Origin of the sequence: Pseudomonas paraeruginosa PA7, assembly GCF_000017205.1 — a bacterium.
Taxonomy (GTDB): domain Bacteria; phylum Pseudomonadota; class Gammaproteobacteria; order Pseudomonadales; family Pseudomonadaceae; genus Pseudomonas; species Pseudomonas paraeruginosa.
In genome coordinates, this window is the sequence record NC_009656.1 from 1,316,389 (window position 1) to 1,372,196 (window position 55,808).

A 55,808-nucleotide genomic window follows, 5' to 3' on the forward strand; every position below is an offset into this window, starting at 1 on the left:
AACTGGCGGCCGAGGACCTGGTCTTCGAAAGCCATGGCGTGAAGGTCATCATCGACCCGAAAAGCCTGGTCTATCTCGACGGCACCGAGCTGGACTTCACTCGCGAAGGGCTCAACGAAGGCTTCAAGTTCAACAACCCGAACGTTCGTGGCGAATGCGGCTGCGGCGAAAGCTTCAACGTCTGAGGCTGGCGTGGGTAAACCCTGTCATTTCGCCCAGTTCGACCTGCAACCGACTTTCCTGGTCGATCTCGATGAGCTCGGCCGGCGTTACCGAGAGTTGGTGCGCAGTGTCCACCCCGACCGTTTCGCCGACGCTCCCGAGCGTGAGCAGCGCCTCGCCCTGGAGCGCGCGGCGCAGCTGAACGATGCCTACCAGACCCTGAAGAGCGCTCCGCGCCGGGCCCTGTACCTGCTGACCCTGAATGGTCGCGAGTTGCCGCTGGAAGCGACGGTGCAGGATCCGGAGTTCCTCTTGCAGCAGATGCAGCTGCGCGAGGAGCTCGAGGAGCTGCAGGACAGCGCCGACCTGGCCGGCGTGGCGACCTTCAAACGCCAGCTGAAGGCCGCACAGGCCGAGCTGGAGGGTGAGTTCGCCGCGTGCTGGGACGATGCGCGGCGCCGCGAAGAGGCCGAGCGCCTGGTCCGCCGCATGCAGTTCCTCGACAAGCTGGCGCAGGAAGTGCGACAGCTGGAAGAGCGACTCGACGATTAATCCCTGCGGCCGTGGCCGCACCCCATAGTTAAGACAGAGCATGGCCCTACTGCAGATCGCCGAGCCCGGTCAGAGCCCCAAGCCCCATGAGCGTCGCCTGGCGGTTGGGATCGACCTGGGTACCACCAATTCGCTGGTCGCCGCGGTGCGCAGCGGCGTCGCCGAGCCTTTGCCGGATGCCCGCGGGCGTCTGATCCTGCCTTCCGCGGTGCGCTACCACGCCGACCGTGCGGAAGTGGGCGAGGGTGCCCGCGCGGCCGCCGCGCAGGACCCGCTGAATACCATCATTTCAGTCAAGCGCCTGATGGGGCGCGGCCTGGAGGACGTCAAGCAGCTGGGCGAGCAGTTGCCCTACCGCTTCCGCCAGGGCGAGTCGCACATGCCTTTCATCGAGACCGTGCAGGGCCTGAAGAGCCCGGTGGAAGTCTCGGCGGACATCCTCCGGGAACTGCGTCAGCGCGCCGAGACCACTCTCGGTGGCGAACTGGTAGGCGCGGTGATCACCGTGCCGGCCTATTTCGACGACGCCCAGCGCCAGGCGACCAAGGACGCCGCGCGGCTGGCGGGGCTGAATGTCCTGCGCCTGCTCAACGAGCCGACCGCCGCCGCCGTGGCCTATGGCCTGGACAAGGGCGCGGAAGGCCTGGTTGCCATCTACGACCTGGGTGGCGGCACCTTCGACATTTCCATCCTGCGCCTGACCCGGGGCGTCTTCGAGGTGCTGGCCACCGGTGGCGACACCGCCCTGGGCGGCGACGACTTCGACCATGCCGTCGCCGGCTGGGTGATCGAGCAGGCGGGGTTGTCCGCCGACCTCGATCCGGGCCGCCAGCGCGAATTGCTGCAGATCGCCTGTGCAGCGAAGGAGCGCCTGACCGACGCGACCTCGGTGAGCGTCAGCTACGGCGATTGGCGCGGAGAGCTGAGCCGGGCGAAGCTCGACGAGCTGATCGAGCCGTTCATCGCCCGCAGCCTCAGGTCCTGCCGGCGCGCGGTGCGCGACTCGGGCATCGACCTGGAGGAGATCCGCTCGGTGGTGATGGTCGGCGGCTCGACCCGCGTGCCCCGGGTGCGCTCGGCGGTCGGCGAGTTGTTCGGCTGCGAGCCGCTGACCGACATCGACCCGGACCAGGTGGTTGCCATCGGCGCGGCCATCCAGGCCGACGCCCTGGCCGGCAACAAGCGTGGCGAGGAGTTGCTGTTGCTGGACGTGATCCCGCTGTCGCTCGGCCTGGAGACCATGGGTGGGCTGATGGAGAAGGTGATCCCGCGCAACACCACGATCCCGGTGGCGCGCGCCCAGGAGTTCACTACCTACAAGGATGGCCAGACGGCCATGATGATCCATGTGCTGCAGGGCGAGCGCGAGCTGGTGAAGGATTGTCGTTCGCTGGCGCGCTTCGAACTGCGTGGCATCCCGCCGATGGTGGCGGGCGCGGCGAAGATCCGCGTGACCTTCCAGGTCGACGCCGATGGCCTGCTCGGCGTTTCCGCGCGCGAACTCAGCTCCGGCGTCGAGGCCAGCATCCAGGTCAAGCCCTCCTATGGACTGACCGATGGCGAGATCGCACGGATGCTCAAGGACTCCTTCGACTATGCCGGCGACGACAAGGCGGCGCGCGCGTTGCGCGAGCAGCAGGTCGAGGCGCAACGGCTGCTGGAGGCCGTGCAGTCGGCGCTGGACGCCGACGGCGAGCGCCTCCTGGACGAAGAGGAGCACCTGGCCATCGCGGCGCAGATGGACAGCTTGCGTGAACTGGCCGGCGGTAGCGATACAGCGGCCATCGAGAACCAGATCAAGCGCCTGTCCCAGGTAACCGATGCTTTCGCCGCGCGGCGGATGGATGCGACCGTGAAGGCCGCTCTCTCCGGACGCCGGCTCAACGAAATCGAGGAATGAGCGAGATGCCGCAGATCGTGATTCTGCCCCACGCCGAGCACTGCCCCGAAGGTGCGGTATTCGAGGCCCAGCCCGGCGAAACCATCCTGGATGCCGCGCTGCGCAATGGCATCGAGATCGAGCATGCCTGCGAGAAGTCCTGCGCCTGCACCACCTGCCACGTGATCGTCCGCGAGGGCTTCAATTCCATGGAGCCCTCCGACGAACTCGAGGACGACATGCTCGACAAGGCCTGGGGCCTGGAGCCCGACTCGCGCCTGTCCTGCCAGGCGGTCGTGGCGGAGAAGGACCTGGTGGTCGAGATCCCCAGGTACACCATCAACCAGGTGTCCGAAGGCCACTGAGCCTGATGGAAGGAAGGAGCGCGCGATGAGCCTGAAATGGACCGATGTGCTGGAGATCGCCATCCAGCTCGACGAAAGCAAGCCGGATGTCGACCCGCGCTACGTGAACTTCGTCGATCTGCGGCGCTGGGTAGTGGAACTGCCGGAGTTTTCCGACGATCCACAGCGTAGCGGGGAGAAGGTCCTGGAGGCGATCCAGGCCGCCTGGATCGAGGAGCGGGACTAGCCATAGGCCTGCCCTACGCATTTGCCGGGAACCCGCGTATAATTCGCGGGTTTTATTTTAGGTAAGGCCTGAAATCGCCCGCGAGCGCGTTCCAGGCCTGGCATGTCTGGCCTGGGGCCAGGCACAGCCACGCTGACTCCGGCCCTTTCGGGCCGTTTTCGTCAGCGTCCTGAACGAATCACGGCGTCCCGCCCCGCTGGCGGGGCCGCCCAAGCTAGACAACCTTGTTTCGGAGTTTTTCCAATGGCACTGCAACGCACCCTGTCCATCATCAAGCCGGACGCCGTCTCCAAGAACGTGATCGGCGAAATCCTGACCCGCTTCGAAAAAGCCGGCCTGCGCGTCGTCGCGGCGAAGATGGTTCAGCTGTCCGAGCGCGAAGCCGGTGGTTTCTACGCCGAGCACAAAGAGCGTCCGTTCTTCAAGGACCTGGTTTCCTTCATGACTTCCGGTCCGGTTGTAGTCCAGGTCCTGGAAGGTGAGGACGCCATCGCCAAGAACCGCGAGCTGATGGGCGCCACCGATCCGAAGAAGGCCGACGCCGGCACCATCCGCGCCGACTTCGCCGTTTCCATCGACGAGAACGCGGTCCACGGTTCCGACTCCGAGGCTTCCGCCGCTCGCGAAATCGCCTACTTCTTCGCGGCTACCGAAGTCTGCGAGCGCATTCGCTGATCGACCGCAGGTGAGGGTGAAGCCATGACGACCGCCACCGGCAAAGTGAACCTGCTGGGCCTGACCCAGCCGCAACTGGAACAGTTCTTCGAGTCCATCGGCGAGAAGCGCTTCCGTGCCGGTCAGGTCATGAAGTGGATTCACCACTTTGGCGTCGATGACTTCGACGCCATGACCAACGTCGGCAAGGCCTTGCGCGAAAAGCTCAAGGCCTTCGCCGAGATCCGCGGTCCCGAGATCGTCAGCCAGGACATCTCCGCCGACGGCACCCGCAAGTGGGTGGTCCGGGTAGCGTCCGGCAGCTGTGTCGAGACCGTGTACATTCCCCAGGGCGGACGCGGCACGCTGTGCGTTTCCTCCCAGGCGGGCTGCGCCCTGGACTGCAGTTTCTGCTCCACCGGCAAGCAGGGCTTCAACAGCGACCTGAGCGCCGCCGAGGTGATCGGCCAGGTGTGGATCGCCAACAAGTCGTTCGGCACCGTCCCGGCCAAGATCGATCGTGCCATCACCAACGTGGTGATGATGGGCATGGGCGAGCCGCTGCTGAACTTCGACAACGTGGTCGCCGCCATGAACATCATGATGGACGACCTCGGCTATGGCATTTCCAAGCGCAAGGTGACCCTGTCCACCTCCGGCGTGGTGCCGATGATCGACAAGCTCGGCGAGGTGATCGACGTTTCCCTTGCGCTGTCGCTGCACGCGCCGAACGACGAGCTGCGCAACAGGCTGGTGCCGATCAACAAGAAGTATCCGCTGACGATGCTGCTGGACGCTTGCCGCCGCTATATTTCCCGTCTCGGCGAGAAGCGCGTGCTGACCGTCGAGTACACCCTGCTCAAGGATGTGAACGATCAGCCCGAGCATGCTGAGCAGATGATCGCATTGCTGAAAGACACGCCTTGCAAGATCAACCTGATTCCGTTTAATCCATTCCCGCACTCCGGCTACGAGCGTCCGAGCAACAATGCCATCCGGCGTTTCCAGGACCTGCTGCACAAGGGCGGCTTCAACGTGACCGTCCGTACCACCCGTGGCGACGACATCGACGCGGCCTGCGGCCAGTTGGTCGGCCAGGTCATGGACCGCACCCGCCGGAGCGAGCGTTACATTGCCGTCCGCCAGTTGGCCGAGTCCGAGTCGGCGGCGAATCGAAATTGATTGAGAGGAGGGTTCCGATGACTGTACGCGCCGCGCTGGTGTTCCTGTTGGCAATCGGGCTGACGGGCTGCGTGACGAGCGGAGATCAGAATCCCCTGAAGACCGACAAGGGCCGTGACGAGGCGCGCGACGCCTACATCCAGCTCGGCCTGGGCTATCTGCAGCGCGGCAGTACCGAGCAGGCCAAGGTGCCGCTGCGCAAGGCCCTGGAGATCGACCCCTCCAGCGTCGATGCGCACGCCGCGCTGGCGGTGGTGTTCCAGACCGAGATGGAACCCCGGCTGGCCGACGAGGAATACCGCAAGGCGCTCGCCGGCGACAGCCGCAACGCCCGCATCCTGAACAACTACGGTGGTTTCCTCTACGAGCAGAAACGCTACGAGGAGGCCTACCGGCGCTTCGTCGAGGCCAGCCAGGACAACCTGTATCCCGAACGCTCGCGTGTGTTCGAGAACCTCGGCCTGGTTTCCCTGCAACTGAAGAGGCCGGCACAGGCCAAGGAGTACTTCGAGAAGTCCCTGCGCCTGAACCGCAACCAGCCCCGCGTCGCGCTGGAAATGGCCGACCTGCTCTACAGGGAGCGCGAGTACGTGCCGGCTCGCCAGTACTATGATCTCTTTGCCCAGGGCGGCGGGCAGAATGCCCGTAGCCTGCTGCTGGGTATCCGTCTCGCGAAGGTCTTCGAGGATCGCGACACGGCAGCCAGTTACGGCCTGCAATTGAAACGCCTGTACCCAGGCTCTCCCGAATACAAGGAATTCCAGGCGGAAAAATGATGAAAGCGCCGCAGCCCGAAGTCGTAGCCACCGCTTCCCGTCAGAATCCCGGGGAAACCTTGCGCCAGGCGCGCGAGCAGAAGGGCCTGTCGCTGTCGCAGGTGGCCGGGCAGCTGAACCTGACCGAGAATTCGTTGCGCCAGTTGGAGAACGGGGCGTTCGACAAGTTGCCGGGACACACCTTCTCGCGAGGCTACATCCGTGCCTACGCCAAGCTCATGGGCCTCGACCAGGCCGAACTGGTCAACAGCTTCGATCATTTCACCGGCACCAACGCCAGCGGCAGCACCGTACAGAGCCTGGGCCGGGTCGCCGAACCGGTGCGCCTGTCGCGCAACGTGCTGCGCATCGTCAGCCTGCTGCTGCTCGCGCTGCTGATCGGCTTCGGTTACTTCTGGTGGCAGGAGCACTCCGCGCGCAACCCGGAAACCGCCGGCCTCAGCCTCGAGCATGTCGAGGTGGAGAGTGCCGACGGCACCACCGAGATCCATACCCTGGACGAGCCTGAAGACCAGGCGGTGGCCGAGGCGCAGAAGGAGGGCGGGCAGCCGCCCGTCGAGGTCTCCCCGGAAATCGCCGCGCAGGCCGAAGGTACGCCGCCGGCCGCGACCGAGGGTGGCCAGGTTCCCGCCGCCCCGGCCCAGCAGGGTTCCGTCGCCGCGCCGCAGCAACCTGCCACCGCGCCTGCCGCTCCAGCCGCCAGCGCTCCCGGTGCAGCACCCGGCGCCCCGCTCACGGCCAGCCCGGCGGCGCCCGCCGCGCCGGGCGAGCCCGCCGTGGCTCCGTTGGTGGCCGGTGAAGGCCAGGGCGTGGTCAAGGTACAGTTCGTCGCCGACTGCTGGACCCAGGTCACCGACGCCAATGGCAAGGTCCTGGTCAGCGCGCTGAAGCGCAAGGGCGACAGCCTGGAGCTGGCTGGCAAGGCTCCGCTGGAGCTGCGTCTCGGCTTCGCCCGTGGCGCGCAGGTCAGCTACAACGGTCAGCCGGTGGACGTGACGCCCTTCGTCCGCGGCGAGACGGCCCGTCTGAAGGTAGGACAATGAGCATTCATAGCGCTTCTCCGATCACTCGTCGCAAGTCCCGGAAAATCTGGGTCGGCAATGTCCCGGTGGGCGGCGACGCGCCGATCGCCGTGCAGAGCATGACCAACACCGAGACCTGCGACGTCGCCGCCACCGTGGCGCAGATCCGTCGCCTGGAAGATGCCGGCGCGGACATCGTGCGGGTCTCGGTGCCGGACATGGACGCTGCCGAGGCGTTCGGCAAGATCAAGCAGCAGGTCAACGTGCCGCTGGTGGCGGACATCCACTTCGACTACCGCATCGCCCTGCGCGTTGCGGAGCTGGGCGTGGACTGCCTGCGCATCAACCCGGGCAATATCGGTCGCGAGGACCGGGTCAAGGCGGTGGTCGACGCCGCGCGCGAACGCAACATCCCGATCCGTATCGGCGTCAACGCCGGGTCGCTGGAAAAGGACCTGCAGAAGAAATACGGCGAACCCACGCCGGAAGCCCTGCTCGAATCGGCCATGCGCCATGTCGATCATCTCGACAAGCTGGATTTCCAGAACTTCAAGGTCAGCGTCAAGGCCTCCGACGTGTTCATGGCCGTCGCCGCCTATCGCCTGCTGGCCAGGCAGATCGAGCAACCCCTGCACCTGGGTATCACCGAGGCCGGCGGCCTGCGTTCCGGCACCGTGAAGTCCGCGGTGGGCCTGGGCATGCTGTTGGCCGAAGGGATCGGCGACACCATCCGGATTTCCCTGGCGGCCGACCCGGTGGAGGAGATCAAGGTCGGTTTCGACATCCTCAAGTCCCTTCACCTGCGCTCCCGTGGCATCAATTTCATCGCCTGCCCGAGCTGCTCACGACAGAACTTCGACGTGGTGAAGACCATGAACGAGCTGGAGGGGCGCCTGGAAGACCTGCTGGTACCGATGGACGTGGCCGTGATCGGTTGCGTCGTCAATGGTCCGGGCGAGGCCAAGGAGGCCCACGTCGGCCTCACCGGCGGCACCCCGAACCTGGTGTACATCGACGGCAAGCCGTCGCAGAAACTGACCAACGACAACCTGGTGGACGAGCTGGAACGGCTGATCCGCCAGAAGGCGGCCGAGAAGGCCGAGGCCGATGCGAGCCTGATCGCCCGCGGCTGACCAGCGTTTAAGGACCCTACGTGAGCAAGTCCCTGCAAGCCATCCGTGGCATGAACGACATCCTGCCGGAGCAGACTCCGGCCTGGCGCTATCTGGAACGCACCTTCGCCGGCCTGCTGGACGGTTACGGCTACAGCGAGATCCGCCTGCCCATCCTCGAATTCACCGAGCTCTTCGCCCGCGGTATCGGCGAAGGCACCGACGTGGTCGACAAGGAGATGTATACCTTCCTCGACCGCAACGGCGAATCCCTGACCATGCGCCCCGAAGGCACCGCCGGTTGCGTGCGCGCCGTGCTCGAACACGGCCTGAGTGGCGGTGGCCAGGTACAGAAGCTGTGGTACACCGGGCCCATGTTCCGCTACGAGAAGCCGCAGAAAGGCCGCTACCGGCAGTTCCACCAGATTGGCGTGGAAGTCTTCAACCTGCCCGGCCCGGACATCGACGCCGAACTGATCATCCTCACCTGGCGCCTGTGGCAGAAGCTCGGCATGGCCGACGCGGTGACCCTGCAACTCAACACCCTGGGTTCCAGCGAGGCACGCGCACGTTATCGCGAGGCCCTGGTGGCCTACCTGCAGGAGCGCTTCGAGCAGCTCGACGAGGACAGCCAGCGGCGCATGACCACCAACCCGCTGCGGATCCTCGACAGCAAGGTGGAGAGCACCCAGGCTCTGCTGGTCGGTGCGCCGACCCTGCACGACTACCTCGACGAAGAGTCGATCGCCCACTTCGAGGGTCTCAAGGCCCGCCTGGATGCGGTCGGCCTGCGCTACGAGATCAACCAGAAGCTGGTGCGCGGCCTCGACTACTACTGCCGCACGGCGTTCGAGTGGGTCACCGACAAGCTCGGTGCCCAGGGCACCGTTTGTGGCGGCGGCCGCTACGACGGGCTGGTCAGCCAATTCGGCGGCAAGCCGACCCCGGGCGTCGGTTTCGCCATGGGTGTGGAGCGCCTGGTGCTGCTGCTGGAGACCCTCGACGTGATCCCGGCGGAACTGAACCGTCCGGCCGACCTGTACGTCTGTGCCTTCGGCGAACCGGCGGAACTGGCCGCCCTGGCCCTGGCCGAACAGCTGCGCAGCTCGATTCCCGGCATACGCCTGCTGGTCAACGCCGGCGCCGGCAGCTTCAAGAGCCAGTTCAAGAAGGCCGACAAGAGCGGCGCGCGCTACGCCCTGATCCTCGGGGAGGACGAGGTGGCCAATCGCGTGGTAGGTTTCAAGCCCCTGCGTGACGAGGGCGAGCAACAAAGCATTGCCTGGGACGCTCTGCCCGAGCACCTGGCAGCCTGTCTGGCACAGGCTTGAGAACATAAAGAATAGGAGTGATTGGGGTGACATCGCGTACCGAAGACGAAGACCTGGCGCAGATCAAGGACTGGTGGCAGCGCAACGGCAAGCCGCTGGTCACCGGCGGCATCCTCGCGCTGGCAGTGGTATTCGGCTGGCAGGCCTGGCAGAAGTACCAGACCAACCAGGCGCAGGGCGCCTCGATCGTCTACCAGCAACTGATCGAAACCGCGCTGAACCCGGCTGGCCAGCCGGACACCGCGAAAGTGGCGGAACTGGCCGGCAAGCTGAAGAGCGAGTTCGGCGGTACCCACTACGCCCAGTACGGCAGCCTGTTCGTGGCCAAGGTCGCGGTCGACAGCGGCAAGCTGGATGACGCCGTTGCCGAGCTGAAGGCGGTCATGGACAAGCCGGCCGACGCCACCCTCGGCGAACTGGCGCGGCAGCGCCTGGCCCGGGTTCTGGCGGCCCAGGGCAAGGTCGAGGAAGGCCTGAAGCTGCTCGAAGGCGATGCCGACAAGGCCTACGTCTCCACCCGTGAGGAGCTCAAGGGCGACCTGCTGGTGCAGCTCAAGCGCACCGACGAGGCGCGCGCGGCCTACGAGAAAGCCAAGCAGTCGCTGCCCGAAGACGGTGCCGGCGACGCCCTGCAGATCAAGCTCGACGACCTGTCCAAGGGAGAGGCCTGAGATGGTGCAATGGAAACACGCGGCGCTGCTCGCCCTGGCCCTTGCGGTCGTGGGTTGCAGCAGCAACAGCAAGAAGGAACTCCCGCCCGCCGAGCTGACCGACTTCAAAGAGGAAGTCGTTCTGAGCAAGCAGTGGAGCCGCTCGGTCGGTGACGGCCAGGGTGACCTCTACAACCTGCTCGAGCCGGCGGTGGACGGTTCCACCATCTACGCCGCTTCCGCCGAAGGGCGGGTGATGGCGATCCAGCGCGAGACCGGCGATGTGCTCTGGAAGAAGGACCTCGAGCGTCCGGTTTCCGGCGGTGTCGGCGTCGGCTACGGCCTGGTGCTGGTGGGTACCCTGCGCGGCGACGTGATCGCCCTCGACGAGGCCACCGGCAAGAAGAAGTGGACCAAGCGGGTCAACAGCGAAGTGCTGTCCGCGCCGGCCACCAACGGCGACGTGGTGGTGGTGCAGACCCAGGACGACAAGCTGATCGGCCTCGACGCCGCCAGCGGCGACCAGCGCTGGATCTACGAAAGCAGCGTGCCGGTGCTGACCCTGCGCGGCACCGGCGCGCCGCTGATTGCCGGCAACATGGCCCTGGCTGGCCTGGCCAGCGGCAAGGTGGTGGCGGTCGACGTACAGCGTGGCTTGCCGATCTGGGAGCAGCGCGTGGCGATCCCCCAGGGCCGTTCCGAACTGGATCGCGTGGTGGACATCGACGGCGGCCTCCTGCTGTCCGGCGACACCCTCTACGTGGTCAGCTACCAGGGCCGCGCCGCGGCGCTGGACGTGAACAGCGGCCGCCTGCTCTGGCAACGCGAGGCGTCCAGCTACGTCGGCGTCGCCGAGGGCTTCGGCAACATCTACGTGAGCCAGGCCAGCGGTTCGGTGGAAGGCCTGGATGCGCGCGGCGCCTCCTCGCTGTGGAACAACGACGCCCTGGCGCGTCGGCAACTGTCGGCTCCGGCGGTATTCTCCAGCAACGTGGTGGTCGGCGATCTGGAAGGCTACGTGCATCTGCTGAGCCAGGTGGACGGTCGCTTCGTCGGTCGCGAGCGGGTCGACAGCGACGGCGTGCGGGTTCGCCCGCTGGTGGTCGGTAGCTGGATGTACGTGTTCGGCAACGGTGGCAAGCTCGTCGCCTACACCATCCGCTAGACTGGGTTTCAAGTGTCCGGCCGCTGCCGTCCGACGTCAGCGGCCTTTGTGTTTTCTGAATTCTCGTGGAGAGCCGCATGGTTCCCGTTATTGCCCTGGTGGGTCGTCCGAACGTCGGCAAGTCCACTCTGTTCAACCGCCTGACCAAGTCGCGCGACGCCATCGTGGCGGAGTACGCCGGCCTGACCCGCGACCGCCAGTACGGCGAGGCGCGCTGGCAGGGCCGCACCTACATTGTCATCGATACCGGGGGTATCTCCGGCGATGAGGAAGGCATCGATGCGAAAATGGCCGAGCAATCGTTGCAGGCCATCGAGGAGGCGGATGCCGTCCTGTTCCTGGTCGATTCGCGCGCCGGCATGACCGCCGCCGACCAGATGATCGCCGAGCACCTGCGCAAGCGGAACAAGCGCAGTTTCCTGATCGCCAACAAGGTCGACACCATCGATCCCGATCTCGCTCGCGCCGAGTTCAGCCCGCTGGGCCTGGGCGATGCGCTGCCGATCGCCGCCGCCCACGGTCGCGGCATCAACCATATGCTGCAGGAAGCCCTGGGGATCTTCCCCAAGGACAACGCGGAGGAAGAAGGCGAGGGCGAGCCGGCGAGCGAAGAGGTCGCCGAAGGCGAGGAACCGACCCGGATTCCCGGTCCCAGCGAGAAGGACGGGATCAAGATCGCCATCATCGGCCGGCCCAACGTGGGCAAGTCGACCCTGGTCAACCGCATGCTCGGCGAGGAGCGGGTGATCGTCTACGACCAGGCCGGCACCACCCGCGACAGCATCTACATCCCGTTCGAGCGCAACGAGGAGAAGTACACCCTGATCGATACCGCCGGCGTGCGTCGCCGCGGCAAGATCTTCGAGGCGGTGGAAAAATTCTCGGTGGTGAAGACCCTCCAGGCGATCCAGGATGCCAACGTGGTGATCTTCGTCATGGACGCCCGCGAAGGGGTGGTCGAGCACGACCTCAACCTGCTCGGCTTCGTCCTCGAGACCGGCCGCGCCCTGGTGATCGCCCTGAACAAGTGGGACGGCATGGAGGCGGCCGAGCGCGACTACGTGAAGACCGAGCTGGAGCGACGCCTGCTGTTCGTCGACTTCGCCGACATCCACTTCATCTCGGCGCTGCACGGTACCGGCGTCGGCCACCTCTACAAGTCGGTGCAGGAGTCCTTCCGCTCGGCGGTGACCCGCTGGCCGACCAGCCGCCTGACCAGCATCCTCGAGGACGCCGTGCAGGTACACCAGCCGCCGATGGTCAACGGTCGTCGGATCAAGCTGCGCTACGCCCACCTGGGCGGCGCCAACCCGCCGCTGATCGTGATCCATGGCAACCAGGTGGATGCGGTGCCCAAGGCCTATACGCGCTACCTGGAGAAGACCTACCGGCGGGTATTGAAGTTGGTCGGTACGCCGATCCGTATCGAATACAAGGGCGGCGAGAACCCCTACGAGGGCAAGAAGAACTCGCTGACCGCGCGCCAGGTCAACAAGAAGCGCCGGCTGATGTCGCACCACAAGAAGGCCGAGAAGAAGAAGAAGGACAAGCGCCGCTGAGCGCGATGCGCCGTTCGCTGAAGAAGAGCCCGATGGATATCCCGTCGGGCTTTTTCCATTGGCGCTGGCAGCGCTCCGTAGGGCGGATAGCGCTGCCGGTGTTCCCCGCCGGTACCCTGGCGTGACGGCGGATTATCGCGAGGCGGCTGTTCGTCCTGCGCCATGGCCCGGCGCATATTCCCCGTGACCTGCGGCGGGCGCGCTTTTTTCCAAGCCGTGCCCCTGCAGCGTCGCTCCCGGATCGGCTATCCTGCCCTGCCACCCGTCTGGCCGGGCTATCGTCCGGCGAGTCCCAGCAGGAAGTCCCGATGATTCAGAGCAAGCTGCCGAATGTCGGCACCACCATCTTCACCCGCATGTCGCAACTGGCCGCCGAGTGCGGCGCGATCAACCTCTCCCAGGGCTTTCCCGATTTCGACGGTCCGCCGGAGTTGCGCGAGGCGGTAGGCCGGCATATCGCCGCCGGGCACAACCAGTACGCGCCGATGGCCGGCCTGCCGGCGCTGCGCGAGCAGGTGGCGAAGAAGATCGAGCAGCTCTATGGGCGTCGGGTGAGTGCCGACAGCGAGGTGACCATCACGCCGGGCGCGACCGAGGCGATCTTCAGCGCGATCCAGGCGCTGGTCCATCCGGGTGACGAAGTGGTGGTGCTCGACCCGTCCTACGACAGCTACGAACCGTCGGTGCAGCTCGCCGGTGGGCGTTGCGTGCACGTGCCGCTGGCGCTGCCGGACTTCTCCATCGACTGGCAGCGCATGGCCGAGGCCATCGGGCCGCGTACCCGGCTGGTCATCATCAATACCCCGCATAACCCCAGCGGTGCGCTGATCAGCCGCGAGGAACTGGACCGCCTGGCGGCGCTGATCCGCGACCGGGATATCTACCTGATCAGCGACGAGGTCTACGAGCACCTGGTGTTCGACGGCGTCGCCCATACCAGCGTGCTGTCCCACGACGAGTTGTATCCGCGTTCCTTCGTGGTCAGCTCGTTCGGCAAGACCTACCACGTCACCGGCTGGAAGACCGGCTACGTGGTCGCGCCGCCGGCGCTCGGCGCGGAGCTGCGCAAGGTCCACCAGTACGTCAACTTCTGCGGGGTCACGCCGTTGCAGTGGGCGCTGGCCGACTACATGGCCGCCCATCCCGAGCACCTGGGGCAGTTGCCAGGCTTCTACCAGGCCAAGCGCGACCTGTTCTGCGACCTCCTGCAGGGCTCGCGTTTCCGTTTCAGCCGTGCGCCGGGCACCTATTTCCAGTGCGTGGACTATTCGGCGATCCGCCCGGACCTGGACGACGTCGCCATGGCCGAATGGCTGACCCGTGAACACGGAGTGGCGGCGATCCCGGTTTCGGTGTTTTATGAAAAGGCGCCGGACGCCCTGCGCCTGGTCCGCTTCTGTTACGCCAAACGCGAGGAGACGCTGCGTCAGGCAGCGGAAAAGCTATGCGCGATCTGACGGTGCTGCCGGACCTGGACGTCGCCCTGGTCCAATCCTCCCTGGCCTGGCACGATGCCCAGGCCAACCGCGAGCATTTCACCGCCCTGCTGGAAAGCGCCGCCGGCGCCGACCTGGTGATTCTCCCGGAAATGTTCACCACCGGTTTCAGCATGGCTTCGGCAGAGCAGGCCGAGCCTGAGCAGGGGCCGACCCACGCCTGGCTGCGGGAGCAGGCCCGCCGCCTCGGCGCGGTGGTCACCGGCAGCCTGATCGTCCAGCTCGCCGATGGCAGCCACCGCAACCGTCTGCTCTGGGCGCGTCCGGACGGCGAGGTGCTGCACTACGACAAGCGCCATCTGTTCCGCATGGCCGGCGAGCATGAGCACTACAGTCCCGGCGAGCGCCAGGAGCTGTTCGAACTCAAGGGCTGGCGGGTGCGCCCGCTGATCTGCTACGACCTGCGCTTCCCGGTATGGAGCCGCGACCCGCACGACACCGACCTGTTGCTCTACACCGCCAACTGGCCCGCGCCTCGTCGACTGCACTGGAACCGCCTGCTGCCGGCGCGGGCGATCGAGAACCTCTGCTACGTGGTGGCGGTGAATCGTATCGGCGAAGACGGCAACGCCTTGCGCTACGCTGGAGATAGCCAGGCCCTGGATTTCCAGGGCGACAGCCTGTTCAACGCGGCGGACGCCGACGGCGTGTTCCGCGTCCGGCTGGACGCGGCGGCGTTGGCGGCCTATCGCCAGCGCTTCCCGGCCTACATGGATGCGGATCGCTTCGAAATCCACCCTTGAATGCCGGAACGTCCTGTTCCGCTCGATGTCCGAGGCCATGACCCGGCGCCGTGCATGATGGCGCGTCGCCGGGCCTGGAGTTACCCGTATCCCGCGGCGATACGCCGTGGGCATCAGATCAGGAGGAAGACCAAATGGGACTGCTCGATTCGATTCTCGGTTCGGCGCTGGGTGGCTCTGAAGGACAGGGAGGTGCACGCGATCCGAAAGTGGCCCTGTTGATCGGGCTGGTGACCATGCTGATGTCACGCCAGGGCGGTGCGGCACAGGGCGGTGGCGATGGCGGTGGTCTGCTCGGTTCGCTGGGCAGCATCCTTGGCGGCGCCGGCGGCGGTGCTGCGAGCGGTGGACTGGGCGGCGTCCTCGGCGATCTGCTCGGTGGTGCCGCGGGCGGTGCCGGGCAGGCGCCGGGGGTGGAGGCCGGCTCCCTGGGCGGACTCGGCGGGTTGTTCCAGATGCTCCAGAACGCAGGCCTGGGCGATGCCCTGAATTCCTGGATCGGCGGTGGGCCGAACCAGGCGGTGTCGGCGGCGGACATTTCCCGCGCCTTCGGCGACGGCCAGCTGCAACAACTGGCGGACTCCGCCGGGGTCAGCCAGGGCGAAGCGGCCGAGCACCTGAGCAGCCTGCTGCCGGAACTGGTCAACAAGCTGACGCCGGATGGCCAGGCGCCGCAGGGCGACCTGGACATCGGCTCGGTGCTGGCGCGCTTCAGCTGAGACCACGCGGCCGTCATTCGAGGGTTCCGGCGGATAACCGCGCTGCGGTTATCCGCCTGTGCGACACCTCGACGCCGTGCTCCGTCAATAGGCGCTGGCGCTGTCCAGGCGGTGGATCGCCTGCTCGTCGAGCCGCAGGCGGGTGGCGGCGATCAGGTCGTCCAGCTGTTCCAGGCTGGTGGCGCTGGCAATCGGCGCGGTGACGGTGGGGCGGGCGATCAGCCAGGCCAGGGCGACCTGGGTCGGATTGGCGTTGTACTGCTCGGCCACTTCATCGAGCGCCGCGAGGATCGCCACGCCGCGCTCGTTCAGGTAACCCCTGACTTTCTCGCCGCGGGCACGACCCGCGGTGTCGGCTTCGCTGCGGTACTTGCCACTGAGGAAACCGCTGGCCAGCGAGTAGTAGCTGATCACGCCAAGGCCGAGTTCTTCCACTGTCGGCTCCAGGTTGGTTTCGTAGTCGGCGCGGTCGTACAGGTTGTACTCGGGCTGCAGGCTCTGGTAGCTGGGCAGGTTCAGCCGGGCGCTGACCTGGCGTGCCTGGATCAGGCGCCGGGCGTCGTGGTTGGAGGCGCCGATGACCCGAACCTTGCCTTTCTTGATCAGCTCGCCGTAGGTGGAGAGGGTTTCCTCCAGTTCGGTGTGTGGATCGTCGGCATGCGACTGGTAGAGGTCCAGGTAGTCGGTCTGCAGGCGCCGCAGGGAAGCCTCCAGGGCCTGTTCGATATAGGCCGCGGAGAGGCCCTTGTGGCCGTTGCCCATGTCCATCCCGACCTTGCTCGCGATCACTACCCGGTCGCGCTTGCCGGTGCGTTTCAGCCATTTGCCGATGATGCTCTCCGATTCGCCACCCTGGTGTCCGGGAACCCAGCGCGAATACACGTCGGCGGTATCGATGCAGTTCAGCCCGGCATCGAGCAGGGCGTCCAGCAGCCTGAAGGAGGTGCTTTCGTCGGCGGTCCAGCCGAAGACGTTGCCGCCGAATACCAGGGCCGGGATTTCCAGCCCGGAGTTGCCGAGTTTGCGTGTGCTCATGCGTCATCCCTCCTGTGTGCGGTCCTGTGTGGGCGCTTTCGTTCGCACGTCTTGCTGTGACTGCCGGCGGGCGCGGAATGTTCAGCTGGCGCGCAGCGTCCTATAGACTCTGCCGGTCGCCGGGATTTTCCAATGCCGGCCCTGGTAAAGCTTCAGTAAAGATCCGCAGGGAGCACACGCATATGAGCAGCGATACCGAGAACCCGTTCCGTCCGCCGGAAGCCCGCCTGGACGAGCCGGGCGCAACCCAGGGCGAGCCGCTGTACAGGCTTTCCGCCATCGGCCTGGGCACTTTCATCGGCACCCCCCTGGCTGGCGCCTTCCTGACCGCGGTGAACCTGAGGCGCCTCGGCCGTGGGCAGGAGGTCGGACGCGCCTGGCTGGTCGCCGTCGGCCTGTTCGTCCTGCTGCTGGTACTGGGCGCGATATTGCCGGAGAACATCCCCTCCACCGGCTTCGCGGTGGCGCAGATCATCGGCATGGTCTACTACGCCAGGTCGGCCTTCGGCCCGGCGCTGGAGAGCCACAAGGCCGCCGGCGGCAGCTTCATTTCCAACTGGAGGGCGGCCGGCATCGCCCTGCTGTTCATGCTGGCGGTCCTGCTGGTGATGGTGCCGGTGGTGATGCTGGTGGCCTGAGGTACCGCCGCTTTGCCGTATCATGGCTTCTTTTCAGCGATGACTGACCATGACCACAGAACGTTACCTGCTCGATGAACTGGAAGCCGCCGACATGCTCGAGATCGACGGCCTGCATGCCTGGCGCTTCGAACTCAACGAGGCGCTGCTGGACCAGGCGGACCTGGCCGCGGAGGCCGACCAGGCGTTCGCCAGCGAGGAGTGGGTGCTGGCGGTGGAAAGCCTGGATGGACGCACTCGTCGCGACTGGCGTTTTTCCTACAACGCCGTGATGGAAGCCGAGCCGCAGGCCGATGGTGACACCTGGCGCATCGCGGGCACCGGGGGCGCGCATCTGCTCAGGTGCCTGGGAGCGGTCAGCGCCAGCGGCGACGACGAATGACGTCGCATCCATGAAAAAAGGGAGCCATTGGCTCCCTTTTTTCATTCCCATCCCTGGCTCAGGCCGCCTTGGCCTCGGCCTGGGTCACCGCGCGGTTCAGTGCGCTGAACAGGGCGCGGAAGCTGGCGGTGGTGATGTTCTCGTCGATGCCGATGCCGTGCAGCGGGCGCTGGCCTTCGAGACGGATCTCGATGTAGGCCGCGGCCCTGGCGTTGGCGCCGGCGCCGATGGCGTGCTCGTGGTAGTCCATGATCTCCGCCTTGACCGGCAGGGCGGCGACCAGGGCTTCCAGCGGGCCCTTGCCGATCCCACGCCAGTGCTGCTTCTCGCCGTCGAAGGTGACTTCCAGGTCGACGGCGCTGGTGCCGTTCTCTTCCTGCAGGCGATGGCTGGCCAGGGCATAGGGCGAGGTCGCCTTCAGGTACTCGTTCTCCAGCAGGGAGTAGATCTGCTGGGCGGTCATCTCCAGGCCGAGACGGTCGGTCTCGCCCTGTACCACCTGGCTGAACTCGATCTGCATGCGGCGCGGCAGGCTGATGCCGTATTCCTGCTCGAGCAGGAAGGTGATGCCGCCCTTGCCGGACTGGCTGTTGACCCGGATCACCGCCTCGTAGTCGCGGCCGATGTCGGCCGGGTCGATCGGCAGGTAGGGCACCTCCCAGATCGCGTCTTCCTTCTGCTGGGCGAAGCCCTTGCGGATGGCGTCCTGGTGCGAGCCGGAGAAGGCGGTGTGGACCAGGTCGCCGACGTACGGGTGGCGCGGGTGGACCGGCAGCTGGTTGCATTCCTCGACCACCTTGCGCACGGCGTCGATGTCGGAGAAGTCCAGTTGCGGGTGCAGGCCCTGGGTATACATGTTCAGCGCCAGGGTCACCAGGTCGACGTTGCCGGTGCGCTCGCCGTTGCCGAACAGGCAGCCTTCGACGCGGTCGGCGCCGGCCATCAGGCCCAGCTCGGTGGCGGCCACGCCGGTGCCGCGGTCGTTGTGGGTGTGCAGGCTGATGATCACGCTGTCACGCCGGTTGACGTGGCGGCCGAACCACTCGATCTGGTCGGCGTAGACGTTCGGCGTGGCGCACTCCACGGTGGCCGGCAGGTTGAGGATGATCTTGTGCTCCGGGGTCGGCTGCCAGACGTCGATCACCGCGTTGCAGACCTCGACCGAGAACTCCAGCTCGGTGGAGCTGAAGATTTCCGGCGAGTACTGGAACGACCACTGGGTGTCCGGTTGCTCGGCGGCCAGCTTCCTGATCAGCTTGGCGGCGTTGGTGGCGATGTCGACGACGCCCTGCTTGTCCTGGTTGAAAACGATGCGGCGGAACGATGGCGCGGTGGCGTTGTAGACGTGGACGATGGCCTTCTTCGCCCCGCGCAGGGATTCGAAGGTGCGGGTGATCAGGTCCTCGCGGGCCTGGGTCAGCACCTGGATGGTGACGTCGTCGGGGATGTGGTTGCCTTCGATCAGCTCGCGGACGAAGTTGAAGTCGGTGTCCGAGGCCGACGGGAAGGCCACTTCGATCTGCTTCAGGCCGACCTGCACCAGGGTCTTGAAGAAGCGCATCTTCTTCGCCGCGTCCATCGGCTCGATCAGCGACTGGTTGCCGTCGCGCAGGTCGGAGCTGCACCAGATCGGCACTTCGGTGATGGTCTTCGACGGCCAGGTGCGGTCGGGCAGATTGATGGCCGGGAACGGACGGTATTTCTGCGAAGGGTCTTTCAACATGCTCATGGGGCTAATCCTTTGGAATCGATACCCGGGCGGCGTGGCCAGGCGAACGCAATGACGAGGGGAGGGGAAGCGTCGCTCAGCCACGCAGTCGCGGGCTGACCAGGCACAGGCAGGCGTGTTGGCGGAGCAGAATGAGGGTGTGCGGCGTTTTCATGCGTACCACACTAGTGAGCCTGCATTTGAATGGCAAGCATTAAAGGAAAATTAGTAGAATTTCCTATTTGTAGTGCTTTTGTAGCTTTTTATTCTTCGTCGTAAGTGAAAGCTTTGTCCCGATTGCGCCGCCAGCCTGTGTTCCGCAAGCGAGAATTCTGCGGCCCCATGCCGCAGCAGGACGGGCCGACCTTGTGCGATCATTTCGCTCCCTGTGCCGGGAGCGTATAACGGCAGGCACATACTTCTCTTTTCGGACACGACCTAGCGCGAGCGGCCGCCCGGCCGGATACGCTGCGGGCCTCATTCAAGACGGCGGGAGTCGCGGGTGGCGACCACTCTGAAACGACAAGGCATCGGTGCATGGCTGGGGTTGTTCGCCATGCTGATGATCTTCGTCGGCCCGCTGATCTCCCAGTCGATGCCGATGGACCATCCGATGCCGATGGGCGCGGCGATGGGCCACGAAGGCATGTCCCACGAGGGCATGGACGGCGCTGGCGGGGAGCATTGTTCCGACGTCCAGCGTTCCGCCGCCCTTCACGCAGGCATGCCGGGGATGGGCGACGGCAATCGCCTGGCCAGCGACGTGCTCTGGGAGAAGTGCGGTTATTGCAGCCTGCTGTTCCACAGCCCGCCGCTCACCGAAGACGCCAGCCTGGCGCTGTTCTGCGTGCCCTTCGCGGCGGCGCCCGTCGTCACCCTCCTCAGCGAGGCGTTCGTCGCCTCGCCGGTGTTTCCCGGCGCCCGCACCCGCGCGCCGCCGTTCCTGATCGCCTGACCTCTTTCAATCCGATAGCCGCCGTTCCTGGGGGCACTGGCGCGTCTTCGCCGCGCCGGTGACGCGAGCCTGGCCGCGTGCCTGTTCGCCGTGGGGCGGGGCGGAAGTCACACAGATCATGGAAAACCGTATGTCTACTCAACAACGAGCGGCCGGCAACGCCTGCCCGACCGCCGCTTTCAGCTTCGACCCTGCCCGTCTCGCACAACGCCGCCGCTGGGCGGGAGCCTTCGCCGCACTGTGCGGCCTGGCCCTGTCTCCGTCGGCGGTCCTGGCCGAGGAGCACTCCCAGCACCAGGATCGCGCCGTGGAGCTGGCGCCCAGCGTAGTCACCGGAGTCGCCCAGAGTTCGCCGCTGACCATCGTCACCAACCCCAAGGAACCGCGTCAGCCGGTGCCGGCCAGCGATGGGGCCGATTACCTGAAGACCATTCCCGGTTTCGCCGTGATCCGCAACGGCGGCAGCAACGGCGACCCGGTACTGCGCGGTATGTTCGGCTCGCGCCTGAACATCCTCACCAACGGCGGCATGATGCTCGGCGCCTGTCCGAACCGGATGGACGCGCCGACCTCCTACATCTCGCCGGAAACCTACGACAAGCTCACCGTGATCAAGGGCCCGCAGACGGTGCTCTGGGGGCCGGGCGCGTCGGCCGGGACGATCCTCTTCGAGCGTGAGCCGGAGCGCTTCGGCGAACTCGGCTCGCGGGTCAACGCCAGCCTGCTGGCCGGTTCCAACGGCCGCTTCGACAAGGTGCTGGACGCCGCCGCCGGCAACCGGCTCGGCTACCTGCGCTTCACCGGCAACCACGCGCAGGCCGACGATTACGAGGACGGCGCAGGAAATACCGTGCCGTCGCGCTGGAAGAAGTGGAACGGCGACGTCGCGGTCGGCTGGACTCCCGACGAGGACACCCTGATCGAGCTCACCGCCGGCAAGGGCGACGGCGAGGCACGCTACGCCGGGCGCGGCATGGACGGTTCGCAGTTCAAGCGCGAGAGCCTGGGCCTGCGCTTCGTCAAGTCGAACATCAGCGATGTGCTGGAGAAGGTCGAGGCGCAGGTCTACTACAACTACGCCGACCACATCATGGACAACTTCCGCCTGCGCACTCCCGACCCGTCCGGCATGATGCCGATGCCGATGGCGTCCCAGGTGGACCGGCGCACCCTCGGCGGTCGCCTGGCGGCCACCTGGCGCTGGGACGATTTCAAGCTGGTCGGCGGGGTCGACGCCATGCGCAACGAACATCGCGCGCGCGGCTCCAGTTACGACATGATGACCGACTACTACACCGACACCGACCAGTTCCCCTGGAGCAAGGACGCGGTGTTCCACAACTACGGGGCCTTCGGCGAACTGACCTGGTTCGCCGCCGAGCGCGACCGGCTGATCGGCGGGCTGCGCCTGGACCGCGCCTCGGTCAAGGACTACCGGCAGACCCTCAAGTCCGGACACATGGGCCACGCCATGGCCAACCCGACGGCCGGCGACACCCGCGCCGATACCCTGCCCAGCGGCTTCGTGCGCTACGAGCACGACCTCGCCGACTCGCCGACCACCCTCTACGCCGGCCTCGGCCATGCCGAGCGCTTCCCCGACTACTGGGAGCTGTTCTCGCCCAAGCGCGGGCCGAACGGCTCGGTCAACGCCTTCGACAAGATCAAGCCGGAAAAGACCACCCAGCTCGACTTCGGCCTCCAGTACAACGGCGACAAGTTGCAGGCCTGGGCCTCCGGCTACGTCGGGGTGGTCCAGGACTTCATCCTGTTCAGCTATCGCGAGGGCATGATGGGCTCCTCGACCCAGGCGACCAACGTCGACGCGCGGATCATGGGCGGCGAACTCGGTGCGTCCTATCAGTTGACCGGCAACTGGAAGACCGACGCCAGCCTGGCCTATGCCTGGGGCAAGAACAGTTCGGACGGGCGCGCCCTGCCGCAGATCCCGCCGCTGGAGGCGCGCTTCGGCCTGACCTACGAGGAAGGCGACTGGAGTGCCGGCAGCCTGTGGCGGGTGGTCGCGCCGCAGAATCGTATCGCCAGGGACCAGGGCAACGTGGTCGGCAAGGACTTCGACAAGAGCGCCGGCTTCGGCGTCTTCTCGCTCAACGGCGCCTACCGGGTGACTCGCAACGTCAAGCTGAGCGCCGGTGTCGATAACCTGTTCGACAAGGATTACACCGAGCACCTGAACAAGGCCGGCGACGCCGGCTTCGGTTTCTCCGCCAACGAAACGGTTCCCGAGCCGGGCCGGACCTTCTGGACCAAGGTCGACTTCAGCTTCTGAACCTTGAACGAGGCCCCGCCCAGCGGGGCCCGCCTTGCCTGTGTGCGCTCCGATGAGGTGATCCATGCAACCCAACGAAAAGAACGGCCGTGACTTCTACGCGCTGGCCTGGCGCTGGCATTTCTACGCCGGCCTGTTCGTCGCGCCTTTCATGATCCTGCTGGCGCTGACCGGAATCGTCTACCTGTTCAAGCCGCAGCTGGATGCGCTGCTCTACCCGCAATTGCTGCGCGTCGAGGCCGGCGCGCAGATGCGCAGCGCCGACCAGTTGCTCGCCGGGGTGCGCCAGGCGCACCCGCAGGCCGTCGTCAGCCAGTACCTGCCGCCGAGCGAGGCGGGGCGCAGCGCGCAATTCGTGATCGGCGAAGAGGGCAGGCAGTGGAACCTGTTCGTCGACCCCTACAGTGGACGCGAGCTCGGCCGCCAGGATGCGCAACTGAATCTCCAGGCGGTGGCCCGGGCGCTGCACGGCGAGCTGATGGTCGGGACCGTCGGCGACCGGCTGATCGAGCTGGCCGCCGGCTGGGGCATCGTCCTGGTGGTCTCCGGTCTCTACCTGTGGTGGCCGCGCGGCCGGGCGGCGAGTGCGCTGCTCTGGCCGCGCCTGCACCTGCGCGGACGACCGCTGTGGCGCGAGCTGCATGTGGTCGCCGGTTTCTGGGGCAGCCTGCTGTTGCTGTTCATGCTGCTCAGCGGGATGACCTGGACCGGCTACTGGGGCAAGCAGTTCGCCGATGTCTGGAACCGCTTCCCGGCGGCGATGTGGAACGATGTGCCGACCTCCGACATGCAGGCCGGTAGCCTCAACAGCGCGTCGCGCCAGCAGGTGCCCTGGCCGCTGGAGAACACTCCGCTGCCGCGCTCGCAGCCGCCGGCGGTCGACGCCCATGCCGAGCATCGCGGGCATTCCGCCCAGGCCGGGCACGCGATGCCGATGGACATGCCGATGCCGGCGGGCATCCCTCTGCAAAGGGTGGTGGATATCGCCCGCGAGCGCGGCGTGGCGGCGGGCTACGGGATCGCCCTGCCGAGCGGGACGGAAGGGGTCTATACGATCTCCGTGTTCCCCGATGATCCGCGCCACGACGCCACCCTGCACATCGACCAGTACAGCGGCAAGGTTCTCGCCGACGTGCGTTGGCAGGACTACAACGCGGTGGCGAGGAGCGTGCAGATGGGCGTGGTGCTGCACGAAGGCAAGTTCTTCGGCCTGGGCAACCAGTTGCTGATGCTCGCGGTCTGCCTGGCGATCCTGCTCAGCTCGGCGAGCGGCCTGTGGATCTGGTGGAAGCGCAAGCCGGCCGGACGCCTTGGCGTGCCGCCGCTGCGCCACGAGCTGCCGCGCTGGAAGACCGGCATCGCCATCATGCTGGCGCTGGGCGTGGCCTTCCCGCTGGTGGGGGCCTCGCTCCTGCTGGTCTGGGCGCTGGACTGGCTGGTGCTGTCGCGGCTGCCGGCGGTTCGCCGGGTCCTGGCCTGAGGCCTGCTGCGCGGCGCTCAGTCGAGGTCGAGCTGGCGGGTCTTCCACAGCGCCGCCAGCAACAGCACGCAGAGCACCGCCTCGGCGGCCAGCCAGAAGAAGGTGGCCAGCGCCGGCGAGGCATCGATCAGCACCCCGTAGAGGCGCGCCGCGCCGCTGCTGGCGATCACCGCCAGGGCGGCGAGCAGGCCGAGCACCAGGTATTTCGGGCGTAGCGCGGCATAGCCGAGCAGCAGGCCGACGCCGAGGCTGGTGCCGCCGTAGCTGGCGCGCAGGTCGGTGAGGGCGGCGGGGGTGAGCGGTTCGCCGCTGGTGAGCAGGGAGGCGAGCGGGCCGGGGAAGAAGACGAAGCCCAGGCCGAGGACCACGAACAGTGCCGAGCACAGCCAGAGCAGGCGAAGCGGGTGAGTCATGCGGTGTCTCCCTTGGTCATGAAAGGAGCGCATCGACGCGCCCCCTGTTCCTTCCGACCTCAGTCGGCGCCGCGTTGCTCAACGCTCAGGGCTGGAAGGCGCCGATGAAGATCGCCGGGTCGACCCGCACGTCGTTCAGGCTGACGTTCCAGTGCATGTGCGGCCCGGTCGCCCGCCCGGTGGCGCCGACCTTGCCGACGACGCCGCCGCGCGGCACCTGCTGGCCGAGCTTCACGTCGATCTTCGACAGGTGGCAGAACATGCTGATGAAGCCCTGGCCGTGGTCGACGAAGACCGTCTTGCCGTTGAAGAAGTAGTCGCCGATGAGGATCACCTTGCCGGCCGCCGGCGCTTTGATCGGCGTACCGGCCGGTACCGCGAAGTCTAGTCCGGAATGCGGGTTGCGCTCTTCGCCGTTGAAGAAGCGGCGCAGGCCGAAGGGGCTGGAGAGCGGACCGTCGACCGGCCTGTCGAGCATCAGGTTGCTGGGCAGGCCGGGACTGAAGCGGCGGTAGGCGGCGGTCTGTTCAGCGAGCTCGCGCTCGATGCGCTTGAGGTCTTCCGGCAGCGGGTTGACCTGGCGCTTGTTCTTCAGGGTGATGCGCTGCTCGCGGTAGTGCTTGCTGCCGACGCTGAAGCTTTCCTCGTGGTTGCCGGTCGCCGCCCGCACTTCCAGCTTCTGCGGGCCGGGCTTGGCGGTCAGCGGGATGCCGACCACGGCGATCCAGCGCCGGCCTTCCTCGCGCACCACCAGCACCGGCTTGCCCTGGTAGAACGCCCGCGGCGGCGGGCCTTCCTCGCCGAGGTCGAGCACCGCCACCCCGCCGGGCACCGGCTTGTTCAGCAGGCGCATGATGAAGCTGTCGGCCTGGGCGGGCAGGGCGCAGAAGGCGGCGAGCAACAGCGTGGAAACGAAGGCTAGGGTGCGGGGCATCGGCTTCTCGACTCGTCGGGCGGCAAAGCCGTCTATGCTGGCGGAAGAGCGCGGCGGGGGAAAGCCCGCAAGGGTTGCAAACGTTTTCACCTGCGGCACTCTGTCGCGCCCGGCGTTTTTACTTTTGCCCCGCGCTCAGGCATAAAGGGCCCATTCTCCGGAGAACCGACGATGCCCCTGTCACGGCGCCCCGTGGCCTGGCTGGCCAGCCTGGCCGTGCTGATGAACCTGTTCGTGGTGCCGCTTTCGCAGGCGCTGACGACGCAGGAGCGCGCCTCGTTGCTGCTCGGCGGCTTCTGCAGCACCTCGTCCGACTCGCTGCTGCGCCTGAAGCTGAGCGCCGCGCTCAAGGACATCGATCTTCCCGACGACCACGAAAGCCTGGCCCCGCATCTCTGCTGCTGCGCCGGCGCCGCCGGCACGCCCGGACTGGTCGCCTCCTGGCCGGCTTTGCCGCTGGCGCCGCTGGCCAGCCCGGCCCGTATCGCCTTCTCCGCCACCGACCTGCCACCCCAGCGCTACTGGCGCCTCGCCAATCCGCGCGCCTCTCCCGTCGCCTGATGCCCAGGCCCATGCACCCGGCAACCTGAACCTGGAGGCCGGGGTGCGTCGCGGCGTCCTGTTCCAACATCCCTACATGGAATCGCCGGTCCGACGGAAAAGGACCGGCCATACGCTACTGGAGAGTCCCCATGCGCACATCCTTCTTCGCAGCCGTCGCCCTGCTGGCCGTTTCCGCCGTCGCCCAGGCCCACGAATACAATGCTGGCCAGCTGCACATCGAACACCCCTGGGCGCTGGCCCTGCCGCCGACCTCGCCGAACGGCGCGGCGTATTTCGTGGTGCAGAACCACGGCAAGGAAAACGACACCCTGGTCGGCGCCGATACCCCGCGCGCGGCGTCCGCCGAGGTGCACGAGCATGTGCACAGGAACGGCATGATGAGCATGCAGAAAGTCGACAGCGTCGACGTCGCGCCAGGCAAGGACCTGCGCTTCGCCCCCGGCGGCTACCACCTGATGCTGATGGGCCTGAAGCAGCCACTGGTGGCCGGCGAGCGCTTCCCGCTGACGCTGCATTTCCGCAAGGCCGGCGAGGTGCCGGTGGAAATCGTCGTCGAGTCCAAGGCGCCGGCCGAACAGGGCGGGTACGAGCAGCACGGCCACTGAGCGCCGTGTCGAGCAGGGGCGCCTGGCGCCCCGCCTTTGCGTGCGAGGTTCAGAGCATGAACAGCAACAGATCTCCCTTGCCGGTACAGACCGGCCTGGTGGTGGCCCCCGGCCTGCCGCCGAAGCATTCCACGCTGCGTCCGGACCAGCTCAACAAGCGCCTGAGCAGCGCCTGGCACCACCTCTACGATCTCTGCCCGGAACTGCTGAAGATCGATCCGCCGGATGGCCTGACCATCCTGCGCGGCTTCCTGCAATGGGCGGCCGAGCAGAAGGCCGCCTGGAACTGGGCGATGCATCTGCGCCTGTACTGCTGGCTGTTGCAGTCGCCGTTCGGCGCCAAGGTGACCGACGAGCACCTGGAGGTGCTGATGGACGCCTCCGCCGCGCGCTGGACGGTGGACGACACCAGCGCCAACCGCGGCATCCTACTGGCCAGCCAGGGCGGTGCGCACATCACCCAGGACTGGAAGGCGCCGCAGGCCGGCGCCGGCACGCGCGTGCCGCTGGAGCGCCTGGACCTGCCGGCGCCGAACTGGACATTCGCCTATTGCGCGGTGCCTGACCCGCGGCTGCGCGAGTTCCCGGGCTGGAAGCCGTTGCCGGCACGCGGCTCGCTGGTCGGTTGAGCGCTCGCCGCCCCGCGTGCGGGGCGGCGCCGTTTCAGCGGTTGGCCAGGGCCCGCTGGTTGGAGTCGTAGATGTTGTCGCGTTCCGGAACGTGCCGGCCGGCGAGGCTTTCCAGCCATTCCTCGGTGCTGAGCACGGCGGCGAAGGACGACTGCAGGACGATGCCGAAGATTCGGTGGATCTCTTCCGCGCTGGCCTGGCCGGCGCGGTTGCGGTAGGGCACCGAGCCGCTGGCGTCGTGCAGGTATTCCACCTGCCAGCCTTCGTGGATCGCCTGGCGGATGGTCGAGTCGTCGCAGTGCTGGGTCATGTAGCCGACCACGGCGAGGGTGTCGATGTCGCGTTCGCGCAGCCAGTCGCCCAGCCCGGTGCCGACGAAGGAACTGGCCAGTTCCTTCTCCACCTTGTGCTGGTAGGGCCGCGAGGCGACCACTTCATGCAGCTCGGCCTGCTCGCTGCCGCGGGCGAACAGCGGCGAATCCGCCGGCGCCAGGTGTTGCACCACGACGATCGGGATGCCCGCCGCGTGGGCGCCGTCCATGGCGGCGCCGATGCGTTGCAGCGACGACTGGATCGCGGGGTATTCGATGCGCAGGTTGCCGCTGACGTATTCGTTCTGCACGTCGATGACCAGCAGGGCGCGTTTGGGTTGTGGTGCGGACATGGGGTTTCCTCCTGGGTGGGTTAGGAAGATTCTCGTCCCGGCGCGGCGTGCCGGGTGAGTGGCCTGGGAGACAACTTTCGCTAGAATCGGGCCAACCCGCTCATACCCACCGAGGTGCGCATGTCCCGCCAGTCCGTGGCCGTGGTGGCCTTCGACCGCATCAGTCCGTTCCACCTGTCGGTGCCCTGCCTGGTGTTCGGCCAGGAGTGCTACGACCCCTGCGCGCAGGCCTTCGACCTGCGTGTCTGCGCCGCCGAGCCGGGCCGGCTGCGAACCACGGTGGGGTTCACCATCGAAGCCGAGGCCGGGCTGGAAGCGCTGGCCGAGGCGCAGACCGTGATCGTGCCGAGCTGGCGCGATCCACACGAGCGTCCGCCACAAGCGCTGCTCGAGGCGCTGAACGCGGCCCGTGCACGCGGCGCGCAACTGGTGGGCCTGTGCCTGGGGGCCTTCGTGCTGGCCGAGGCCGGTTTGCTCGACGGTCGCCGGGCCACCACCCACTGGATGTGGGCGGAGGATTTCGCCGGGCGCTTTCCCGCGGTACGGGTGGAGCCCGACGTGCTGTACATCGAGGACGACGGCCTGCTGACCTCGGCGGGTACCGTCGCCGGCATCGACTGCTGCCTGCACCTGGTGCGCCAGCGCCTCGGCGCGCAGACCACCAACCACCTGGCCCGGCGCCTGGTGGTGGCGCCGCATCGGCAGGGCGGCCAGGCCCAGTTCATCGAGCAGCCGCTGCCGGACAGCGCCCAGGACGGCCGTCTCGGCGACCTGCTGGTGTGGCTGCGGCAGAACCTCGACCAGCCGCACAGCCTGGACAGCCTGGCGCGGCGGGTGCTGATGAGCCGGCGGACCTTCACCCGGCACTTCCGCCAGCTCACCGGCACCACCGTCAGCCAGTGGCTCCAGGCCGAGCGCCTGGCCCTGGCCCAGCGCCTGCTGGAGACCACGGAGCATTCGGTGCAGGCGATCGCCGAGCTGGCCGGCTTCGGTTCGGCGGTATCGTTGCGCCAGCGGTTTTCCGCTGCGTTCGGCGTGCCGCCGCTGGGTTATCGGCGCGCCTTCGCTTCCTAGTCCGCGGGAGGGCGCTTCTGCAACTGCTGGCGCCAGAGCGCGTCCATCGCCTGCAACTGCGCGGGGCCGAACAGCGCCTGCGCCGCGCCGGTGTGCCAGGCCCAGAGCTGGTCGCCGTAATCGTAGTGCCACCATTCGCTGGGCAGATTGCTGAAACCAGCGTCGAGCATCGCGTGGTAGAGCAGGCGACGGTGATCGCGGACGCGTCGCTGGCGCGCGTCGGGCTGCGCGATCTGCTCGAAGTAGGCGCTGTAGGACGCCGGTACCGCCTCGTCGAAGGCGCTGCCCATGTCCAGCCAGCGGCCCTGGGCGTCGCACAGGGTGACGTCCACCGCGCCGCCGGTGAGATGCGGGCTGGGCGCTTCGCGGCGGCTGCTCGGCGGCGAGACGAACTGGCGGGTGAGCCGTTCCAGCTCTGCCTCGCCGGCCTCCGGGTAGTGCGCGGAGAGGGCGCTGGACAGACTGTCGTAGAGATACTGCTGCACGGCGAACGGGCGCCAGGCGTCCAGCACCACCAGGCGCACGCCATCGGGGAGGCCGGCGGCGACCCGCAGGAGACGCTCGAAGACCTCGCCGCGAGCGTGGCATTCCGGGATCGCGTGAGGAATGCCGAGCTTGTGGTAGGCCGGCCAGACGCTGAAGTCGCGGCTCAGCCCGAGCGCTTCCAGCGGCGTGCCGGCATCGACGATGGGGATGCCGGCCACGGCGTGCCAGTCGGGCTCCGGGAGAACGGGGATGGCTTGGGTGAAGTCGGTCATGGTGTCAGTTGAGCAGGCGTGGCAGCCACAGGGTCAGGGACGGGAACAGGATCAGCAGCGACAGCACCCCCAGGGCGACCAGGATGAACGGCCAGATACCCTTGAACATTTCCAGGATATCGAGGCGGCTGATGGTCGCCACGATGAACAGGCAGGCCCCCATCGGCGGGGTGATCAGGGCGATGGTGATGTTCAGGGTGAAGATCAGCCCGAGGTGTACCGGATCGACGCCGGCGGCCAGCGCCACCGGGGCGACGATCGGCGTCAGCAGCATCAGCACCGAGACCTCTTCCATGAGCATGCCGCAGATGAAGATGACCGCGCTGATGATGAACAGCATCAGGGTCGGCGAGTGGCCGAACGGCTCCAGCAACCGGGCGAACTCGCTGGCGACCTGGGCGTAGTTGAGCAGCCAGTTGACCACCGAGGCGGCGGCGATGATCACGTAGATGGCGGTGGTCAGGCGTACCGTCTCGCGCAGCGAGTTCCACAGCCCGGCCAGGCTCAGCTGGCGCTGGAGCAGGCCGACCAGCGCCACGTAGAGAGCGATCAGGGCGCCCGACTCGGTGGGCGTGACCAGGCCGAGGACGATCCCGGCGACGATGATCACCGGCGCGATGAGCGCGGTCAGGGCACCGGACAGCGCCGCCAGGATCTCGCCCCAGGCCGGCGCCGCGTGGCGTGCCTGCAGCCCGTTGCGGTAGGCGTACAGCGCGTTCAGCAGCATGAAGGCGGCGGCCAGCAGCAGGCCGGGAATCACCCCGGCGAGGAACAGCTCGCCCACCGAGGTGTTGGTCAGCGAGGAATAGAGGATCATGAAGATGCTTGGCGGGATGATCGGGCCGATCAGCGAGCTGCCGGCGGTCAGCCCGGCGGCGAAGCGCCGCGAGTAGCCCTCCTTCTCCATCGCCGGCACCAGCAGGGTGCTGAGCGCCGAGGCGTCGGCCGCGGCGGAGCCGTTGACCCCGGCGAAGAACACCCCGGCGACCACGTTGACGTGGCCGAGGCCGCCACGGAAGTGGCCGACCAGGGCGTTGGCCAGGCGCATCAGGCGCGGGGTCATGCCGGAATGGTTCATCAGGTTGCCGGCCAGCACGAACAGCGGGATCGCCATCAGCGAGAAGATGTCCATGCCGCCGAAGAAGCGTTGCGGCAAGGTGTTGGCGAACAGCGCCGGGTCGACGAAGAGGAACCCCACCAGCGCGGTGAGCAGCAGGCAGAGGAACAGCGGCAGGCCGAGCAGGAGGTTGACCACGAAGGCCGCGATCATGGCGATGGCCATCATGCCTGCGACCCTCCCTCGACGGTGGTGCTGGCCGGCTGCCGCGGCCAGGGGCCCTGGAGCAACAGCATGAGGGTCAGCAGGCCGAAGCCGAGCGGCAGGCTGAGCAACGGCCAGGTGCGGCTGACGCCCAGACCGAGGCTGCGGAAGCGCCCGGCGTTCAGCGCGTAGCGGGTGCTGACCCAGGCGGCGAAGGCGAAGAAGGCCAGCGCCAGCAGCCACTGGTAGAGCCTGAGGACCTGCGCCAGACGCGGCGGCAGATGCTGTTCCAGCAGGTTGACGCGCATGTGTCCGCCTTCCATCCACACCGCGCCGAGCGCCAGCATCACGGCGCCGATGATGAGGTAGCGGGCCAGTTCGTCCATCCAGATCGGCGAACTGCCGAGCAGGTAGCGGGCGAACACCCCGTAGATGAGCAGGGCGAGGTCGAGCAGCAACAGCAGCGTGGCGAGGTTCAGCAACGCGGCGCGCATGCCCTTGAGCAATGACGGCATGGGAGGTACTCCGGAAAGTCGGACAGGCGCGCCCGGCCGACGGCGACGGCCGTCGGGGGCAACGCGCGAAGGTCAGGGGGCGGTGGCGAGACCGGCGTCGCGGAAGGCCATCTCGGTCCAGCGTGGCTCGATGTCCTGGGTCTTCAGCCAGGCCAGGTAGGACGGCTGGCCTTTCGCGCGGAAGGCGGCGAGGTCATCGGCGGACGGCTGGATGATCTGCATGCCCTTTTCCTTGAGGAACGCCAGGTCGCGTTCCTGCTGGGCGGCGACCGCCTCGCGGTTCAGCCGGGTGGCTTCGGCAGCGGCGTCGAGCAGGGCCTGGCGGTCCTTGGCGGGGAGGCTGGCGAGCAGATCGCCGTTGGCCACCAGGAACTGGTCGGAGTACTGGATGTTGGCCAGGGTCAGGTACTTCTGCACCTGGTAGAGGCTGCCGAGGATGATGTAGGAGGTCGGGTTCATCTGGCCGTCGGCGACGCCGGTGCGCAGGCCCATGTACAGCTCGGTCCAGGGGATCGGCGTGCCGGAGGCGCCGAAGGCTTCGTAGAGCGCCACCTGGCTGGGGTCCATGGCGCGGAAGCGCAGGCCCTGGAAGTCCGCCGGGCCGTGGATCGGCTTCTTGCCGTTGGTGAAGTTGAGGAAGCCGCCTTCCTCGACCACCGCCAGCAGTTCGGTGCCGGTGCGCTCGCGGAAGGCCTCGCGGGCGGCCTGCCAGTAGCTGCCGCGGTCGAAGAAGGCGTGGGCCGCGGCGGCGTCCTTGAACATGAAGGGCGTGGCGCTGACGTAGATCTCCGGGAACAGCGGGGCGATCCCGGCGAAGGAGGCGATGTTCAGCCCGGGGCCGGTCATCACCTGTTCCATGCGCTGCTCCTCTTCGCCGAGCATGCTGTTGGGGTAGAGCTTGAACTGCAGGTCGCCACCGCTCTTTTCCTCGGCCAGGCGCTTGAGGTTGCTGGCGAACAGGTGCACCAGGTTCTTCTCGCTGTCGGCGGCGCCGTTATAGCTCAGGTTGAGGGTAGTGGCGGCCTGGGCGAGGCTGCCGCCCAGGCCCAGGGCGGCGGCCAGCAGTCCGGCGGCGAAGCGGCGGGCGAGGCCGCGGCGCGGATTCGTGTGCATGTTGTTTTCCTTATGGCAGTCCGAACGGTCGAGGGATCGGCGGCACTTCTTGTCGGGGCGCGGGGCCGGGTGCTCGCACGAAAGCGAAGCAACGCTAGCCGTTGTCTCGTTGACTATTCAAGTCCGGACGTGATGCGAAAAAGACAACGCCTCAGCGCTGCGCGAGGCCGGGCGCGTCGCCACTGAAGAAGCGCATGCCCCGGCGCAGGTGCTCCAGGCAGGCGATCGCCGCCACGGTCAGCTCGCGGCCCTTGTGGCTGACGATCCGCGCGCGGGCGTCGCGCAGCGCCGGATGGGCCAGCGGCAGGCAACGGATGTGCCCGGCCTCGATCTCGTGGCTGACCGTCAGTTCCGGCATGAAGGCCACGCCGATGCCGGACTTGACGAAATTGGTCAGCACCGCCACCGAGTTGGTACGCAGCTTCGGCCTTAGCTCGATGCGCTCCAGTTGCGCGGCGATCACCGCCAGTTGGCCCATGCCGGTGCTGTTGTGGATCAACGCCAGCGACTCGTTGCGCAGCGCGCGCATCGGCACCGCGCCGCGGTGTCCGGCGAGGGCATGGTTGGCGGGGATGATCAGGTCGAGGGGCTGGCGGGTGTCGACGTGCACGTCCAGCTCGCCGTCCTCGACCGGGGCGTAGACCAGCGCCAGGTCGACGGCGTCTTCCTTGACCAGCGCCACGCCTTCGTTGGCCCCGGCCATGCGCACTTCCAGCTCGATGCCGGGGTAGCGCAGGATGAAACTCTGCAATGGCTGGGAGATCAGGTCGGCGATGAAACCTTCGCCGACCGCCAGGCGCACCTTGCCCTGGCGCAGCCCCTGCAGGGCCGACAGACGCGACAGCACGCCCTCTTCGTTGGCCCGTTGCTGGCGGTAGTGCGCCACCAGCAGCTCGCCGGCCTCGGTAGGCGCCACGCCCTGCGGCGTGCGTTGCAGGAGGCGCACGCCGAGATGTTCCTCCAGGCTGGCGAGCTGCCGGCTGATGGCCGAGGGGTCGATGTTCAGGTGCTGGGCGGCGCGGCGTAGAGAGCCGTGGTGGATCACCTCGTTGAGGTAGGCCAGGGCCCGTTGGCTGAGGCGGATCATCGCGGCTCAGTCCAGCAGAGACAGGGTGACCGGGGTCCGGTGGTTGTCCTCGACCCGCACCTCCAGTTCGCCTTCCGCCAGGCGCGCCTTCAGGCGCTGTCCCGGCTGGGCCTGGCCGGCATCGCGGATCGCCCGGCCACGCTCGTCGAGGAGGATGCTGTAGCCGCGGCCCAGGGTCGCCAGCGGGCTGACCACGTTGAGCGTCTGCGCCAGTCCTTCGAGGCGCCGGCGACGATCCTTCAGTACCTCGTGGGCGGCGCGCGGCAGGCGCGCGGCGAGGCTGTCGAGCTTCTGCCGGAGCAGCGCCAGGGTGCGGCCCGGATGCTGCGCGGCGAGGCGCGTCTCCAGGCGGACCAGGCGTTCGTGGCGGACCGCCAGCTGGCGCTCGAAGGCACGGCGCAGGCGCATGTCCAGGTCGTCCAGGCGCTGCGCCTGCTGGCGCAGGCGTTCGCCGGGATGGCGCAGGCGGCGGGCGACGCCTTCCAGGCGCAGGCGTTCGCGCAGCAACTGGTCGCGCATGCGCAGCACCAGGCGCCGGCGCAGGCCATCGAGACGCTGCTGCAGGTCGCCGGCGTTGGGCGCCAGCAGTTCGGCGGCGGCCGAGGGAGTCGGTGCGCGCACGTCGGCGACGAAGTCGCTGATCGATACGTCGGTCTCGTGGCCGACCGCGCTGACGATCGGCGTGGCGCAGGCTGCCACGGCGCGCGCCACCGCTTCTTCGTTGAAGCACCAGAGGTCTTCCAGGGAACCGCCGCCACGGGCCAGGATCAGCGCGTCGAAGCCTTGCCGGTCGGCCAGTTGCAGGGCGCGGACGATCTGCGCGACGGCCTCGCGGCCCTGCACGGCGGTGGGCACCAGGGTCAGCTCGACCTGCGGCGCGCGGCGACGGAACACGCTGATGATGTCGCGGATCACCGCCCCGCTGGGCGAACTGACGATACCGATGCGACGCGGATGGGCGGGCAGCGGACGCTTGCGTTCGCTGGCGAACAGGCCTTCGCCGGCGAGTTTTTCCTTCAATGCCTCGAAGGCCAGGCGCAGGGCGCCGTCGCCGGCCGGCTCGACGGTATCGGCGATCAACTGGTAGTCGCCGCGTCCCTCGAACAGCGAGATCTTTCCGCGCACCTTGACCGCTAGGCCGTCGCGCAAGGCCTGGCGTACGCGCTGGGCGTTCTGCCGGAACAGCGCGCAGCGAATCTGCGCGTTGCTGTCCTTGAGGGTGAAGTAGACATGTCCGGAGGCCGGTCGGGCGAGGTTGGACAGTTCGCCCTCGACCCACACCTGCGGGAACACGTCTTCCAGCAGCAGGCGGGCGCGCTGGTTCAGTTGGCTGACGGTCAGCACCTCGCGATCGAGGCCGAGCCGTTGGAAGGGATCGTTACGCATGGGCGGCATGATAAGGCGGCGCACCGCGATGTGCGATCAATCCTTGGCTTCGTTCGGCAGATTCTCCAGGAAATATTCGACGAAGCCTTCCACCAGGGGGCTATCGTCGCGTCGCCAGGCCAGCGCCACCTCGCTGTATGCCTCGGCCTCGGCCAGGGGCAGGAAGCGCACGGCGGGCGGAGCGATGGCGCGCATCGAGGCGGGCACCAGGGCGACGCCGAAGCCGGCCTCGATCAGTTGCAACTGGCTGGTCTTGCGCGACAGCGCGCGCGCCGGGCGTGGGTAGAAACCGGCGCCGAGGCAGAGTTCGGCGGCGCGATAGCTGAGGCCACCGCGTTGCAGGTGGGGAATGGAGACGAAGGTTTCTCCGGCCAGGGCGGCCAGGGCCACGGGGGTTTCACGGCGGGCCAGCGGATGGTCGGCGGCGAGAGCCAGGAGCAACGGCTCGCGGTACAGGGCGCGCAGGTGCAGCCGGGGATGCTGGCGCAGCACCGGCAGGCGCAGCAGGCCGACGTCCAGGCGGCCTTCGGCGAGATCGGCGAGCTGCTGCTCGGAGGATTGCTGGGTCAGTTCCAGGCGGACGCCGCTCTGCGCCGCGAGGTAGCCGCGCAGCGCCGCTTGCAGACCGTCTACCAGCGGCACCGAGCTGGAATGCCCCAGGCGCAGCAGGCCATGGCCGCCTTCGCCGACCTCGCGGGCCAGGCGCCGGGCGGCTTCCAGGTCGCCGAGCAGGCGCTGCGCGCGGGGCAGGAAGGCGCGGCCGGCCGGGGTCAGCTCGACCTGGCGCGGACCGCGGCGCAGCAGTGGGGTGCCGATGCTGTCCTCCAGTTCACGCACCTGCCGGCTGAGCGCCGACTGGGCGACGAACAGGCGTTCGGCGGCACGGCTGAAGCCGCCGGACTCGACGATTTCGACGAAATAATGGAGTTGCCGCAAAGAGATCATCGGAAGATTCCCCATGCCTTTTCGAGATGGCTACAGGGCTCGGATTGTATTGGCTGGCGCGCCGTTGCGCTCGCTAGAGTGCGCGGGTCGTCGTTCCGGGAGCCGCCATGTCCTCGCTCGATCCGTCAGTCCTGTTCGCCGCCCTGCCGTTCAACCTGTGGCAATGGCTGCTGGTCGAACTGGCCATCGTCCTCGCCTATGTGGTGTTCGGCATCGCCGGCTTCGGCACCGCGCTGGTTGCCGGCCCGTTGCTGGCCGGAGTGCTGCCGCTGTCGCAGATCATTCCGCTGCTGGTCCTGCTGGATTTCAGCGCATCGTTCGGCAACTGGCTGCCGGCGCGGCGGCAGGTCGCCGTCACTGAGCTCAAGCGTCTGCTGCCCTGCATGCTGCTGGGCTGCGCGCTGGGGGCATACGGACTTCTGGCGCTACGCGCGGAGCTGCTGATGCTGGCTCTCGGCGTGTTCGTCAGTCTCCATGCGCTTTACGCGCTGTTCCTCCAGCCACGCGGCCAGCCGCGCTGGCGGGCGACCTGGGCGTTGCCCTTCGGTGTCTTCGGCGGGCTGTTCGGCGCGTTGTTCGGCAGCGGCGGCTTCCTTTATTCGCTGTACCTGAACGGACGCCTGGCGAGCAAGGAGCAGATGCGCGCCACCCAGAGCGCGCTGATCGGTTGTAGCACCTTCGTCCGCCTGGGGCTGTTCCTGCTCGCCGGGCTGTATGCCGCGCGCGAGTCCTGGCTGCTCGCCGCCTGCCTGCTGCCGGGCATGGCGCTGGGCCTGTGGATCGGTCGCCGGGTGACCCTGCGTCTGTCGCGTGAAGCCTTCGTCCGCCTGGTCACCTGGCTGGTGCTGTGCAGCGGCCTGGCGCTGGTCGGGCGCTACCTGGCCGCTTGAAGCGGCTGCGCCGGGCACAGGCCGAACTGTGCGGCCAGCTCTTCGAGGCGCTGGCGCTGGAAGTCGCGGAACGCCGCGTTGGGCTGCTGCAACTCGATGAAGTCGCGCAGCGGGTCGCGCACCGCGCTGCGCACGCCGCTGAGTTCTTCGATCACCGCCAGCCCGCAGAACGGCACGTAGGCTTCCGAGTAGCCGCCTTCGTGGACCACCACCAGGCGTCCGCCTGCATGCCGCTCGGCCGCGTCGCGGACCATCGCGGTCAGCGCCCGGAAGCTGTCGCTGTGCAATTGCATGCGCGCTAGCGGGTCCACCGCGTTGGCGTCGAAGCCACTGGCGACCACGATCAATTGCGGGCGGAAGCGCTCCAGCGCCGGCAACACGATGCGTTGCATGGCCTGCATGTAGGCATCGTGTCCGCCGCCGGGAAGCAGCGGAACGTTGAGGTTGAAGCCGCGACCGCGATCCTCGCCGATGTCTTCGGCGCCGCTGTAGCCAGGCGGGAAGCAGCCGTCCTGGTGCAGGGAAATGCTCAACACGTCGTCGCGCCGGTAGTAGATCGCCTGGGTGCCGTTGCCGTGGTGCACGTCCCAGTCCAGTACCGCGACCCGCTCGACGCCGTGGCGAGCCTTGGCCGCCTCGATGGCCACGGCGATGTTGGCGAAGAAGCAGAAGCCCATCGCCTGGTCCGGCAGGCAGTGGTGACCTGGCGGACGCGACAGCGCATAGGCGTTGTCCGCTTCGCCGGCGAGCACCGCATCCAGCGCGGCGATGGCCAGGCCGGCGGAGAGTCGGGCGATCTCGTAGCTGCCCGGGCCGATCGGCGCGTCCTGGCCGAGGCTGCCGCCGCCGGCGTCGCTCAACGCCTTGAAACGTTCCAGATAGTGCGCCGGATGCACGCGCAGCAGGTCCTCGTCGCTCGCCGGCGGCGCGCTGCGCAGTTGCAGGCGGGCGGTCAGGCCGGACACGTCGAGCAGGCTTTTCAGCCGGCGCTTGGTTTCCGGTGATTCGGCGTGTCCGGCGGCGGCGGGCGGTTGCACCCAGCCGCCGACCGGCAGGGTCAGCGCGTGCGGGCCGGCGGCGTGCCAGAGGCAGAGTTCGTCGAAGAAGAAAGCGGTACGTCGGCTCATGGTGGATATCCGTGGTTCGGGAGAGGGTTTCAGCGTGGCCGGCAGGCCAGGGCCAGCAGCAACGAGAGGCCGGCCAGGCCGGCGGCGATCGGCAGCAGCGGGAGGAAACCGCCGCTGCTTTCGATGAGTCGTCCGGCCAGCGCCGGGCCGATGGCCAGCCCGCCGCCGATGACCAGGTTGGAGGCGTTCATCAGGCGGCCGGAGCGGTCCAGGTCGGCGAGGCAGGCGAGGATGAACGGCAGGGCGAAGGTCCAGGTGAACTTGAACAGCAGCGCGGCCAGGGCGAAGCGCGCCAGCGGCGGCTGGCCGATCAGCAGGAGGATCGCCGCGGCCATCGCCAGGTAGCCGCCGAGCAGCATCAGGTCGCGCGGCAGGCGGTTGCCGATGAAGGAGGCGCAGGCCGCCCCGGCGATGCCCATCAGAGTGGCGACGGCGAGTACCTCGCCGCTGGCGCCGGCTCCGATCCCCGCGCCTTCGGCGATGGCGCCGATGAAGGTCCAGACACCGCTGAGGCTGATATAGAAGGTGAGCACGGCGAGGATGCCCAGCCCGACCCGCAGTCGCGAGTGAGTCGCGCCGGCACTGGTGCGGGCTTCCGCCGGTGGGCTGCCACTGGGGAAGGCCCGCGACAACGGCAGGGCGAGGCCCATCAGGCCAGCCAGCAACAGGTAGCAGGCGGCCAGGCCGAAGCGTTCGAACAGCGCCGGCAGCAGCGCCAGGCCGACGGCGCCGACCACCAGTTGGCCCATCACCCAGAGCCCGTAGACCCGGCTCGGGGTGGCGGTGCTGGCGGCGCTGGACAGGCAGAGGATCATCAGCGAGCCGCCGGCGAGGGCGCTGCAGAAACGCAGGGCGAGCAGCAGCGGGTAGCTGCCGGCCAGCGCCGAGGCCAGGTTGGCGGCGATGAACAGCAGGCCGGCGAGCAGCGCCGCGTGGCGCCAATCGACGCGTTGCAGCCAATGGAAGGCCGGCAGCGTCGCCAGGCTCATGGCGCCCAGCTCCACCGAAAACAGGTCGCCGACCCGCGCCGGGCTCAGTTGCCACTGGGCCGCCAGTTGCGCGGCGACGGCGGGGGCGGTCATCAGGATGGTCGGGGTTATCGCGGCGAACACCACGATGGCCGCGAGCAGCGCGAGGTTGCCGGACACCGGAGAGGCGCTGGCGAGGGTCTTGTCGGAAGCGTTCATGGCTGCGCCTCCTCAGAACACATGGACCAGGCGCAACAGGGCCTGGCTGCCATGGAAAGCATTGTCGGTGGCGACGTTGCGCGAGAGACCGAACATCAGGCCGTTGCGCCGGTCCAGCCAGTGGCCGAGCTCGAAGCCGAGCTGGGTGTAGCGCTGGTGGGTGTCGTCGAGGGTATGACCTTGCAGCTTCAGTTCGCCGCCATCGGCGTGCACCAGCTTGAGGGCGCCGTAGGTGCTCTGGCTGAAGTCGTAGGAGGCGAAGGCTTGCAGGCGATAGAGCGGTTCCTGTTCCAGGTCGCTGCCGAAGTAGTCGTCGTTCTTCGCGTAGAACTGCGCTTCCAGGTTGGCTTCCAGCACCCAGTCGCGGCCGATGCCCCGGGTGTAGTTGTAGACGAAGGTGGCGCCCCAGCGGTTGGCGCCGGGCGAGACATCGGGGTTCTTCGCGTGGTACTCGCCCAGCGGCAGGGTGATCAGGGTCAGCAGGCCGCTGTAGCGGCGCCGTTCCGGGTCGTTGACGAAAAACAGGGTGCCGCCGACCTGGGGATCGCCGAAACCGGTCTCGCCGGCATGCCCGGCGGTGCCGGGCAGGCGCGCATCGATGTCGACGAAGGGAATGATGAACTGCGGCGTGCAGAGGGGGCCGCAGAGGTCGCTGAAGAACACCTGGCGGTAGGCCACCGCGTTGGTCTTCAGTTCGGCCTTGCCGTTGCGATCGGCCGGCCCGTGGAACTCATGGGCGCGGGTCGCCGGCAGGTAGAGCACGCCGAGCGTGGTGCCCGCCGGGGCGCCGAAGAAATCGCGGGCGTTGAGGTCGGCGGCGCCGGCCTCGGCGCCCAGCAGGAGCTGGATGCCGAGCAGCGCGAGGGCGCTGGCGGGCGGTGCGGCCATCGAGGCGGTGCGGTGGGTCATGTGTCGGTCTCCCCGGTCGTTGTCTGCCCAGCGTTCGTCGCGCCGGTGGTGGTTGCGCCTCTTCGCAGGCGAAAGGGCGCCCAAGCCGCCCTTGGCGGGGCGGTCGAAGCGGTGATGGCAGGGTGGAGGGCTGTCAGCCAGGCGGGAACTGGTGCAGCAGGTGAGCGATGCTCGCCTTGTCGTTGACGCCGAGCTTGGAATAGATGGTGCGTATGTGATGGCGCACGGTGTTCGGTGCCAGGCCGAGGTCGCGGGCGATCTGCTTGTAGGTCTTGCCTTCGCTGAACAACAGGGCGACGTCGCCTTCGCGATTGCTCAACTGTTCGATCGCGCTCGGTTGCCGCGCGGTGAGCAGGTAGAGGTCGCCGACCGGCAGCGATTCGATTACCAGCCGCCCGTCGCGGTAGCCTTGCGGGCTGGTCGGCTCCGGCATCTGCGGGCCGGTCCAGCCCGGCCAGGCGCCGAGCAGCAGGTCGACGAAGCCGCGTTCGGCACAATGCAGCACGCCGTAGCGGTCGCATACCGCCATGGCCAGTGCCTGGCGTTCGAGGGATTCGCGCAGGGCCACCAGGGTGCGGATCTGGTTGGCCGAGACGGCCGCGGCCAGGTGCGCCGAGAGTTGCCCGAGGAGCAGTTTCTCCTGTTCCGCGAAGGGCGGGCCGCCGGGCGTGCGATAGAGGGCGACATGGTCGCTGAGGCGGGTGATCGGATCGACGTGGATCACGCAGAGCAATTCACCGATGTGGTGACGCGCGCCAAGCCAGCGTAGTCCGGCGGTGGCCTGCATGTCGACGGCCACGGCGGTGCCCGGCCGGGCGTGCACCAGGCCGACGGTGATGTCGTCGTGGCTGATCGACTTCCAGTCCTCGATATAGTGCTTTTCGAGGTTGAACAGGTGCGCGCTGTGCTCCACCGGCACGCCATCGAGCAGCGCCGCGCGGCCCCACCAGGCGCGCTGGAACGGCACCAGTCGCTGTAGACGTTCCAACGCGGTGCGGTGGAAGCGCTCCAGGGTCTTGTCGCGCGCCAGTCGGTTGATGTCCAGCACGGCGGCGCTGAATGCCGCGAGCAAGGCTGCGGATGACGAATGCGGGTCAGTGCTCCCTTTCATTCTCTCCCCGTCCCACTTTTTATAGTTCTTGGAACCGGCGTCCCGTCGGATCGGCGGTCGCAGGGTGACATCCGCAGTATCCGGTCATCCGCCGCCGCGCCGCCATCCTGCAGATGCGGGATAGGACAGGCGCGGCGCGGCCCCGGGTTGGCCTTGCAAGATATTTGCCCATCCGCCGTTTTCGGCGATCAACTGCGTTGAGCGCAAGCCCGTGGCTGGGTATAATGTCGCGCTTCCATTTTTCCCGTCTGGGAGCGCCCGCCATGCTGCGAATCAGTCAAGAAGCCCTGACTTTCGACGACGTCCTTCTGATCCCCGGTTATTCCGAAGTCCTGCCCAAGGACGTGAGTTTGAAAACTCGCCTGACCCGCGGCATCGAACTGAACATCCCGCTGGTATCCGCCGCGATGGATACCGTGACCGAAGCCCGCCTGGCCATCGCCATGGCCCAGGAAGGCGGCATCGGCATCATCCACAAGAACATGGGCATCGAGCAGCAGGCCGCGGAAGTCCGCAAGGTCAAGAAGCACGAGACCGCCATCGTCCGCGACCCGGTCACCGTCACCCCTTCCACCAAGATCATCGAACTGCTGCAGATGGCCCGCGAGTACGGCTTCTCCGGCTTCCCGGTGGTGGAGCAGGGCGAACTGGTCGGTATCGTCACCGGTCGCGACCTGCGGGTGAAGCCGAACGCCGGCGATACCGTCGCTGCGATCATGACCCCGAAGGACAAGCTGGTCACCGCCCGCGAAGGCACCCCGCTGGAAGAAATGAAGGCCAAGCTCTACGAGAACCGCATCGAGAAGATGCTGGTGGTCGACGAGAACTTCTACCTGCGTGGCCTGGTGACCTTCCGTGACATCGAGAAGGCCAAGACCTACCCGCTGGCGTCCAAGGACGAGCAGGGCCGCCTGCGCGTCGGCGCCGCCGTCGGTACCGGCGCCGATACCGGCGAGCGCGTCGCCGCGCTGGTCGCCGCCGGGGTCGACGTGGTGGTGGTGGACACCGCCCACGGTCACTCCAAGGGCGTGATCGAGCGCGTGCGCTGGGTCAAGCAGACCTTCCCGGACGTCCAGGTGATCGGCGGCAACATCGCCACCGCCGAGGCCGCCAAGGCTCTCGCCGAGGCCGGTGCCGACGCGGTCAAGGTCGGCATCGGCCCGGGCTCGATCTGCACCACCCGCATCGTCGCCGGTGTCGGCGTGCCGCAGATCTCCGCCATCGCCAACGTCGCCGCCGCCCTCGAAGGCACCGGCGTACCGCTGATCGCCGACGGTGGCATCCGCTTCTCCGGCGACCTGGCCAAGGCCATGGTCGCCGGCGCCTACTGCGTGATGATGGGTTCGATGTTCGCCGGTACCGAGGAAGCGCCGGGCGAGATCGAGCTGTTCCAGGGCCGTTCCTACAAGTCCTACCGCGGCATGGGTTCGCTGGGCGCCATGTCCGGCTCCCAGGGCTCGTCCGACCGCTACTTCCAGGATGCCTCCGCCGGCGCCGAGAAGCTGGTGCCGGAAGGCATCGAGGGCCGCGTGCCGTACAAGGGCGCCCTGTCCGCCATCGTCCACCAGTTGATGGGCGGCCTGCGCGCCGCCATGGGCTACACCGGCAGCGCCGACATCCAGCAGATGCGCACGCAGCCGCAGTTCGTCCGGATCACCGGCGCGGGCATGGCCGAATCCCATGTCCACGACGTCCAGATCACCAAGGAAGCCCCCAACTACCGGGTTGGTTGAGGCTGATTGAAATGAGTGCTGCACGGGGCTGTTCGATTCAGCCCCGTGTCGTTTTCGAATTCCGTAGCGAGAGATGGCCATGTCCCAAGACATTCACGCCCACCGTATCCTGATCCTCGATTTCGGCTCCCAGTACACCCAGCTGATCGCCCGCCGCGTGCGCGAGATCGGCGTGTACTGCGAAATCCATCCCTTCGACATGAGCGACGAGGCGATCATCGCCTTCGCCCCGCGCGGCATCATCCTCGCCGGCGGTCCCGAGTCGGTGCACGAAGCCGACAGCCCGCGCGCGCCGCAGGCGGTGTTCGACCTGAAGGTGCCGCTGTTCGGCATCTGCTACGGCATGCAGACCATGGCCGAGCAGATGGGCGGCAAGGTGCAGGGCTCCGACCTGCGCGAGTTCGGCTACGCCCGCGTCGACGTGGTCGGCAAGGCGCGCCTGCTGGACGGTATCGAGGACCACGTGGACGACGACGGCGTGCTCGGCCTCGACGTGTGGATGAGTCACGGCGACAAGGTCACCGAGATGCCGGCCGGCTTCCACATCCTGGCCAGCACCCCGAGCTGCCCGATCGCCGCCATGGCCGACGATGCCCGCGCCTACTACGGCGTGCAGTTCCATCCGGAAGTCACCCACACCAAGCAGGGCCTGCGCATTCTCTCGCGCTTCGTCCTCGACATCTGCGGCTGCGCCGCGCTGTGGACCCCATCGAACATCGTCGAGGACGCCATCGCCACCGTGCGCGCCCAGGTCGGTTCGTCCAAGGTCCTGCTCGGCCTCTCCGGCGGCGTGGACTCCTCGGTGGTCGCCGCGCTGCTGCACAAGGCCATCGGCGACCAGCTGACCTGCGTGTTCGTCGACAACGGCCTGCTGCGCCTGCACGAAGGCGACCAGGTGATGGCCATGTTCGCCGAGAACATGGGCGTGAAGGTGATCCGCGCCAACGCCGAGGACAAGTTCCTCGGTCGCCTGGCCGGCGTCGCCGACCCGGAAGAGAAGCGCAAGATCATCGGCCGCACCTTCATCGAAGTCTTCGACGAAGAAGCCACCAAGCTGCAGGACGTGAAGTTCCTCGCCCAGGGCACCATCTACCCCGACGTGATCGAGTCGGCTGGCGCCAAGACCGGCAAGGCCCACGTGATCAAGTCGCACCACAACGTCGGCGGCCTGCCGGAGGACATGCAGTTCGAACTGGTCGAGCCGCTGCGCGAGCTGTTCAAGGACGAAGTGCGCAAGATCGGCCTGGAGCTGGGCCTGCCCTACGACATGGTCTACCGCCACCCGTTCCCCGGCCCGGGCCTGGGCGTGCGCATCCTCGGCGAAGTGAAGAAGGAATACGCCGACCTGCTGCGCCAGGCCGACCACATCTTCATCGAGGAACTGCGTGCCTTCGACTGGTACCACAAGACCAGCCAGGCATTCGTGGTGTTCCAGCCGGTGAAATCGGTCGGCGTGGTCGGCGACGGCCGCCGCTATGCCTGGGTCGTCGCCCTGCGCGCGGTGGAAACCATCGACTTCATGACCGCGCGCTGGGCGCACCTGCCCTACGAGCTGCTGGAAAAGGTCTCGAACCGCATCATCAACGAGATCGCCGGCATCTCCCGGGTCACCTACGACGTGTCGAGCAAGCCGCCGGCGACTATCGAGTGGGAATGATCGGATCGCGCCGATGACAGAGGAAAGGGCAGCTTCGGCTGCCCTTTTCGTTTGCTCCGGATCAGCAAAGCGGCAGTTGCACGGAGCGATGGCTCGCCTTGTCGGCTGGGAAATGAGAAAATCTATCATTTCCCAGCCGCAGTACCCGCGAAGGTGAAGGCTCCATGACATTTACCCGTAGACAAGTGCTCGGCGGCCTCGCCGGGCTGGCGGTGGTCGGCCTCGGCGCCGGCGGCGCGCGCCTCTGGCTGGCGCGTCCGCAGGTGGCGCAGGAATACGACTACGAACTGATCGCCGCGCCGTTGGACCTGGAGATCGTCCCCGGCTTCACCAGCCCGGCGCTGGCCTACGGCGGCCAGTGCCCCGGCGTCGAGCTGCGGGCGAAGCAGGGCGAGTGGCTGCGGGTACGCTTCACCAACAGGCTGGACGAGCCGACCACCATCCACTGGCACGGCATCCGCCTGCCGATCGAGATGGACGGCGTGCCGTACATTTCCCAACCGCCGGTGCAGCCGGGCGAGAGTTTCATCTACCAGTTCAGGACCCCGGACGCCGGCAGCTACTGGTACCACCCGCACCTGATGAGCAGCGAGCAGCTCGGCCGCGGGCTGGTCGGCCCGCTGATCATCGAGGAGCGCGAACCCACCGAGTTCCGCCACGAGAAGATTCTCTGCCTGAAGACCTGGCACGTGGACGAGCAGGGCGCCTTCACCCCCTTCAGCGTGCCGCGCCAGGCCGCGCGCGAAGGCACCCGCGGGCGCTATTCGACGATCAACGGCAAGCATGTGCCGACCATCGACCTGCCGGCCGGGCAGATCGTCCGGGTGCGCCTGCTGAACGTCGACAATACCGTCACCTACCGTCTCAACCTGCCCAACGGCGAGGCGAGGATCTACGCCATCGATGGCCATCCGGTGGAGCCGCGCGGGTTCGAGGGGCAGTACTGGATCGGCCCCGGCATGCGCCTGGAACTGGCGCTGAAGGTGCCGGAGGCGGGCACCGAGCTGTCCCTGCGCGACGGGCCGGTACGCCTGGCGACGATCCGCAGCGTGGCCAGCGCCGAGGCTCCCGCCGGCGACTGGCCGAAGCCGTTGCCGAAGAATCCGGTGAGCGAGCCGGACCTGGCCAATGCCGAGAAGATCGGTTTCCGTTTCGAGTGGGTCGGGGCGATGTCCGATACCAGCGGCAAGAATCCCTATCCGTCGTTCTGGCAGATCAACGGCAAGGCCTGGGAAGGCGGCGAGGAGCACAAGCACAACGCGCCGCCGCTGGCCAAGCTCAAGGAAGGCCAGAGCTACATCTTCGAGCTGCGCAACATGGCGCAGTACCAGCACCCGATCCACCTGCATGGAATGGCCTTCAAGGTGCTGGATTCGGACCGTCGGGAGATCGTCCCGTACTTCACCGACACCTACCTGCTGGGCAAGAACGAGACCGCCCGCGTCGCGCTGGTGGCGGACAATCCGGGCCTGTGGATGTTCCACTGCCACGTCATCGACCATATGGAGACCGGCCTGATGGGGACCATCGCGGTCGGCGAGGCCTGGTGCGGGTGACTAAGCTGATCAGCAACGGCAAGGGCTACCCGACGGTAAAAGGCGTGCGTCCGATCATCGATCGCAGCCGGGACCCGCATTTCATGCGCGAGGCCCTGGCAGAGGCGGAAAAGGCCGCGGCCCTCGGCGAGGTGCCAGTGGGCGCGGTGCTGGTGCGCGAGGGCGAGATCATCGGTCGCGGCTTCAACCAGCCGATCAGCAGCCACGATCCCAGCGCCCACGCCGAAATGGTGGCGATCCGCATGGCCGCGGCCGAGGCGGGCAACTACCGGCTGCCGGGCAGCACCCTCTATGTGACGCTCGAGCCGTGCGGCATGTGTTCCGGGCTGCTGGTCCATGCGCGCATCCAGCGCCTGGTTTACGGCACGCTCGAACCCAAGTCGGGCGCAGTGGAAAGTCGTGGGCGATTCTTCGAGCAGGAGCATCTCAACCACAGGGTCATGGTCGAGGGCGGCGTGCTGGCCGAGGAGTGCAGCCAGGCGCTTTCGGCGTTCTTCCGCGCGCGGCGCGAAGCGGCGAAGAAGCCTCGCGAAGACTGACGGATGTTTCTCTTTTCGAACGCTCCGGCTGAAACGTTAAAGCACGTCCTTGCCCCTTCCTCTCCTTCAAAAGCCATCTGCATCAATTATTTATCCGGATATTTCGGACGATCGGCATAGGCGTAAAGTCGTAGTCGCCGCGCGCTTCCTCTGTCGAATTGTGTGATATTTTGCACGGCCGCTTGAGCAAGCGGCCCGCAGGCAATGGCTTCAGGTGAGAGCGAGCCCGCCTGCGGATACCCCCGCCGGACCGCGCAGTCGAAAAAGCGCGGCCGGTCCGGAGGCGTCCGCGATTCCCGGTCCTGCATTGTCCTCGAAGAAGGCCATCGGTACGGCGGTCCTGGCCGCCTCCCGCACAATGCCAATTCGAAATGCAGGGAGTTTTGTCATGAGTGATACCCGGGTCCAGTCGTATCAGGATCACGCCGGGGCGCAAGCCGTCGATTCCTCGGGGCTGGAGGTCAAGCGCCTGACCTTCCTCGAGGCGGTGGCGATGATCGTCGGAACCAACATCGGCGCAGGCGTGCTGTCCATGGCCTACGCCAGCCGCAAGGCCGGCTTCATGCCGTTGCTGCTGTGGCTGGCGGTGGCCGGCCTGTTCACCACCATTTCCATGCTCTACGTCTCGGAAACCGCGCTGCGCACGCGCACCCACAACCAGTTGAGCGGCCTCGCCCAACGTTATGTCGGTTCCTTGGGCGCCTGGGCGATCTTCCTGTCGGTGGCGGTCAATAGCATCGGCGCGCTGATCGCCTACATGAGCGGCAGCGGCAAGATTCTCAGCGCCTTCTTCGGCATCAGCCCGGCCCTGGGCAGCGTGCTGTTCTTCATTCCGGCCGCCGGCGTGCTGTACCTGGGCCTGAGCGCCATCGGCAAGGGCGAGAAGTTCATCAGCATCGGCATGGTCAGCATGATCCTGATCCTGGTGGCGGCCACCCTGCTCAACGACAACACCGAGTTCGCCCGCCTGCTCGACGGCGACTGGATCTACATGGTGCCGGTATTCAACATCGCGGTGTTCTGCTTCTCCGCCCAGTACATTGTCCCGGAGATGGCCCGCGGCTTCAGCCATGCCCCGGAGCGCCTGCCGAAGGCGGTGGTCACCGGGATGCTGAGCACCTTCGTCCTGCTCAGCGTCGTACCGCTCTCGGTGATCGCCCTCACCGGCCTGGAGAACCAGTCCGAAGTCGCCACCCTGGCCTGGGGCAAGGCGCTCGGCGAATGGGCCTTCTTCACCGCCAACACCTTCGCCCTGTGCGCCATGCTCACTTCCTACTGGGGCCTGGGTGGCAGCTTCCTGACCAATATCTTCGACAAGTTCCACAAGCTTGGCCCGGAGAGCCGGCCGAAGACCCGCCTGCTGGTGCTGGCGATCGTCGCGCTGCCGCCCTTCGTCCTGGCCTACAGCGGGCTGGTCGGTTTCGTCAACGCGCTGTACTTCGCCGGCGCCTTCAGTGGGGTGATCCTGTCGATCATGCCGATCCTGATGCTGCGCTCGGCGCGCCGGAGCGGAGACTTCGAGCCGGCCTGGAAATGCGGCTGGATCGCCCACCCGGCGATCCAGGTGGTGATCGTGATGATCTACCTGGCCAGCGCGGCCTACGCCATCTGCAGCGCCATGAACCTGCTGCCGGCCGGCTGGTAGGTCATCGCTGCCGGAAGAGGCCGCCATTGGGCGGCCTTTTTCATGGGATTAATTTTATCCGGATAATATTGTCGTTCTATTTATATCCGGGTATTATTCGGGCATTCCATCCATGGGAGCCTGTCATGGCCAATGATCCACGCATCCAAACCTTCACCTGCTTCGACGGCACCCGCCGGCTGCTGACGGCGGCGCTGTCGGAGGTCGCGCTGGCCTTGAAGCAAGCGGTCGCCGGCGGTGCTGCCGGGCCGCTGCTGGTGTTCGACAATGCCACCGGCCGTTCCGTCGATCTCGATATCCGTGGTTCCAGCGAGGACCTGCTGGCGCGCCTGGTCGTCGCAGGCGAGCGGCAACCGGCGGAGGAGGCTCCGCCGCGCGGGCGCGGGCGGCCGAAGCTGGGCGTGGTGGCGCGCGAGGTGACCTTGCTGCCGCGCCACTGGGAATGGCTCGCCGCACAACCCGGGGGCGCCTCGGTGGCGCTGCGCAAGCTGGTCGAGGAGGCGCGCCGCAGCCAGTCCGGGCGGGCACGGCAGGCGCAGGAGCGCGCCTATCATTTCATGAGCGCGATGGCCGGCGACCTGCCGGGCTTCGAGGAAGCGACGCGGGCCTTGTTCGCCGGCGATCGCCAAGGCTTTCTCGAACGGATCGGCGGCTGGCCGACCGACGTGCGCGAGCACGCCGCCTGGCTGGCGGGCGAAGAACAGGCGTATTGAGGAAGGGGGCGGCGGAAGCTACAGCTTGCCGTCGCCTTCGTCGTCGTCCGGGCGGGTCTTGTTCACGCCGGGCAGGTGCAACCCGCTCTCGGCGATCTGGCTGCCTTCCATCTGCGGCTGGGTCACCCAGGTGAGGATGTCGTAGTAGCGCCGCACGTTCTGCACGAAGTGCACGGTTTCGCCGCCACGGGCATAGCCGTAGCGGGTCTTGGCGTACCAGCGCTTCTGCGCCAGGCGCGGCAGCATCTTCTTCACGTCCAGCCACTTGTTCGGGTTGAGGCCTTCCTTCTCGGCCATCTTGCGCGCGTCTTCCAGGTGTGCGCCGCCGATGTTGTAGGCGGCCAGGGCGAACCAGCTGCGGTCCGGCTCCCTGATGCTCTCGGGCAGTTCGCTGCGGATCTGCACGAAATACTTGCTGCCGCCCTGGATGCTCTGCTTCGGGTCGAGCCGGTTGGACACCCCCATCGCCTGGGCGGTGCGGTTGGTCAGCATCATCAGGCCGCGCACGCCGGTCTTCGAGGTGGCGCTGGGCTGCCACAGCGACTCCTGGTAGCCGATGGCGGCGAGCAGGCGCCAGTCGGTGTCCAGTTGCTTGCCGCTCTGCTTGAAATGGCTTTCGTAGCGCGGCAGGCGTTGCTGCAGGTGCTGGGCGAAGGTGTAGGCACCGACGTAGCCGAGCACGTCGACGTGCCCGTAATAGCGGTCCTTGAGGCGCTGCAGCAGGCCTTCCTTCTTGGCCTGGTCGAGGAACGCGTTGACTTCGTTCATCAGGCTGTCGTCGTCGCCGCCCGGCAGGGCCCAGGCCAGGCCGCGGGCTTCGCCGAAGTCGAAGGCGACCCGGACGTTGGGGAAATACACCTGGTTCATCGCCAGTTCGTTGGAGTCGACCAGGGTCAGGTCGATGTCGCCGACGTCGACCATGCGCAGCAGGTCGACCACCTCGACGGCATCGGACTCGTCGTACTTCAATTCGGGATACTGCTTCTTCAGCTCGGCGAGCTGTGCCGCGTGGCTGCTGCCCTTGAGCACCATGATGCGCTTGCCGACCAGGTCTTCGGGACGGGTCGGGCGCTGCTGGCCGTTGCGGTAGATGACCTGGGGAGTGACGTCGAGGTAGGTGTGCGAGTAGCGCACGCTGGCGTCGTCCTGGCGGCCCGGGGTCAGGCCGGCGGCGGCGAGGGCCGGGCCGCCTGCGCGGGAGAGCTGGGCGTAGAGGTCGTCGAGGTTGTCGGCGGTCTCGATCTTCAGCTCGACGCCCAGGCGCTCGGCGAAGCGCTTGGCCAGTTCGTACTCGAAGCCGGTTTCGCCGTTGCGGTCCTGGAAGTAGGTGGCCGGGCTGTTGCGGGTGACCACGCGCAGCACCCCCTCCTTCTGCACGCGCTCCAGGGCGGTAGGGGCTTTCGCCTCGCTACAGCCCGCAAGCAGCAGAAAGATGCCGGTCGCCAACAGCCAGGCGGCGCAACGTAAGCGGTACGCGGTCAGGGCAAACATCGGCGCAGTATACGCAAAGGCGAGACGGCGCCATATCTCGACAGCCGGAACCTTCTCTGCTAACGCCGGGATACCGTTCGTCCGCCGCTTCGCAGGCCCCGTCGCGGAACGCTGCGGTGTCGCTCTCGAAGTGTTTCGAAGCGGGCCGCCACGGATCCGATGGAGCGCCGCGCGATAGCCGTCGGCGCGGGTGCCGCCGACGGCGCTTTACGGTAGAATGCACGGCCTCTGCGGGCCGGCCCGGCCGGCCCCCACACCTTCCCGTCTCCAGAGGCTGTTCCGACAATGCTGATCCTGCGCGGCGCTCCCGCCCTTTCCGCTTTCCGCCACGGCAAACTGCTCGAGCAACTGACCCAGCATGTGCCCGCCGTCACCGGGCTGTACGCTGAGTTCGCGCATTTCGCCGACGTCACCGGCGCGCTCACCGCCGACGAGGAGCAGGTGCTGGCGCGGCTGCTGGAATACGGCCCGAGCGTACCGGTGCAGGAACCCTCCGGCCGGCTGTTCCTGGTGGTGCCGCGCTTCGGCACCATCTCGCCGTGGTCGAGCAAGGCCTCCGACATCGCCCGCAACTGCGGCCTGGCGAAGATCGAGCGACTGGAGCGGGGCATTGCCTATTATGTGCAGGGCGAACTCTCCGAGAGCGACGTCCAGGCGGTCGCCGCACGCCTGCACGACCGCATGACCCAACTGGTGCTGGAGCGCCTGGAAGGCGCCGCCGAGCTGTTCAGCCATGCCCAGCCGCGCCCGCTGACCGCCATCGACGTGCTGGGCGGCGGCCGCGCCGCGCTGGAGAAGGCCAACGTCGAACTGGGCCTGGCGCTGGCCGAGGACGAGATCGACTACCTGCTCAAGAGCTTCGCCGACCTGGGCCGCAATCCCCACGACGTCGAACTGATGATGTTCGCCCAGGCCAACTCCGAGCACTGCCGCCACAAGATCTTCAACGCCAGTTGGGACATCGACGGCCAGGCCCAGGACAAGAGCCTGTTCGGCATGATCAAGAACACCTACGAGATGAACCGCGAAGGCGTGCTGTCCGCGTACAAGGACAACGCCGCGGTCATCGTCGGGCATGTCGCCGGACGCTTCTTCCCCGATCCCGCGACCCGCGAATACGCCGCCAACCGCGAGCCGGTGCAGATCCTGATGAAGGTGGAGACGCACAACCACCCGACCGCCATCGCGCCGTTCCCCGGCGCCTCCACCGGCTCCGGCGGCGAGATCCGCGACGAGGGCGCGACCGGCCGCGGCGCCAAGCCGAAGGCCGGCCTGACCGGCTTCACCGTATCCAACCTGCAGATCCCCGGTTTCGAACAGCCCTGGGAAGTTCCCTACGGCAAGCCCGAGCGCATCGTCACCGCTCTGGACATCATGATCGAAGGCCCGCTGGGCGGCGCGGCGTTCAACAACGAATTCGGCCGTCCGGCGCTGACCGGCTACTTCCGTACCTTCGAGCAGAAGATCGAGACCCCGCGTGGCGAGGAAGTGCGCGGCTATCACAAGCCGATCATGCTCGCCGGCGGCATGGGCAACATCCGCGACGAGCATGTGCAGAAGGGCGAGATCAGCGTCGGCGCCAAGCTCATCGTCCTCGGTGGCCCGGCCATGCTGATCGGCCTGGGCGGTGGCGCCGCCTCGTCGATGGCCACCGGCGCCAGCTCCGCCGACCTCGACTTCGCCTCGGTGCAGCGCGACAACCCGGAAATGGAGCGGCGCTGCCAGGAAGTGATCGACCGCTGCTGGCAGCTCGGCGAGCGCAACCCGATCAGCTTCATCCACGACGTTGGCGCCGGTGGCCTGTCCAACGCCCTGCCGGAACTGATCAACGACGGTGGTCGTGGCGGCCGCTTCGAACTGCGCGCGGTGCCCAACGACGAGCCGGGCATGAGCCCGCTGGAAATCTGGTGCAACGAATCGCAGGAGCGCTACGTGCTGTCGGTGGACGCCGCCGACTTCGAGACCTTCAAGGCCATCTGCGAGCGCGAGCGTTGCCCGTTCGCGGTGGTCGGCGAGGCCATCGAGCAGCGCCAGCTGACCGTCGCCGACAGCCATTTCGGCAACAAGCCGGTGGACATGCCGCTGGAAGTCCTGCTCGGCAAGGCGCCGCGCATGCACCGCGCGGTGACCCGCGAGGCCGAACTGGGCGACGACTTCGACGCCGCCGGGCTGGAACTGCAGGACAGCGTCGAACGCGTCCTGCGCCATCCCGCCGTGGCCAGCAAGAGCTTCCTGATCACCATCGGCGATCGCACCATCACCGGCCTGGTGGCCCGCGACCAGATGGTCGGCCCCTGGCAGGTGCCGGTGGCCGACTGCGCCGTCACCGCGACCAGCTTCGACGTCTATACCGGCGAGGCCATGGCGATGGGCGAGCGCACCCCGCTGGCGCTGCTCGACGCCCCGGCTTCCGGGCGCATGGCCATCGGCGAGACGGTCACCAACCTGGCCGCCGCGCGCATCGCCAAGCTGTCCGACATCAAGCTGTCCGCCAACTGGATGGCCGCCGCCGGCCACCCCGGCGAGGACGCGCGCCTGTACGACACGGTCAAGGCGGTGGGCATGGAACTGTGCCCGGAGCTGGGCATCACCATCCCGGTGGGCAAGGACTCGATGTCCATGAAGACCCGCTGGCAGGAGGGCGCCGAAGACAAGAGCGTCACCTCGCCGGTGTCGCTGATCGTCACCGGTTTCGCCCCGGTCGCCGACGTGCGCCAGAGCCTGACTCCGCAACTGCGCCTGGACAAGGGCGAGACCGACCTGATCCTGATCGACCTGGGCCGCGGCAAGAACCGTCTCGGCGGCTCGATCCTGGCCCAGGTCCACGGCAAGCTCGGCCGCGCCGTGCCGGACGTCGACGACGCCGAGGACCTGAAAGCCTTCTTCGCGGTGATCCAGGGCCTGAATGCCGACGGCCACATCCTCGCCTACCACGACCGTTCCGACGGCGGCCTGGTCACCAGCGTGCTGGAGATGGCCTTCGCCGGTCACTGCGGCGTCGAGCTGAACCTCGATGCCCTGGCCGATAGCCGCGAGGAATTGGCGGCCGTGCTGTTCAACGAGGAGCTGGGCGCGGTGATCCAGGTCCGCGAAGGTGCCACCCCGGAAGTCCTCGCGCAGTTCAGCGCCGCCGGCCTCGACGACTGCGTGGCGGTGATCGGCCAGCCGGTGAACGGCTACGAGATCAACCTGAACTACAACGGCGAGACCGTCTACAGCGCCCAGCGCCGCATCCTGCAGCGCATCTGGAGCGAAACCAGCTACCAGATCCAGCGCCTGCGCGACAATGCCGACTGCGCCGAGCAGGAATTCGATGCCTTGCTGGACGAAGACAACCCTGGCCTGTCGACCAAGCTCAGCTTCGACGTCAACCAGGACATCGCCGCGCCCTACATCAGGAAGGGCGTGCGGCCGCAGGTGGCGATCCTTCGCGAGCAGGGCGTCAACGGCCAGGTGGAGATGGCCGCAGCCTTCGATCGCGCCGGCTTCGCCGCGATCGACGTGCACATGAGCGACATCCTCGCCGGCCGGGTCGACCTGAAGGCTTTCAAGGGCCTGGTGGCCTGCGGTGGCTTCTCCTATGGCGACGTGCTCGGCGCCGGCGAGGGCTGGGCCAAGTCGATCCTGTTCAACACCCGCGCCCGCGATGGCTTCCAGGCCTTCTTCGAGCGCAAGGACAGCTTCGCCCTTGGCGTCTGCAACGGCTGCCAGATGATGTCCAACCTGCACGAGCTGATTCCCGGCACCGAGTTCTGGCCGCACTTCGTGCGCAACCGCTCCGAGCAGTTCGAGGCGCGGGTGGCGATGGTCCAGGTACAGGAATCGTCGTCGATCTTCCTGCAGGGCATGGCCGGGTCGCGCCTGCCGATCGCCATCGCCCATGGCGAGGGCCATGCGGAGTTCGAGTCGGAAGAGGCGCTGCTGGAGGCCGACCTGTCCGGCTGCGTGTCGCTGCGCTTCGTCGACAACCACGGCAAGGTCACCGAAGCCTACCCGGCCAACCCCAACGGCTCGCCGCGCGGCATCACCGGCCTGAGCAGCCGCGACGGCCGGGTCACCATCATGATGCCGCACCCCGAGCGGGTGTTCCGCGCCGTGCAGAACTCCTGGCGTCCGGACGACTGGCAGGAAGACGGCGGCTGGCTGCGCATGTTCCGCAACGCCCGGGTCTGGGTGGACTGATCCGGCATGGCGGGCGATGACGCATCCGACTCGTCGCCCGAGCTTCTTCCCGAGGTTCGCCGGGTCTCCCCCGGCGACACCTTGCGGCTCTGTACCTGCGGGGCTTCGCCTTCGCTTCCCGATTGTCCCGCCGATTGCCGCAACGGCCTGACGCTCCACGCGACTCGCGAGCGCCTGCTGCTGTTGTGCCGTTGCGGGCGCTCCGCCGACCTGCCGTATTGCGACGGCAGCCACGCGCCGTCCGCCAGTGGGCTGAAGGGCAAATGGCGGCGGTTCCGCGGCTGAACGCAAATCTGTGATAGCGCGCACGAAGGTGTTGTGACGGGCGAACAAATGTTGCGCTTATCTGTCGTAAAGGCAGCGTCAAATATTCACCATGACAAGGCAGAATGCCATCATTTGGCGCCGGTAGTCGCGCAACCACCGACCGCCCTCGTGCAGCATTCGATTCGTGCGGAGAAAACGATGTACAAGCTGTGTTTCTATGTGCCTGAGAGCCATCTGGATGTCGTCAAGCAAGCGGTGTTCGCCGCGGGTGGCGGGCGCATCGGGGCGTACGACAGTTGCTGCTGGCAGTCCCTTGGCCAGGGCCAGTTCCGCCCCTTGGACGGTAGCCGTCCCTACCTGGGCCAGGTCGGTCAGGTCGAGCACGTGGCGGAGTGGAAGGTGGAGCTGGTGGTGGCCGACGAACTGATCCACGCCAGCGTCAAGGCGCTGAAGGCGGCGCATCCGTACGAGACCCCGGCCTACGAGGTCTGGCGCCTGACCGACATGGTCTTCTGAGCTTTCCTCGGACAAGCAAGAAGGGCGGCCAGTGGCCGCCCTTTTCGTTATCCGCCTCACGGGGAGAGCCCGACCTGGGGCTGTGGCGTGGCGCGAATAACCGCCTAGCGGTTATCCGCCGATTGACCGAGGTTCATCCCTCCTGCCGTCAGCGCCGCAGCAGCGGTTGCAGGGCCTGGCTCAGGGCCGCGGCGCGCGGGCCCACCAGGATATGGCAGATACCGCCGGCGAGCGAGCTGATGCCCTGGCCACCTAG

Annotated in this window: 54 protein-coding genes (2 of these 54 only partly in view); 36 read left to right on the top strand and 18 right to left on the bottom strand. The window is 67.4% G+C overall.

The genetic code is table 11. The features are described from left to right. The 17 genes from iscA to PSPA7_RS06295 form a co-directional block, all read left to right on the top strand. Positions 1-185, top strand: partial view of an iron-sulfur cluster assembly protein IscA gene (gene iscA / locus PSPA7_RS06215; RefSeq protein WP_003100617.1) — the 3' portion only. Its footprint begins 139 nt before the window's first position; only the last 185 of its 324 coding nucleotides appear in the window; its start codon lies beyond the left edge, outside the window; the stop codon is at positions 183-185. Between the two features lie 7 nt (positions 186-192). After that, positions 193-714 (top strand): co-chaperone HscB, encoded by a 522-nt coding sequence (hscB, locus tag PSPA7_RS06220; RefSeq protein ID WP_003150716.1) that lies wholly within the window; start codon positions 193-195, stop codon positions 712-714. A gap of 40 nt (positions 715-754) precedes the next feature. Then, positions 755-2,614, top strand: coding sequence for a Fe-S protein assembly chaperone HscA (gene hscA / locus PSPA7_RS06225; protein WP_012074556.1), 1,860 nt, complete (start codon positions 755-757; stop codon positions 2,612-2,614). A gap of 5 nt (positions 2,615-2,619) precedes the next feature. Continuing rightward, positions 2,620-2,958, top strand: coding sequence for an ISC system 2Fe-2S type ferredoxin (gene fdx, locus PSPA7_RS06230; protein WP_003150713.1), 339 nt, complete (start codon positions 2,620-2,622; stop codon positions 2,956-2,958). A gap of 25 nt (positions 2,959-2,983) precedes the next feature. Beyond that, positions 2,984-3,184, top strand: a complete 201-nt coding sequence (gene iscX, locus PSPA7_RS06235; protein WP_003150712.1) for a Fe-S cluster assembly protein IscX — start codon at positions 2,984-2,986, stop codon at positions 3,182-3,184. 243 nt (positions 3,185-3,427) lie between these two features. Then, complete coding sequence (gene ndk, locus PSPA7_RS06240; protein ID WP_003092811.1) at positions 3,428-3,859, top strand: nucleoside-diphosphate kinase; 432 nt, start codon at positions 3,428-3,430, stop codon at positions 3,857-3,859. 24 nt (positions 3,860-3,883) lie between these two features. Continuing rightward, on the top strand, positions 3,884-5,020 hold the full coding sequence (rlmN, locus tag PSPA7_RS06245; RefSeq protein WP_012074559.1) for a dual-specificity RNA methyltransferase RlmN: 1,137 nt from the start codon (positions 3,884-3,886) through the stop codon (positions 5,018-5,020). 17 nt (positions 5,021-5,037) lie between these two features. Next, complete coding sequence (gene pilW / locus PSPA7_RS06250; RefSeq protein WP_012074560.1) at positions 5,038-5,796, top strand: type IV pilus biogenesis/stability protein PilW; 759 nt, start codon at positions 5,038-5,040, stop codon at positions 5,794-5,796. Then, positions 5,793-6,839 (top strand): RodZ domain-containing protein, encoded by a 1,047-nt coding sequence (locus PSPA7_RS06255; protein WP_012074561.1) that lies wholly within the window; start codon positions 5,793-5,795, stop codon positions 6,837-6,839. The genes pilW and PSPA7_RS06255 overlap by 4 nt, the downstream gene beginning before the upstream one ends. Beyond that, on the top strand, positions 6,836-7,951 hold the full coding sequence (gene ispG, locus PSPA7_RS06260; protein ID WP_012074562.1) for a flavodoxin-dependent (E)-4-hydroxy-3-methylbut-2-enyl-diphosphate synthase: 1,116 nt from the start codon (positions 6,836-6,838) through the stop codon (positions 7,949-7,951). Before PSPA7_RS06255 ends, ispG begins: the two co-directional genes overlap by 4 nt. A gap of 20 nt (positions 7,952-7,971) precedes the next feature. Next, positions 7,972-9,261 carry a histidine--tRNA ligase gene (hisS, locus tag PSPA7_RS06265; RefSeq protein ID WP_003157148.1) on the top strand — a complete coding sequence of 430 codons (1,290 nt, stop codon included), beginning with the start codon at positions 7,972-7,974 and terminating at the stop codon, positions 9,259-9,261. A gap of 26 nt (positions 9,262-9,287) precedes the next feature. Then, a complete protein-coding gene (locus PSPA7_RS06270; protein WP_003157149.1) occupies positions 9,288-9,932 on the top strand; it encodes a YfgM family protein in 645 nt (214 codons plus the stop codon). Between the two features lies 1 nt (position 9,933). Further along, a complete protein-coding gene (gene bamB / locus PSPA7_RS06275; protein ID WP_012074563.1) occupies positions 9,934-11,076 on the top strand; it encodes an outer membrane protein assembly factor BamB in 1,143 nt (380 codons plus the stop codon). Positions 11,077-11,153: 77 nt separating this feature from the next. Next, a complete protein-coding gene (gene der, locus PSPA7_RS06280; protein ID WP_003092786.1) occupies positions 11,154-12,635 on the top strand; it encodes a ribosome biogenesis GTPase Der in 1,482 nt (493 codons plus the stop codon). A gap of 308 nt (positions 12,636-12,943) precedes the next feature. Beyond that, positions 12,944-14,092: a pyridoxal phosphate-dependent aminotransferase gene (locus PSPA7_RS06285; RefSeq protein WP_012074565.1), complete on the top strand. Its 1,149-nt coding sequence runs from the start codon at positions 12,944-12,946 to the stop codon at positions 14,090-14,092. Beyond that, complete coding sequence (locus PSPA7_RS06290) at positions 14,080-14,874, top strand: amidohydrolase (protein WP_012074566.1); 795 nt, start codon at positions 14,080-14,082, stop codon at positions 14,872-14,874. The genes PSPA7_RS06285 and PSPA7_RS06290 overlap by 13 nt, the downstream gene beginning before the upstream one ends. 134 nt (positions 14,875-15,008) lie before the next feature. Then, positions 15,009-15,593, top strand: a complete 585-nt coding sequence (locus PSPA7_RS06295; protein ID WP_012074567.1) for a YidB family protein — start codon at positions 15,009-15,011, stop codon at positions 15,591-15,593. An 84-nt stretch (positions 15,594-15,677) separates the two neighbouring features. Here PSPA7_RS06295 and PSPA7_RS06300 read toward each other — a convergent pair whose 3' ends face one another. Continuing rightward, positions 15,678-16,628, bottom strand: coding sequence for an aldo/keto reductase (locus tag PSPA7_RS06300; RefSeq protein WP_003154179.1), 951 nt, complete (start codon positions 16,626-16,628; stop codon positions 15,678-15,680). Positions 16,629-16,810: 182 nt separating this feature from the next. Between PSPA7_RS06300 and PSPA7_RS06305 the strand changes: the two genes are divergently transcribed. After that, positions 16,811-17,266 carry a hypothetical protein gene (locus PSPA7_RS06305; protein WP_003154177.1) on the top strand — a complete coding sequence of 152 codons (456 nt, stop codon included), beginning with the start codon at positions 16,811-16,813 and terminating at the stop codon, positions 17,264-17,266. 49 nt (positions 17,267-17,315) lie between these two features. Continuing rightward, positions 17,316-17,648, top strand: coding sequence for a DUF5629 family protein (locus PSPA7_RS06310; RefSeq protein WP_012074568.1), 333 nt, complete (start codon positions 17,316-17,318; stop codon positions 17,646-17,648). Positions 17,649-17,706: 58 nt separating this feature from the next. Here PSPA7_RS06310 and leuA read toward each other — a convergent pair whose 3' ends face one another. After that, positions 17,707-19,377 carry a 2-isopropylmalate synthase gene (leuA, locus tag PSPA7_RS06315; protein WP_012074569.1) on the bottom strand — a complete coding sequence of 557 codons (1,671 nt, stop codon included), beginning with the start codon at positions 19,375-19,377 and terminating at the stop codon, positions 17,707-17,709. A 535-nt stretch (positions 19,378-19,912) separates the two neighbouring features. On the opposite strand from leuA, the gene PSPA7_RS06320 reads away from it, so the two are divergent. The 3 genes from PSPA7_RS06320 (at position 19,913) to PSPA7_RS06330 (ending at position 24,081) form a co-directional block, all read left to right on the top strand. After that, positions 19,913-20,311, top strand: a complete 399-nt coding sequence (locus tag PSPA7_RS06320; RefSeq protein ID WP_176605383.1) for a DUF2946 domain-containing protein — start codon at positions 19,913-19,915, stop codon at positions 20,309-20,311. A gap of 118 nt (positions 20,312-20,429) precedes the next feature. Beyond that, a complete protein-coding gene (locus tag PSPA7_RS06325) occupies positions 20,430-22,601 on the top strand; it encodes a TonB-dependent copper receptor (protein WP_079262156.1) in 2,172 nt (723 codons plus the stop codon). 64 nt (positions 22,602-22,665) lie between these two features. Continuing rightward, positions 22,666-24,081, top strand: a complete 1,416-nt coding sequence (locus PSPA7_RS06330) for a PepSY-associated TM helix domain-containing protein (RefSeq protein ID WP_012074571.1) — start codon at positions 22,666-22,668, stop codon at positions 24,079-24,081. A 17-nt stretch (positions 24,082-24,098) separates the two neighbouring features. Here the strand turns inward: PSPA7_RS06330 and PSPA7_RS06335 are convergent, their stop codons facing one another. After that, positions 24,099-24,494, bottom strand: coding sequence for a DUF4345 domain-containing protein (locus PSPA7_RS06335; protein ID WP_012074572.1), 396 nt, complete (start codon positions 24,492-24,494; stop codon positions 24,099-24,101). A gap of 85 nt (positions 24,495-24,579) precedes the next feature. Next, complete coding sequence (locus tag PSPA7_RS06340; RefSeq protein ID WP_012074573.1) at positions 24,580-25,428, bottom strand: M23 family metallopeptidase; 849 nt, start codon at positions 25,426-25,428, stop codon at positions 24,580-24,582. A gap of 171 nt (positions 25,429-25,599) precedes the next feature. On the opposite strand from PSPA7_RS06340, the gene PSPA7_RS06345 reads away from it, so the two are divergent. From PSPA7_RS06345 to PSPA7_RS06355, 3 genes are all read left to right on the top strand, one after another. Beyond that, positions 25,600-25,989: a DUF2946 family protein gene (locus tag PSPA7_RS06345; protein WP_003154167.1), complete on the top strand. Its 390-nt coding sequence runs from the start codon at positions 25,600-25,602 to the stop codon at positions 25,987-25,989. 131 nt (positions 25,990-26,120) lie between these two features. Next, a complete protein-coding gene (locus PSPA7_RS06350; protein ID WP_012074575.1) occupies positions 26,121-26,597 on the top strand; it encodes a copper chaperone PCu(A)C in 477 nt (158 codons plus the stop codon). Between the two features lie 56 nt (positions 26,598-26,653). Then, complete coding sequence (locus PSPA7_RS06355) at positions 26,654-27,226, top strand: putative natural product biosynthesis protein (RefSeq protein WP_012074576.1); 573 nt, start codon at positions 26,654-26,656, stop codon at positions 27,224-27,226. 34 nt (positions 27,227-27,260) lie between these two features. Here PSPA7_RS06355 and PSPA7_RS06360 read toward each other — a convergent pair whose 3' ends face one another. Further along, positions 27,261-27,890 carry a cysteine hydrolase family protein gene (locus PSPA7_RS06360; protein ID WP_012074577.1) on the bottom strand — a complete coding sequence of 210 codons (630 nt, stop codon included), beginning with the start codon at positions 27,888-27,890 and terminating at the stop codon, positions 27,261-27,263. 120 nt (positions 27,891-28,010) lie between these two features. Between PSPA7_RS06360 and PSPA7_RS06365 the strand changes: the two genes are divergently transcribed. Continuing rightward, positions 28,011-28,964, top strand: coding sequence for a GlxA family transcriptional regulator (locus PSPA7_RS06365; protein ID WP_012074578.1), 954 nt, complete (start codon positions 28,011-28,013; stop codon positions 28,962-28,964). Here the strand turns inward: PSPA7_RS06365 and PSPA7_RS06370 are convergent. The 7 genes from PSPA7_RS06370 to PSPA7_RS06400 form a co-directional block, all read right to left on the bottom strand. Further along, the gene (locus PSPA7_RS06370; protein ID WP_012074579.1) at positions 28,961-29,722 is read right to left on the bottom strand and encodes a M15 family metallopeptidase; all 762 of its coding nucleotides are present in this window, start codon (positions 29,720-29,722) and stop codon (positions 28,961-28,963) included. The genes PSPA7_RS06365 and PSPA7_RS06370 overlap by 4 nt on opposite strands. A gap of 4 nt (positions 29,723-29,726) precedes the next feature. After that, positions 29,727-31,007, bottom strand: a complete 1,281-nt coding sequence (locus PSPA7_RS06375) for a TRAP transporter large permease (protein WP_012074580.1) — start codon at positions 31,005-31,007, stop codon at positions 29,727-29,729. Next, a complete protein-coding gene (locus PSPA7_RS06380; RefSeq protein WP_012074581.1) occupies positions 31,004-31,498 on the bottom strand; it encodes a TRAP transporter small permease in 495 nt (164 codons plus the stop codon). The genes PSPA7_RS06375 and PSPA7_RS06380 overlap by 4 nt, the downstream gene beginning before the upstream one ends. A 72-nt stretch (positions 31,499-31,570) precedes the next feature. Next, positions 31,571-32,611, bottom strand: coding sequence for a TRAP transporter substrate-binding protein (locus PSPA7_RS06385; RefSeq protein ID WP_012074582.1), 1,041 nt, complete (start codon positions 32,609-32,611; stop codon positions 31,571-31,573). A gap of 151 nt (positions 32,612-32,762) precedes the next feature. After that, positions 32,763-33,698, bottom strand: coding sequence for a LysR family transcriptional regulator (locus PSPA7_RS06390; RefSeq protein ID WP_012074583.1), 936 nt, complete (start codon positions 33,696-33,698; stop codon positions 32,763-32,765). 6 nt (positions 33,699-33,704) lie between these two features. Continuing rightward, complete coding sequence (gene xseA, locus PSPA7_RS06395; RefSeq protein WP_003154564.1) at positions 33,705-35,084, bottom strand: exodeoxyribonuclease VII large subunit; 1,380 nt, start codon at positions 35,082-35,084, stop codon at positions 33,705-33,707. Between the two features lie 36 nt (positions 35,085-35,120). Continuing rightward, positions 35,121-36,029 carry a LysR family transcriptional regulator gene (locus tag PSPA7_RS06400; protein ID WP_012074585.1) on the bottom strand — a complete coding sequence of 303 codons (909 nt, stop codon included), beginning with the start codon at positions 36,027-36,029 and terminating at the stop codon, positions 35,121-35,123. A 107-nt stretch (positions 36,030-36,136) separates the two neighbouring features. On the opposite strand from PSPA7_RS06400, the gene PSPA7_RS06405 reads away from it, so the two are divergent. Beyond that, on the top strand, positions 36,137-36,919 hold the full coding sequence (locus tag PSPA7_RS06405; protein WP_012074586.1) for a sulfite exporter TauE/SafE family protein: 783 nt from the start codon (positions 36,137-36,139) through the stop codon (positions 36,917-36,919). Here the strand turns inward: PSPA7_RS06405 and PSPA7_RS06410 are convergent. From PSPA7_RS06410 to PSPA7_RS06425, 4 genes are all read right to left on the bottom strand, one after another. Continuing rightward, positions 36,904-38,046 (bottom strand): histone deacetylase-like amidohydrolase, encoded by a 1,143-nt coding sequence (locus PSPA7_RS06410; protein ID WP_012074587.1) that lies wholly within the window; start codon positions 38,044-38,046, stop codon positions 36,904-36,906. The genes PSPA7_RS06405 and PSPA7_RS06410 overlap by 16 nt on opposite strands. Before the next feature lie 29 nt (positions 38,047-38,075). Further along, positions 38,076-39,233 (bottom strand): MFS transporter, encoded by a 1,158-nt coding sequence (locus PSPA7_RS06415; RefSeq protein WP_012074588.1) that lies wholly within the window; start codon positions 39,231-39,233, stop codon positions 38,076-38,078. A gap of 12 nt (positions 39,234-39,245) precedes the next feature. After that, on the bottom strand, positions 39,246-40,142 hold the full coding sequence (locus tag PSPA7_RS06420; RefSeq protein ID WP_012074589.1) for a transporter: 897 nt from the start codon (positions 40,140-40,142) through the stop codon (positions 39,246-39,248). 133 nt (positions 40,143-40,275) lie between these two features. Then, positions 40,276-41,253, bottom strand: coding sequence for a helix-turn-helix transcriptional regulator (locus PSPA7_RS06425; protein ID WP_012074590.1), 978 nt, complete (start codon positions 41,251-41,253; stop codon positions 40,276-40,278). Between the two features lie 263 nt (positions 41,254-41,516). Between PSPA7_RS06425 and guaB the strand changes: the two genes are divergently transcribed. The 6 genes from guaB (at position 41,517) to PSPA7_RS06455 (ending at position 49,096) form a co-directional block, all read left to right on the top strand. Further along, the gene (guaB, locus tag PSPA7_RS06430) at positions 41,517-42,986 is read left to right on the top strand and encodes an IMP dehydrogenase (protein ID WP_003092702.1); all 1,470 of its coding nucleotides are present in this window, start codon (positions 41,517-41,519) and stop codon (positions 42,984-42,986) included. 79 nt (positions 42,987-43,065) lie between these two features. Continuing rightward, positions 43,066-44,643, top strand: coding sequence for a glutamine-hydrolyzing GMP synthase (guaA, locus tag PSPA7_RS06435; protein ID WP_024915449.1), 1,578 nt, complete (start codon positions 43,066-43,068; stop codon positions 44,641-44,643). A gap of 164 nt (positions 44,644-44,807) precedes the next feature. Beyond that, on the top strand, positions 44,808-46,199 hold the full coding sequence (locus PSPA7_RS06440) for a multicopper oxidase family protein (RefSeq protein WP_012074592.1): 1,392 nt from the start codon (positions 44,808-44,810) through the stop codon (positions 46,197-46,199). Further along, positions 46,190-46,738, top strand: coding sequence for a tRNA adenosine(34) deaminase TadA (gene tadA, locus PSPA7_RS06445; protein WP_012074593.1), 549 nt, complete (start codon positions 46,190-46,192; stop codon positions 46,736-46,738). The genes PSPA7_RS06440 and tadA overlap by 10 nt, the downstream gene beginning before the upstream one ends. Before the next feature lie 388 nt (positions 46,739-47,126). Beyond that, a complete protein-coding gene (locus tag PSPA7_RS06450; protein WP_012074595.1) occupies positions 47,127-48,383 on the top strand; it encodes an aromatic amino acid transport family protein in 1,257 nt (418 codons plus the stop codon). Positions 48,384-48,508: 125 nt separating this feature from the next. Continuing rightward, entirely contained in the window at positions 48,509-49,096 is a 588-nt protein-coding gene (locus PSPA7_RS06455; RefSeq protein WP_012074596.1) for a DUF2239 family protein, read from the top strand. 18 nt (positions 49,097-49,114) lie between these two features. Here the strand turns inward: PSPA7_RS06455 and mltF are convergent, their stop codons facing one another. Next, entirely contained in the window at positions 49,115-50,587 is a 1,473-nt protein-coding gene (gene mltF, locus PSPA7_RS06460) for a membrane-bound lytic murein transglycosylase MltF (RefSeq protein ID WP_012074597.1), read from the bottom strand. A 285-nt stretch (positions 50,588-50,872) separates the two neighbouring features. On the opposite strand from mltF, the gene purL reads away from it, so the two are divergent. The 3 genes from purL (at position 50,873) to PSPA7_RS06470 (ending at position 55,552) form a co-directional block, all read left to right on the top strand. Continuing rightward, entirely contained in the window at positions 50,873-54,769 is a 3,897-nt protein-coding gene (gene purL, locus PSPA7_RS06465; protein WP_012074598.1) for a phosphoribosylformylglycinamidine synthase, read from the top strand. Positions 54,770-54,775: 6 nt separating this feature from the next. Further along, positions 54,776-55,054 carry a CDGSH iron-sulfur domain-containing protein gene (locus PSPA7_RS30815; RefSeq protein WP_003156962.1) on the top strand — a complete coding sequence of 93 codons (279 nt, stop codon included), beginning with the start codon at positions 54,776-54,778 and terminating at the stop codon, positions 55,052-55,054. A gap of 180 nt (positions 55,055-55,234) precedes the next feature. Beyond that, the gene (locus PSPA7_RS06470; protein WP_003156963.1) at positions 55,235-55,552 is read left to right on the top strand and encodes a YqfO family protein; all 318 of its coding nucleotides are present in this window, start codon (positions 55,235-55,237) and stop codon (positions 55,550-55,552) included. Between the two features lie 148 nt (positions 55,553-55,700). Here PSPA7_RS06470 and nagE read toward each other — a convergent pair whose 3' ends face one another. Beyond that, positions 55,701-55,808, bottom strand: partial view of an N-acetylglucosamine-specific PTS transporter subunit IIBC gene (gene nagE / locus PSPA7_RS06475; RefSeq protein ID WP_012074599.1) — the 3' end only. Its footprint extends 1,602 nt past the window's final position; only the last 108 of its 1,710 coding nucleotides appear in the window; its start codon lies beyond the right edge, outside the window; its stop codon occupies positions 55,701-55,703.

Bases quoted from the DNA above. Each gene is read 5' to 3' on its own strand.
- hscA (WP_012074556.1), top strand. From the start codon at position 755: ATGGCCCTACTGCAGATCGCCGAGCCCGGTCAGAGCCCCAAGCCCCAT.
- fdx (WP_003150713.1), top strand. From the start codon at position 2,620: ATGCCGCAGATCGTGATTCTGCCCCACGCCGAGCACTGCCCCGAAGGT.
- iscX (WP_003150712.1), top strand. From the start codon at position 2,984: ATGAGCCTGAAATGGACCGATGTGCTGGAGATCGCCATCCAGCTCGAC.
- ndk (WP_003092811.1), top strand. From the start codon at position 3,428: ATGGCACTGCAACGCACCCTGTCCATCATCAAGCCGGACGCCGTCTCC.
- rlmN (WP_012074559.1), top strand. From the start codon at position 3,884: ATGACGACCGCCACCGGCAAAGTGAACCTGCTGGGCCTGACCCAGCCG.
- pilW (WP_012074560.1), top strand. From the start codon at position 5,038: ATGACTGTACGCGCCGCGCTGGTGTTCCTGTTGGCAATCGGGCTGACG.
- PSPA7_RS06255 (WP_012074561.1), top strand. From the start codon at position 5,793: ATGATGAAAGCGCCGCAGCCCGAAGTCGTAGCCACCGCTTCCCGTCAG.
- ispG (WP_012074562.1), top strand. From the start codon at position 6,836: ATGAGCATTCATAGCGCTTCTCCGATCACTCGTCGCAAGTCCCGGAAA.
- bamB (WP_012074563.1), top strand. From the start codon at position 9,934: ATGGTGCAATGGAAACACGCGGCGCTGCTCGCCCTGGCCCTTGCGGTC.
- der (WP_003092786.1), top strand. From the start codon at position 11,154: ATGGTTCCCGTTATTGCCCTGGTGGGTCGTCCGAACGTCGGCAAGTCC.
- PSPA7_RS06285 (WP_012074565.1), top strand. From the start codon at position 12,944: ATGATTCAGAGCAAGCTGCCGAATGTCGGCACCACCATCTTCACCCGC.
- PSPA7_RS06290 (WP_012074566.1), top strand. From the start codon at position 14,080: ATGCGCGATCTGACGGTGCTGCCGGACCTGGACGTCGCCCTGGTCCAA.
- PSPA7_RS06295 (WP_012074567.1), top strand. From the start codon at position 15,009: ATGGGACTGCTCGATTCGATTCTCGGTTCGGCGCTGGGTGGCTCTGAA.
- PSPA7_RS06300 (WP_003154179.1), bottom strand. From the start codon at position 16,628: ATGAGCACACGCAAACTCGGCAACTCCGGGCTGGAAATCCCGGCCCTG.
- PSPA7_RS06305 (WP_003154177.1), top strand. From the start codon at position 16,811: ATGAGCAGCGATACCGAGAACCCGTTCCGTCCGCCGGAAGCCCGCCTG.
- PSPA7_RS06310 (WP_012074568.1), top strand. From the start codon at position 17,316: ATGACCACAGAACGTTACCTGCTCGATGAACTGGAAGCCGCCGACATG.
- leuA (WP_012074569.1), bottom strand. From the start codon at position 19,377: ATGAGCATGTTGAAAGACCCTTCGCAGAAATACCGTCCGTTCCCGGCC.
- PSPA7_RS06320 (WP_176605383.1), top strand. From the start codon at position 19,913: ATGCTGATGATCTTCGTCGGCCCGCTGATCTCCCAGTCGATGCCGATG.
- PSPA7_RS06325 (WP_079262156.1), top strand. From the start codon at position 20,430: ATGGAAAACCGTATGTCTACTCAACAACGAGCGGCCGGCAACGCCTGC.
- PSPA7_RS06330 (WP_012074571.1), top strand. From the start codon at position 22,666: ATGCAACCCAACGAAAAGAACGGCCGTGACTTCTACGCGCTGGCCTGG.
- PSPA7_RS06335 (WP_012074572.1), bottom strand. From the start codon at position 24,494: ATGACTCACCCGCTTCGCCTGCTCTGGCTGTGCTCGGCACTGTTCGTG.
- PSPA7_RS06340 (WP_012074573.1), bottom strand. From the start codon at position 25,428: ATGCCCCGCACCCTAGCCTTCGTTTCCACGCTGTTGCTCGCCGCCTTC.
- PSPA7_RS06345 (WP_003154167.1), top strand. From the start codon at position 25,600: ATGCCCCTGTCACGGCGCCCCGTGGCCTGGCTGGCCAGCCTGGCCGTG.
- PSPA7_RS06350 (WP_012074575.1), top strand. From the start codon at position 26,121: ATGCGCACATCCTTCTTCGCAGCCGTCGCCCTGCTGGCCGTTTCCGCC.
- PSPA7_RS06355 (WP_012074576.1), top strand. From the start codon at position 26,654: ATGAACAGCAACAGATCTCCCTTGCCGGTACAGACCGGCCTGGTGGTG.
- PSPA7_RS06360 (WP_012074577.1), bottom strand. From the start codon at position 27,890: ATGTCCGCACCACAACCCAAACGCGCCCTGCTGGTCATCGACGTGCAG.
- PSPA7_RS06365 (WP_012074578.1), top strand. From the start codon at position 28,011: ATGTCCCGCCAGTCCGTGGCCGTGGTGGCCTTCGACCGCATCAGTCCG.
- PSPA7_RS06370 (WP_012074579.1), bottom strand. From the start codon at position 29,722: ATGACCGACTTCACCCAAGCCATCCCCGTTCTCCCGGAGCCCGACTGG.
- PSPA7_RS06375 (WP_012074580.1), bottom strand. From the start codon at position 31,007: ATGATGGCCATCGCCATGATCGCGGCCTTCGTGGTCAACCTCCTGCTC.
- PSPA7_RS06380 (WP_012074581.1), bottom strand. From the start codon at position 31,498: ATGCCGTCATTGCTCAAGGGCATGCGCGCCGCGTTGCTGAACCTCGCC.
- PSPA7_RS06385 (WP_012074582.1), bottom strand. From the start codon at position 32,611: ATGCACACGAATCCGCGCCGCGGCCTCGCCCGCCGCTTCGCCGCCGGA.
- PSPA7_RS06390 (WP_012074583.1), bottom strand. From the start codon at position 33,698: ATGATCCGCCTCAGCCAACGGGCCCTGGCCTACCTCAACGAGGTGATC.
- xseA (WP_003154564.1), bottom strand. From the start codon at position 35,084: ATGCGTAACGATCCCTTCCAACGGCTCGGCCTCGATCGCGAGGTGCTG.
- PSPA7_RS06400 (WP_012074585.1), bottom strand. From the start codon at position 36,029: ATGATCTCTTTGCGGCAACTCCATTATTTCGTCGAAATCGTCGAGTCC.
- PSPA7_RS06405 (WP_012074586.1), top strand. From the start codon at position 36,137: ATGTCCTCGCTCGATCCGTCAGTCCTGTTCGCCGCCCTGCCGTTCAAC.
- PSPA7_RS06410 (WP_012074587.1), bottom strand. From the start codon at position 38,046: ATGAGCCGACGTACCGCTTTCTTCTTCGACGAACTCTGCCTCTGGCAC.
- PSPA7_RS06415 (WP_012074588.1), bottom strand. From the start codon at position 39,233: ATGAACGCTTCCGACAAGACCCTCGCCAGCGCCTCTCCGGTGTCCGGC.
- PSPA7_RS06420 (WP_012074589.1), bottom strand. From the start codon at position 40,142: ATGACCCACCGCACCGCCTCGATGGCCGCACCGCCCGCCAGCGCCCTC.
- PSPA7_RS06425 (WP_012074590.1), bottom strand. From the start codon at position 41,253: ATGAAAGGGAGCACTGACCCGCATTCGTCATCCGCAGCCTTGCTCGCG.
- guaB (WP_003092702.1), top strand. From the start codon at position 41,517: ATGCTGCGAATCAGTCAAGAAGCCCTGACTTTCGACGACGTCCTTCTG.
- guaA (WP_024915449.1), top strand. From the start codon at position 43,066: ATGTCCCAAGACATTCACGCCCACCGTATCCTGATCCTCGATTTCGGC.
- PSPA7_RS06440 (WP_012074592.1), top strand. From the start codon at position 44,808: ATGACATTTACCCGTAGACAAGTGCTCGGCGGCCTCGCCGGGCTGGCG.
- PSPA7_RS06450 (WP_012074595.1), top strand. From the start codon at position 47,127: ATGAGTGATACCCGGGTCCAGTCGTATCAGGATCACGCCGGGGCGCAA.
- PSPA7_RS06455 (WP_012074596.1), top strand. From the start codon at position 48,509: ATGGCCAATGATCCACGCATCCAAACCTTCACCTGCTTCGACGGCACC.
- mltF (WP_012074597.1), bottom strand. From the start codon at position 50,587: ATGTTTGCCCTGACCGCGTACCGCTTACGTTGCGCCGCCTGGCTGTTG.
- purL (WP_012074598.1), top strand. From the start codon at position 50,873: ATGCTGATCCTGCGCGGCGCTCCCGCCCTTTCCGCTTTCCGCCACGGC.
- PSPA7_RS30815 (WP_003156962.1), top strand. From the start codon at position 54,776: ATGGCGGGCGATGACGCATCCGACTCGTCGCCCGAGCTTCTTCCCGAG.
- PSPA7_RS06470 (WP_003156963.1), top strand. From the start codon at position 55,235: ATGTACAAGCTGTGTTTCTATGTGCCTGAGAGCCATCTGGATGTCGTC.